The sequence below is a fragment of the Streptomyces sp. CC53 genome (assembly GCF_001865245.1).
GTDB lineage: Bacteria > Actinomycetota > Actinomycetes > Streptomycetales > Streptomycetaceae > Streptomyces.
Genome location: NZ_MKXB01000144.1, coordinates 137,993 through 183,197 on the forward strand (window position 1 = coordinate 137,993; position 45,205 = coordinate 183,197).

Annotated in this window: 41 protein-coding genes, 2 pseudogenes, 1 CRISPR repeat array and 1 riboswitch; of the genes and pseudogenes, 20 read left to right on the plus strand and 23 right to left on the minus strand. The window is 73.5% G+C overall.

Features of this window, described 5'->3' with window-relative positions; all coding sequences use genetic code 11:
- The first annotated feature begins 261 nt into the window (after positions 1–261).
- Complete coding sequence (locus BJP40_RS14870; RefSeq protein WP_071280765.1) at positions 262–1,302, plus strand: helix-turn-helix domain-containing protein; 1,041 nt, start codon at positions 262–264, stop codon at positions 1,300–1,302.
- Here the strand turns inward: BJP40_RS14870 and BJP40_RS14875 are convergent.
- Complete coding sequence (locus BJP40_RS14875; RefSeq protein WP_071280766.1) at positions 1,299–1,541, minus strand: hypothetical protein; 243 nt, start codon at positions 1,539–1,541, stop codon at positions 1,299–1,301. The two genes, BJP40_RS14870 and BJP40_RS14875, sit on opposite strands and share 4 nt — an antisense overlap.
- 238 nt (positions 1,542–1,779) lie before the next feature.
- Positions 1,780–2,423: direct repeats of the CRISPR family, unit length 29 nt; unit sequence GTGGTCCCCGCGCGAGCGGGGGTGTTCCG.
- Positions 2,424–3,009: 586 nt separating this feature from the next.
- Positions 3,010–3,882 carry an endo alpha-1,4 polygalactosaminidase gene (locus BJP40_RS14885; RefSeq protein WP_079171181.1) on the minus strand — a complete coding sequence of 291 codons (873 nt, stop codon included), beginning with the start codon at positions 3,880–3,882 and terminating at the stop codon, positions 3,010–3,012.
- A gap of 464 nt (positions 3,883–4,346) precedes the next feature.
- On the opposite strand from BJP40_RS14885, the gene BJP40_RS14890 reads away from it, so the two are divergent.
- On the plus strand, positions 4,347–5,051 hold the full coding sequence (locus tag BJP40_RS14890) for a nitroreductase family protein (protein ID WP_071280768.1): 705 nt from the start codon (positions 4,347–4,349) through the stop codon (positions 5,049–5,051).
- A gap of 200 nt (positions 5,052–5,251) precedes the next feature.
- On the opposite strand, the gene BJP40_RS14895 is transcribed toward BJP40_RS14890, so the two are convergent.
- Together BJP40_RS14895 and BJP40_RS14900 are read right to left on the minus strand one after the other, a co-directional pair.
- A complete protein-coding gene (locus tag BJP40_RS14895) occupies positions 5,252–5,827 on the minus strand; it encodes a suppressor of fused domain protein (RefSeq protein ID WP_071280769.1) in 576 nt (191 codons plus the stop codon).
- 262 nt (positions 5,828–6,089) lie between these two features.
- Positions 6,090–6,344: a WhiB family transcriptional regulator gene (locus tag BJP40_RS14900; RefSeq protein ID WP_071268845.1), complete on the minus strand. Its 255-nt coding sequence runs from the start codon at positions 6,342–6,344 to the stop codon at positions 6,090–6,092.
- Between the two features lie 320 nt (positions 6,345–6,664).
- Between BJP40_RS14900 and BJP40_RS14905 the strand changes: the two genes are divergently transcribed.
- The 7 genes and pseudogenes from BJP40_RS14905 to BJP40_RS14935 all read left to right on the plus strand — a co-directional run bounded on the left by BJP40_RS14905 (position 6,665) and on the right by BJP40_RS14935 (position 9,234).
- Complete coding sequence (locus tag BJP40_RS14905) at positions 6,665–6,943, plus strand: GlsB/YeaQ/YmgE family stress response membrane protein (protein WP_071280770.1); 279 nt, start codon at positions 6,665–6,667, stop codon at positions 6,941–6,943.
- Positions 6,944–7,069: 126 nt separating this feature from the next.
- Complete coding sequence (gene gvpO / locus BJP40_RS14910) at positions 7,070–7,432, plus strand: gas vesicle protein GvpO (protein ID WP_079171182.1); 363 nt, start codon at positions 7,070–7,072, stop codon at positions 7,430–7,432.
- A gap of 15 nt (positions 7,433–7,447) precedes the next feature.
- A pseudogene (locus BJP40_RS14915) lies at positions 7,448–7,585 on the plus strand (gas vesicle protein GvpG); the annotation flags it as partial.
- Entirely contained in the window at positions 7,582–7,896 is a 315-nt protein-coding gene (locus BJP40_RS14920) for a gas vesicle protein (protein ID WP_071280772.1), read from the plus strand. The pseudogene BJP40_RS14915 and the gene BJP40_RS14920, both read left to right, overlap by 4 nt.
- Positions 7,893–8,750, plus strand: a complete 858-nt coding sequence (locus tag BJP40_RS14925; RefSeq protein WP_071280773.1) for a GvpL/GvpF family gas vesicle protein — start codon at positions 7,893–7,895, stop codon at positions 8,748–8,750. The genes BJP40_RS14920 and BJP40_RS14925 overlap by 4 nt, the downstream gene beginning before the upstream one ends.
- Positions 8,747–8,962 carry a gas vesicle protein gene (locus BJP40_RS14930; protein ID WP_071280774.1) on the plus strand — a complete coding sequence of 72 codons (216 nt, stop codon included), beginning with the start codon at positions 8,747–8,749 and terminating at the stop codon, positions 8,960–8,962. The genes BJP40_RS14925 and BJP40_RS14930 overlap by 4 nt, the downstream gene beginning before the upstream one ends.
- Positions 8,959–9,234: a gas vesicle protein K gene (locus BJP40_RS14935; protein ID WP_071280803.1), complete on the plus strand. Its 276-nt coding sequence runs from the start codon at positions 8,959–8,961 to the stop codon at positions 9,232–9,234. Before BJP40_RS14930 ends, BJP40_RS14935 begins: the two co-directional genes overlap by 4 nt.
- A 584-nt stretch (positions 9,235–9,818) precedes the next feature.
- On the opposite strand, the gene BJP40_RS14940 is transcribed toward BJP40_RS14935, so the two are convergent.
- Entirely contained in the window at positions 9,819–10,046 is a 228-nt protein-coding gene (locus BJP40_RS14940) for a DUF5133 domain-containing protein (RefSeq protein WP_071280775.1), read from the minus strand.
- An 835-nt stretch (positions 10,047–10,881) separates the two neighbouring features.
- On the opposite strand from BJP40_RS14940, the gene BJP40_RS14945 reads away from it, so the two are divergent.
- The 4 genes from BJP40_RS14945 to BJP40_RS14960 all read left to right on the plus strand — a co-directional run bounded on the left by BJP40_RS14945 (position 10,882) and on the right by BJP40_RS14960 (position 16,008).
- Positions 10,882–11,865, plus strand: coding sequence for a hypothetical protein (locus BJP40_RS14945; RefSeq protein ID WP_226962715.1), 984 nt, complete (start codon positions 10,882–10,884; stop codon positions 11,863–11,865).
- A gap of 487 nt (positions 11,866–12,352) precedes the next feature.
- Positions 12,353–12,814, plus strand: a complete 462-nt coding sequence (locus BJP40_RS14950) for an SRPBCC family protein (RefSeq protein WP_071268110.1) — start codon at positions 12,353–12,355, stop codon at positions 12,812–12,814.
- A gap of 530 nt (positions 12,815–13,344) precedes the next feature.
- Positions 13,345–15,414 carry a prolyl oligopeptidase family serine peptidase gene (locus BJP40_RS14955; protein ID WP_071280776.1) on the plus strand — a complete coding sequence of 690 codons (2,070 nt, stop codon included), beginning with the start codon at positions 13,345–13,347 and terminating at the stop codon, positions 15,412–15,414.
- Positions 15,415–15,489: 75 nt separating this feature from the next.
- A complete protein-coding gene (locus tag BJP40_RS14960) occupies positions 15,490–16,008 on the plus strand; it encodes a Rieske (2Fe-2S) protein (protein WP_071268106.1) in 519 nt (172 codons plus the stop codon).
- Between the two features lie 519 nt (positions 16,009–16,527).
- On the opposite strand, the gene BJP40_RS14965 is transcribed toward BJP40_RS14960, so the two are convergent.
- Positions 16,528–17,454: a LysR family transcriptional regulator gene (locus BJP40_RS14965; RefSeq protein ID WP_071268104.1), complete on the minus strand. Its 927-nt coding sequence runs from the start codon at positions 17,452–17,454 to the stop codon at positions 16,528–16,530.
- 73 nt (positions 17,455–17,527) lie between these two features.
- Between BJP40_RS14965 and BJP40_RS14970 the strand changes: the two genes are divergently transcribed.
- Positions 17,528–18,676 (plus strand): DMT family transporter, encoded by a 1,149-nt coding sequence (locus BJP40_RS14970; protein WP_071268102.1) that lies wholly within the window; start codon positions 17,528–17,530, stop codon positions 18,674–18,676.
- A 125-nt stretch (positions 18,677–18,801) separates the two neighbouring features.
- On the opposite strand, the gene BJP40_RS14975 is transcribed toward BJP40_RS14970, so the two are convergent.
- Complete coding sequence (locus BJP40_RS14975) at positions 18,802–20,133, minus strand: aminotransferase class I/II-fold pyridoxal phosphate-dependent enzyme (RefSeq protein WP_071265655.1); 1,332 nt, start codon at positions 20,131–20,133, stop codon at positions 18,802–18,804.
- Between the two features lie 35 nt (positions 20,134–20,168).
- Here BJP40_RS14975 and BJP40_RS14980 point away from each other — a divergent pair, with 35 nt between their 5' ends.
- Positions 20,169–20,873 carry a pyridoxamine 5'-phosphate oxidase family protein gene (locus BJP40_RS14980; RefSeq protein ID WP_071265657.1) on the plus strand — a complete coding sequence of 235 codons (705 nt, stop codon included), beginning with the start codon at positions 20,169–20,171 and terminating at the stop codon, positions 20,871–20,873.
- Between the two features lie 467 nt (positions 20,874–21,340).
- Here BJP40_RS14980 and BJP40_RS14985 read toward each other — a convergent pair whose 3' ends face one another.
- From BJP40_RS14985 to BJP40_RS14995, 3 genes are all read right to left on the minus strand, one after another.
- Entirely contained in the window at positions 21,341–22,291 is a 951-nt protein-coding gene (locus tag BJP40_RS14985) for a DMT family transporter (RefSeq protein WP_071280804.1), read from the minus strand.
- A gap of 273 nt (positions 22,292–22,564) precedes the next feature.
- Complete coding sequence (locus BJP40_RS14990; protein WP_071280777.1) at positions 22,565–23,581, minus strand: DMT family transporter; 1,017 nt, start codon at positions 23,579–23,581, stop codon at positions 22,565–22,567.
- A gap of 23 nt (positions 23,582–23,604) precedes the next feature.
- Positions 23,605–24,264, minus strand: a complete 660-nt coding sequence (locus tag BJP40_RS14995; protein WP_071280778.1) for a Clp protease N-terminal domain-containing protein — start codon at positions 24,262–24,264, stop codon at positions 23,605–23,607.
- 183 nt (positions 24,265–24,447) lie between these two features.
- Between BJP40_RS14995 and BJP40_RS15000 the strand changes: the two genes are divergently transcribed.
- Together BJP40_RS15000 and BJP40_RS15005 are read left to right on the plus strand one after the other, a co-directional pair.
- The gene (locus tag BJP40_RS15000; protein WP_071265663.1) at positions 24,448–24,630 is read left to right on the plus strand and encodes a hypothetical protein; all 183 of its coding nucleotides are present in this window, start codon (positions 24,448–24,450) and stop codon (positions 24,628–24,630) included.
- 231 nt (positions 24,631–24,861) lie between these two features.
- Positions 24,862–25,671, plus strand: a complete 810-nt coding sequence (locus BJP40_RS15005; RefSeq protein ID WP_071280779.1) for a PhzF family phenazine biosynthesis protein — start codon at positions 24,862–24,864, stop codon at positions 25,669–25,671.
- Positions 25,672–25,871: 200 nt separating this feature from the next.
- On the opposite strand, the gene BJP40_RS15010 is transcribed toward BJP40_RS15005, so the two are convergent.
- Positions 25,872–26,612, minus strand: coding sequence for a CPBP family intramembrane glutamic endopeptidase (locus BJP40_RS15010; RefSeq protein WP_107416778.1), 741 nt, complete (start codon positions 26,610–26,612; stop codon positions 25,872–25,874).
- Positions 26,613–27,054: 442 nt separating this feature from the next.
- Entirely contained in the window at positions 27,055–28,578 is a 1,524-nt protein-coding gene (locus BJP40_RS15015) for a glutamate-cysteine ligase family protein (RefSeq protein ID WP_071265669.1), read from the minus strand.
- A 493-nt stretch (positions 28,579–29,071) separates the two neighbouring features.
- On the opposite strand from BJP40_RS15015, the gene BJP40_RS15020 reads away from it, so the two are divergent.
- Together BJP40_RS15020 and BJP40_RS15025 are read left to right on the plus strand one after the other, a co-directional pair.
- Complete coding sequence (locus BJP40_RS15020) at positions 29,072–29,653, plus strand: hypothetical protein (RefSeq protein WP_071280781.1); 582 nt, start codon at positions 29,072–29,074, stop codon at positions 29,651–29,653.
- Positions 29,654–30,180: 527 nt separating this feature from the next.
- Positions 30,181–30,387 (plus strand): DUF5999 family protein, encoded by a 207-nt coding sequence (locus BJP40_RS15025; RefSeq protein ID WP_071265673.1) that lies wholly within the window; start codon positions 30,181–30,183, stop codon positions 30,385–30,387.
- A gap of 163 nt (positions 30,388–30,550) precedes the next feature.
- On the opposite strand, the gene gcvP is transcribed toward BJP40_RS15025, so the two are convergent.
- Positions 30,551–33,436 (minus strand): aminomethyl-transferring glycine dehydrogenase, encoded by a 2,886-nt coding sequence (gene gcvP, locus BJP40_RS15030; protein ID WP_071280782.1) that lies wholly within the window; start codon positions 33,434–33,436, stop codon positions 30,551–30,553.
- 181 nt (positions 33,437–33,617) lie between these two features.
- A riboswitch (glycine riboswitch) is annotated at positions 33,618–33,726 on the minus strand.
- 113 nt (positions 33,727–33,839) lie between these two features.
- Between gcvP and BJP40_RS15035 the strand changes: the two genes are divergently transcribed.
- Entirely contained in the window at positions 33,840–34,211 is a 372-nt protein-coding gene (locus BJP40_RS15035; RefSeq protein WP_071270798.1) for a PRC-barrel domain-containing protein, read from the plus strand.
- A gap of 917 nt (positions 34,212–35,128) precedes the next feature.
- On the opposite strand, the pseudogene BJP40_RS36315 reads toward BJP40_RS15035, so the two are convergent.
- The 10 genes and pseudogenes from BJP40_RS36315 to BJP40_RS15085 form a co-directional block, all read right to left on the minus strand.
- Positions 35,129–36,274 (minus strand): annotated as a pseudogene (locus tag BJP40_RS36315) (DNA polymerase IV); the annotation flags it as partial.
- 82 nt (positions 36,275–36,356) lie between these two features.
- Positions 36,357–36,950, minus strand: a complete 594-nt coding sequence (locus tag BJP40_RS15045; protein ID WP_177204387.1) for a MerR family transcriptional regulator — start codon at positions 36,948–36,950, stop codon at positions 36,357–36,359.
- A 215-nt stretch (positions 36,951–37,165) separates the two neighbouring features.
- Positions 37,166–37,639 carry a bifunctional nuclease family protein gene (locus BJP40_RS15050; protein ID WP_058941224.1) on the minus strand — a complete coding sequence of 158 codons (474 nt, stop codon included), beginning with the start codon at positions 37,637–37,639 and terminating at the stop codon, positions 37,166–37,168.
- 55 nt (positions 37,640–37,694) lie between these two features.
- A complete protein-coding gene (locus BJP40_RS15055; RefSeq protein ID WP_071280784.1) occupies positions 37,695–38,450 on the minus strand; it encodes a MerR family transcriptional regulator in 756 nt (251 codons plus the stop codon).
- Between the two features lie 44 nt (positions 38,451–38,494).
- Positions 38,495–39,439 (minus strand): FHA domain-containing protein, encoded by a 945-nt coding sequence (locus BJP40_RS31830; RefSeq protein ID WP_226962945.1) that lies wholly within the window; start codon positions 39,437–39,439, stop codon positions 38,495–38,497.
- Positions 39,440–39,674: 235 nt separating this feature from the next.
- The gene (locus tag BJP40_RS15065; RefSeq protein ID WP_071266612.1) at positions 39,675–40,448 is read right to left on the minus strand and encodes a DUF881 domain-containing protein; all 774 of its coding nucleotides are present in this window, start codon (positions 40,446–40,448) and stop codon (positions 39,675–39,677) included.
- Positions 40,449–40,453: 5 nt separating this feature from the next.
- Entirely contained in the window at positions 40,454–40,786 is a 333-nt protein-coding gene (locus tag BJP40_RS15070; protein ID WP_071266610.1) for a small basic family protein, read from the minus strand.
- Positions 40,783–41,712, minus strand: coding sequence for a DUF881 domain-containing protein (locus BJP40_RS15075; RefSeq protein WP_071280786.1), 930 nt, complete (start codon positions 41,710–41,712; stop codon positions 40,783–40,785). The genes BJP40_RS15070 and BJP40_RS15075 overlap by 4 nt, the downstream gene beginning before the upstream one ends.
- A gap of 110 nt (positions 41,713–41,822) precedes the next feature.
- Positions 41,823–44,318, minus strand: a complete 2,496-nt coding sequence (locus tag BJP40_RS15080) for a mannose-1-phosphate guanyltransferase (protein WP_071266606.1) — start codon at positions 44,316–44,318, stop codon at positions 41,823–41,825.
- Positions 44,319–44,434: 116 nt separating this feature from the next.
- The gene (locus tag BJP40_RS15085) at positions 44,435–45,043 is read right to left on the minus strand and encodes a CDP-alcohol phosphatidyltransferase family protein (RefSeq protein WP_071266604.1); all 609 of its coding nucleotides are present in this window, start codon (positions 45,041–45,043) and stop codon (positions 44,435–44,437) included.
- Between the last annotated feature and the right edge of the window lie 162 nt (positions 45,044–45,205).

Genomic DNA, 45,205 nt, shown 5'->3' on the forward strand with positions numbered 1-45,205 from the left:
ACGGTCGGTGAGCGGGGGCGGCTGTGGGGGCCCGGCGAGCGCCCGGGCGGCCAACCACGTAGGCGGCGGGCCCACGGGCGGCGCCGTCATCGGACGCCCACCTCCCCCAGCCGCAGGGACATGGCGCGGCACACCGGGTGCGCCGCCAGCATCATCGTCATGGCTCTCTCCGACCCGACTCGGAAACCAACTCCGCCATCGTCGGGGTGAGCCACTCCCGATCCCATACAGTCCCAGACCCTGCGGGCGTATATTCCCGGCATGGCAGGTCAGGCACCCTGGACGGACGTCCGCCTCCGAGCCGCATGGGCCCGCGCGGACTGGGCTGCGATCCTCCGCGAGTACAGACGCGCCACCGGCCTCACCCAGCAGGCCCTGGAGACGCTCGTCGGGATGCCGCAGCCCCACATCTCCGCCATCGAGTCCGGCCGCCGCCAGGTCAGAACGGCGGCGGTCCGGGCCCGCATCACCAAGGGGCTACAGGTGCCGAGAGAACTCGTCGACGCAGGCCAGAGCGACCTGTACGGGCAGTGGGAACCCTCAGGGGAACTCCGGGCCAGGGTCGCCCACGCACACCAGGCCGGCCGGACCGACCTCCGCACGGCCCGCTGGATCAGCGAAGTCCTCGCCACCCAGCGCCGGGCCGAGGACCACGCCGACGGCGCGATCCTGTGGCCCGTCGTCCGCGCCCAGCTCGACGCCGTCACCCGCCTCCTCCCCGGCGCCTCCGGGCCGACCGCCGACCAGCTGCTGCTCCTCGCCGCTGAGCACGCCCACTGGCTGTCCTGGGTCGCCTGGCGGGAGCAGCAGCACGCCGCGGCGCTGGCCTGGATCGACATGGCGCACGGCTGGGCCGTCGACGGCGGGCACGCCGACATGGCGTCCTGGGTGTACCGGATCCGCGCCCACTACAGCCTCCAGCGCGCCGACCCCGTGCGGGCGCTGCGCACGGCGGAGGCCGCGCGGCAGCACCCGGGGCTGTCGCCTGCCGCAGCAGCGGTGGCGACGCACACGACGGCGATGGCCGCGGCCTCGGTCGGAGAGCGGGACCGTGCGCGGGCACTGGCCGATGAAGCGCTGGCCGCCGCAGGCCGGGCACCGGATGCGGAGGATCGGCCGGGCTGGCTGTACTGGCTCACCCCGGACCGGGCCCGGCTCCAGGCCGCGGACGTGGCGTACGCGTGTCGGGACTGGGCGATTGCGGCCGCGGGGATCCGAGAGGTTCTCGACGCGCTGGCGGACTACCCGCGCGACCACGCCTACTACCGGGACAGGTTGGCGGACGCGGAGCAGCGGGCCTAGTCGATGCTGAGGATGATCGGCTTATCGTCCGCGCTGAGGCCGTGCCGGGCGCGGATGGCTGCCTGGATGTCGGGGATGGCGGGCGCGTGCCGGACCGGGCTGCCGTTGAGGCGGAGTCCGGACGGTGCGGGGTCGGCGAGGTCGTATGTCTCGGTGCGGGTGTCCAGGTCGCTGGGCTCGTAGTCGTCGGGCCCGGTCCCGGCGGGGAGCAGCTGGTAGCGGATCTGGTACCGGGTCATGGTGTCCCCCTGGGCAGTGTGGCGCCTCCGGGTGTCGGGACCCGGAGGCGATGCGGACAGCGTAACGCGGGGCACTGTCAGGGGGGTACGGCGCAGCCCGCGGGCATGACGAAACCGCCCCCTGCCCTCCCCGCGAAGGGGAGAGCAGGGGGCGGGGGCGAGTTGGGAGAAGGCGCTAGCGGTCGAGGACCCCACGGAGCACGAAGATGACGACGCAGACGCCAGACGCGAGGATGGCGTGGTCCCCGCGCGAGCGGGGGTGTTCCGATGCTGTTGTCGAGGTGGGTGGTCTGCCACGTGTGGTCCCCGCGCGAGCGGGGGTGTTCCGCCGTTGCGGAGGCCGGTGTCGGTGGCGGCCTTGTGGTCCCCGCGCGAGCGGGGGTGTTCCGTGGATTTTGGTTGAGCGAGCCCGGATGCGCGGGTGGTCCCCGCGCGAGCGGGGGTGTTCCGGACCCTACCCGCATTCAGCCCGGTGACCGTATGTGGTCCCCGCGCGAGCGGGGGTGTTCCGATGACCGACTCCGCGGACGCGCCGATGGCGGGGTGGTCCCCGCGCGAGCGGGGTGTTCCGCGGGGCGACACCGCGGGCGACGACCTGCCGTGGTGGTCCCCGCGCGAGCGGGGGTGTTCCGACCCTCGTGCAGAACGCGCTGCGCGCCCTGCAGTGGTCCCTGCGCGAGCGGGGATGTTCCGGTGAACCCGGGGGGGATCGGGGAGAGCGAGGCGTGGTCCCCGCGCGAGCGGGGGTGTTCCGGGGTCCGGCTTCCCTCGCTGCCACTCGCGGTGTTGGTCCCCGCGCGAGCGGGGGTGTTCCGGAGGGGCGCCCGTGACGAGTCTGTGGCGGGCCGTGGTCCCCGCGCGGGCGGGGGTGTTCCGGAGCCGTCCGCAGCGTACGACGCGCTTACTATACTCCGGGCGCCGAGGCAGGGACGACCGGCCGGCGGCTCCGGGGGACGCTCGGGGAGCTCCGTGCGGTGGGCCGGTCTCCCCCGCTCCCCCGACAGACCCGTCGATCGTGCCGCGCCCCTTGCTGCCGACCTCCTACGTGAAGTGAGCATAGTAACCGAGGGTGATCACCTGTGAGCGATATTCGAGACGCTGGGCCCGGGGCGCGACGAGGGCCGGGAGGTGGAGGTGCGGGTTGCCGACGGCACCAGGCTGACCGTCGCCGTGCTGGTCGGCGCCGATAGACGCCGAACTCCTCGACGCCACACCGGCCCCCAGTCCGTTCTTCGGACGGACCGCGGCACGGCGCGCGTCGACGAACTCGCGGACACCCTGGGGCGCCGCCACTCCCTGGGGCGCCGACCCCCTGCTCGGGCGTCCGGCCCGGTCTGCCGGAAGGCTCTTGACCGCGCCGACGGGAGCCGCCCCCGGCTCCTCGTTCGCTCCCGCCGCCCACGTACTCGGGTACAGGCGCGCCCCCGGGCAACGGCGCTCCTTCACGGGTGGCTTCGTCCACTGCCGGTCAGGACGCGGGGCAGCGCCCGTAGAGGTGGCCGCCTTCCTCCTTGGACACGAGGTGCAGGTCACGGCGGACGATGGTGAGCTTGTCGCCCCAGTCCCGGCAGGCCCGTTGCATGCCCTGGTCGGTGTACTCGATCACGAGCACGTTCTCTCCGAAGGCGGCGACGTAGTCCGCGCACTCCTCGTACTGTCCGCACTCCTCCACGACGGCGAAGTCGGCGCCCACCTCGCGGCGGGACGGGGCCAGTTCGGCCGTGTTCTTCTGGCCGATCGCCAGGCCCTTCTCGTGCGCGTGCGCCGCCAGGAGGGAGAGGAACGCCTTCGCGTCGTCGGCGCTGAGCAGCCCCTCGGGGGCGCGCGTGTAAGTGTCGTAGTTGTCGGGCTCGACGGCCCGGTATCCCTTGGCCGCGCACTCGTCGATCCAGGCGTTCACCCGGTCGGCGATGCGCCGGCGTTTGGCGTCGGTCCGCACGTCCAGCATCGCCTCTCCCCATTCCGTGTCCATGACGACGGCCCCTGAGTCGTCGCGGAGCAGCAGGTCGGGATCCCACTCCTTCTCCGCACCGGGCTGCGCCTGGAAGGCGTTGACGTAGCAGATGTTGTACACCTCTGGGGCGGGCGGTGCCGTGTGGTCGCGGGCGACGACCGAGACGCCCGGCGGCGGGTCGTACGGTGTGCCGAGCTGGTAGTCGAACCCCGCTCGCGCGGGCGGGAGGCGCACCTCGGGGCGGCCGTCGGCGGGTATGCCCGACGCCCCCGGCACGGAGGAGGGTGCCGCCTGTTGCGTGTCATCACTCCGGTCCGTCGTGCAGCCGGCGGCCAGGAGGGCCGTGAGGGTGGCCGCGAGGGCCCGCAGGAGCGGGGTGTTGCCCATGAGAAGAACTCCAGGTCAGGGATTGGTTCGCCAGCGCGCTCCAGCCTAGGGACCCGAACCGGAACACCGTGCTGCCGTGCTGCCGTGCTGCCGTGCTGCCGTGCTGCCGTGCTGCCGTGCTGCCGTGCTGCCCATGACCGACGTCTCCCCTCACGTCGTGGTTCCGTCCTCGGGTGGTGTCGGCCTCCGTGGTTCTCGGCCGCCATCGGGGGGTACGGGGGTGAAGGAGTTGACGAAGCTGCCGTGGGGGTGGGAACAGCGGCGATCGGTTGCCCCACGGCCCTGTCGCAGGCTTGTCCGCGAAGTCGACGACGAACCGGGCAGGGTCCGGTGCACGCGGTCCACGGCGTCGACGAGTGGACCGCGGAACCGCCCCCGGGGCTGGCGGGCCCGAGCCAACGGGTGCCGTTCCCTGGCCGTCCTCCCCCTTGGAACGCAGGGCGGGGGACATCAGACTCTCCCTCATGACTGCCCACATCGAAGAGCGCTGGGAGCCCGTCCACGGCGCCCCCTACCGTCCGGTCCCCTACCGTCCGGAGCGGATGGAGCCTGCGGAGTCCCTCGCGCGGTCGGCGGAGCTGCGCGACCGGATGCGTCAGCGGCGCACGGTCCGCAGGTTCTCGTCGGACCCCGTGCCGGAGCAGGTCGTGCGGGACGCCATCGCCTGTGCGGCCACGGCTCCGTCCGGTGCCCACCAGCAGCCCTGGACCTTCGTCCTGGTCCGCGACCAGGAGATCCGCAGGCGCATCCGCGAGGAAGCCGAGCGGGAGGAGCGGATCTCCTACGACGGCCGGCTCGGCGAGGAGTGGCTGGCCGCCCTGCGCCCGCTGGGCACGGACGCGGTGAAGACGCATCTCACGGACGCCCCCGCGCTGATCGTGGTCTTCCAGCAGCGGTACTGGCTCGGTGAGGGGGGCGAGAAGCGGAAGCACTACTACGTGGACGAGTCCGTGGGCATCGCGGTCGGCATGCTGCTGTCCGCCCTTCACCTGTCGGGGCTGGCCGCGCTCGTCCACACGCCGAGCCCGATGCGCTTCCTGTCCGAAGTGCTGGGGCGCCCCGAGAACGAGAAGGCGTTCGCGGTCATCCCGGTCGGTTACCCGGCGGAGGACTGCCAGGTGCCGGACCTGAAGCGGAAGGCGCTGGACCAGGTGATGGTGGAGATCTGACGGGCGCGTGGGGCCGGCACTCCCCTGAAGGGAGAGGCGGGCCCCACGCGTGTGCCGGACGGAGCCGAACGGTGGTCGGCGATCGGAGGACGTTTCCGTCTCCACCGGTCTGCGGAACGGGCACGGCACGGCCCGACGACGTGAGCCGCCGGCTGCACCCGGCCCCGGCTCTCCGCTGGAAGCAGTAGGCGGTTCGGGGCTCAAGCGGCCGAGGGGCGGAAGGGGTCGGTGGGGATGATGGCCGCCTCTTCGAGCAGTTGCTCCAGAGCTTCGTGTCCGTGGCGTCTGCGGAACGCGATCTCGGCGGCCGTCACCGGCAGCGCCCACAGGATGCGGACGTGCCCTCCGGGCAGCGGGCAGTGCTCAAGGCCGGGGCCGTGTAGGTACGGCCGGCTGAGCAGCACATGGTCGCAGGTCGAGCCGGGCACCCACGGTTCGCCGATCGGCATGCTGTGCTCCACGTCGAGCCGGTGCCCGGAGTGGTGGTAGAGCGCGAGCATCGTCATCAGCTCGACGAACCGCTGGTCTCGCACATGGGCGGTCATGACGAACTCGACTCCGTGGCCGCCCTGTTCCTTCGCGACCGCGCAGCCGACCGTTGCGTAGGCCCAGCTGTCGCCGCGAGGGCCGGGGCCCACGACGAGGACCCGCAGACCGGGCGCTTCGCGCCCTGCCGCTCCCGGGTCGCAGTCGACGGCTTCCACCGGATGCCCCGTGAAGAAGGTCCGGACGTGTGTCTCGACCGCCTCCGCGGTCCGCGGCCTTCCTCTGTGCACTGCGCCATCATCGCGGATCGCACGCGGGCACCTGTGCGCCACCGGCTGTCCTGTGTCCCGCTCGGACGTGTCGTCGGCCGCGTGGCACCGGCGCGTACGCGGTTCTTCGGCGGCCCGGGGCGGCGCCCCGGCCCGTCTCGCGGGCGTGCCCCCGGCGTGCCTCGCAGCTGTCCTCTCCACGCGCCTTCCAGGTGTCCGCGGCGCGGTCACGACCGACGCTCCCGGCACCGCCGCGGCGCGGCGCCGGTGCGGGAGAGGCGGATCAGCCGGCCCTGCGCTGGGCGCGGGCTGCGCGCCGTCGCAGGGTGCGGCGCTCGGCCTCGTCGGTACCGCCCCAGATCCCGTGGTCCTGACCGGTGTCCAGGGCCCAGCGCAGGCATTCGCTCCGCACGGGGCAGCCGTGGCAGATCCGTTTGGCCTCCTCCGCCTGCATCAGGGCGGGAACGCCCGTGCCCACGGGGAAGAACAGGTCCGGGTCCTCCTCGCGGCACACGGCCGCCAGTCGCCAGTCCTCCACGGTGAACCTCCTCACTCGTCGCATCGGTGTACGGCTTAGGTACAGGGCCGCACCGTGTGCGCCTGACCGTCACCACCGCATTGAAACGGTCTCGTTCGCGCTTCGGACGGGATCGGGCGAAATGCACCCACGGCTGCCGCCCGTGCGCTACGGGCGGTACCGCGGGGTGGCCGCGCCTCGGAGTGGACCGCCACGGCAAGGGGGTTCCCGAGGGGCGCGGGACGCCACCGACACGGAAGGGGTTTCGAATCGTCGACAGCGTGCAGGCGTTGAGAAGCACCGATTGTCCAGTTTGCCGCACAAGGTGAAGGAGAAATCTCATGGGCGTCATCGCGTGGATCCTCATCGGCCTCCTTGTCGGGCTGATCGCCAAGGCCCTCATGCCGGGGCGCGACCCGGGCGGCGTCATCCTCACGATGCTCCTCGGTGTCGCAGGTGGTCTGCTCGGTGGCTGGCTCGGCAAGGTGCTCTTCGGCGTCGACTCCATCGACGGGTTCTTCGATCTCTCCACCTGGATCGCCGCCATCGCGGGTTCGGTGATCCTGCTGGTGCTCTACCGGTTCTTCAGCGGCCGCACCTCGGCCGGCCGTCACGGATGAAGCGTCCGCTGACGGCCGCTGATGGCAGCTGATGGCTGTGGAAGGCCGTTGTGAGCCCCCGCACAGCTTCGGCGAGCCGGCTTGCTCCCCGAAGCGTCCGGACCGCGCTCCCCTGACAGTCCGTCCATGCGGCCGCCGTCCGCGAGCCGGCCCCGGGACACCCCGGGGCCCCGGACCGCAGGCGACCGGTTCGCGTACACACGAGAAGGCAACCCGGAGCCGACCATGACGAACACCTCGGACATCCTGCGGCTCGCCTGCGAGGAGCTGACCCGGCTCACCGGGTGCCCCGCCGAGACCGTTTCCTCGTTCGAACGCGCGGACGGCAGATGGCGGTTGACGGTCGAGGTCCTGGAACTCCCCCGGATGCCGGACAGCGTCAGCCTCCTCGCCACCTACGAGGTCGAGACCGACGGCGAAGGACAGCTCACGGCCTACCGGCGCGTCCGGCGCTACGAACGCGGACGGGCGGACGCACACGTCCGCTGACCACTCTCAGGAGGGTACGACCCGGCGGTCGTGCACCGCGAACTCGGCGCGCTCGCCGCCCGCCTGGAGGCGGGCGAGATCGACGAGACGGAGTTCGACCGCCGGGAGGACGAACTGCTCGCACGGCTGGAGAAGGGCGGGCGGCAGCTGTGACGCATCCCGGACGTCTCCCCTCCCCGTACACCGCCGAACGCGGTGGCACCGACCTCGCCGACATCCTCGAACGCGTCCTCGACAAGGGCGTCGTCATCGCGGGCGACATCAAGATCAACCTTCTCGACATCGAACTGCTGACGATCCGGTTGCGCCTCGTCGTGACTTCCGTGGACCGCGCGAAGGACATGGGCATCGACTGGTGGGAGAGCGACCCCTCACTGTCCTCGCACGCCCGCAAGGGCGAACTGGCCAAGGAGAACGAGGAACTGCGACGCCGGCTCGCCGAACTGGAGGAGCGCACCGTATGACCACCGCCCCCGAAGCGTCCCTGCGGTACGTGTACGCCGTGTGCCGCCCCTTCGACGGGCTGCTGCCCGAGGGGGCTCACGGGATCAACGGGGAGCCGCCCCGCCTGGTCCGCCACGACGGTCTGGCCGCCGTCGTGGACGCCGTGCCCGCCGAGGAGTTCGACGAGGGCCCCCTGCGCGAACTGCTGGGCGACCTGGACCGGTTGGCCGCCCTCGCCCGCTCCCACGAGGCCGTGATGGCGGCCCTCACCACCGTCACGTCACCCCTGCCCCTGCGGCTCGCCACAGTGTGCCGGGACGACAGCGGGGTGCGCCGGCTGCTGGAGCAGGGCCATGACCGCTTCGTGCGCACCCTGGGGCGGCTGGAGGGCCGGGTCGAGTGGGGCGTGAAGGCATACGTGCCGCAGGACCCACCGACCGGCTCCGCGCCCGGCGCCCGCCCTTCGCCGAGGACGGCGGCCCCGGTCGGGGGCGAGCACGGACCGGCATCCGCGCAGGGGGAGGCGGAGCGCGCGGAGGGGGGTGGACGCGCCTTCCTGCGGCAGCGGTTGCGGGAGCGGCGCGGACGAGAGGAGGCCCTGGGCCGCGCCGAGGAGGCGAGCCGCCGACTGCACGACGCCTTCTCCGCGTACGCGGAGGAGAGCGCCGTTCACCCGCCCCAGGACCCGCGCCTGTCCGGTGTGACCGGAGAGGCGAACGTCCTGAACGCGGCGTACCTCGTCCCCCGCGAGCAGTGCGAGGGCTTCCTCGCGCTCGTGGACCGCGCGCGGGCCGAGCACGGCGGCGTCCGCCTGGAGACGACCGGCCCCTGGGCTCCGTACTCCTTCGCCGGGACCACGGAGGACACCGCATGACCGGCCGCGTCGGCCATCCCGTCGACAGCGCCCTGGCCCAGCGCAGGATCGCCCTGGTCGACCTGCTGGACCGGCTCCTCGCGGGCGGGGTCGTGCTGAGCGGGGAACTCACCCTCGCCATCGCCGATGTCGACCTCGTGCGCGTGGACTTGAGGGCGCTGATCAGCTCGGTGAACAGCCGGGTCCCCGCTCCTTGGGGGCCGCCGGCATGACCGCACCGCGCTTCCGCGTCGAACTGGACCCGGACACCGTCGAGCAGGATCTCGCCCGGCTCGTGCTCACGGTCGTCGAGCTGCTGCGCCGGCTGATGGAGGGACAGGCACTGCGCCGCGTGGAGAGCGGGGGCCTCACGGAGGAGCAGGAAGAGCGCATCGGGCTGACGCTGATGCTGCTGGAGGACCGCATGGAGGTGCTGCGCTCGCGGTTCGGGCTGGAGCCCGAGGACCTCAACATCGACCTGGGGCCGCTCGGGCCGCTCCTGTGACCCGGCGCAGTGCCCACGCACCCGGTGCCGGCAGTCCCGCAGCGGCATCCCGCAGCCACCAGTCGAACGCCTCGCCGGTCGAAGGCCCCACCGGCTGCGGTCGTCATCCATGACCGGCGCCCGGGCCCCATGCCGGGCATACGGGCCCCATGCCGGGCACCCGGCACCCACCCGGCCCACGCCACCCGGCACCCGGCACTCACGGGACATCCACCGTGACGTTCAGACCCGTGTGCTCGCCACGCCGGGGGCTCGGTGCCCGCCGGGGTCGGCACTGCCGGGGTCGGCAGCCTCTGAGGCCGGTGCGCCGGCGACGGCCGGCTACGAAGGCGTCGCCCACCGGGGCCGGCACCCCGCGACCAGGGCGTCCCATCGGCTTGGGCACCCTGTCGACCCGAGCCCTTCGCCGGGGCGGGCAGTCCGTGGGGGCCGATGCCCCCGAGCGGCCCCTCCTGCCCCGGCCCGCGCCGTACGAGTCCGGCGACCGGCGCTCTCGCGGCCGGGCCCGCTCACACCGGCGCCCCCGCACCGGAGCGACAGGAGCACCGGTGCGGGGGCGCCGTCCGTGTCGGAGCGCCGGGGCGTCAGGAGACCAGGACCGAGTCGCCCTCCGGACGGGCCCCGGGCAGCCGGTGCCGCGCGGCCACGAGCGCCGCGTCCACGTCCCGCGTGCCCGTGGAGACGCACAGCGTGTAGGCGACGTCGGTGAGCCTCTGCTGCACCCTTGGGCCACCGTTCTGCGCGTCGAGCGCGCGGAGCGCCTCGTACTCGTCGATCAGCTGGGACAGCACCGCCGGATGGGCCATCAGCACAGGGTCTCTCCTTCCACCGAACCGAGGGTCGTACGCGGTGCTCCGCTACCCGGCTTCCACCCCGGCACACCATTCCGGCAGGATTCCCCGCGGCGGCGTCCCGCGGGGGTCCGCGACGCCCGCCCGGACTGGCGTACCGGAGGCGGCCCCGCCCCTTCCGGACGCCTCGGTACGCCGACGTGTCGCCCCATCGGTCCATCGGAACCGGTCCCGGATGGCGCAGCAGGGCGAACTGCGCACTAGTTGGATGCAGGTGCCCTTACGGGCACGGCACGAGTCCCCATGGTGGACGCCTACGGGATGTTCCACGATCGGAGCCTGAGACATGACCCCGGACCCTTTCACCCCTCCCGCGACCGACGACATAGAACGGACCGCCGGGGCCTCCCCGACGGTGGATCCCGGGCCCGCAGTCCCCTCGCGTCCGGCTCCCCACACGCCCCGCCCTCACGAGGCACCGTCCATCGCCGCGGCCGCCGTCGGTCCCGCACGTCCCGACGCGCCCCCGCGGACCGCGGCGGACGAGGACGGGACCGCGAGGAAGCAGGAGCCCCCACTCCCCCCGCGTACGGCACCGCGCACGCCCTCGGCGGGGGCGGTCCCCCTCGGCGCCGCCCAGCAGGGCACCGCCGCGCGGACCGCGGCCGACCAGCTGGAACCCGCCAGGAAAGCGGAACCCCCGCTCCCCGCGCGCGCCGCGCCCCCCACCCCGCCCGCCCCGTCCGTCGCCGCGGCGACGGCGCGCCCGGCACCGCACGACCCCGCCCCGCGTGCCGCGGGCGATCAGCTCGCGCCCGTCCGGGAGCACCGGCCCGAAGCCTCTCCGGGACCCGCGGTGCGGCAGCTGTCCGAACCCCAGCCGGCGACCGTCGGCGATGACAGCACCGGCCGAGCCGCCGACGCCGACGCCGACGCCGACGGCGCATCGGACGCCGGCGACGAGGCGATCCACACCCTCCTGTGGACGGCGGCCACGGAACGCCCCGTCAAGGAGGTCGTCGCACTGGTCGCCCGCCTCAACGAGACGGGTGAGGTGTCGAGGCCCGCCGACGAGGCGCTGCGCGCCGCCGCGGTCTCCCGGCCTCTCGACGAGGTGCGGCAGTTGGTCTCCCTGCTCACCGACTCCGGCTACGACGTGCGCCAGGCGGAGACCACGCTCCGCGCCGCGGCCGTGGGCAGGCCCATCGAGGACGTCGTGGCCCTCGTGAACATCATCGGGACCGACGCGAGCCACTGGCGCTGCACCGGCGGGGGCGAACCGGAGCGGACGGACAGCCAGGAACAGGACGAGCCGGCGCAGCCCCGGCAGGACGCCGTGCCGGTCCTCTCCGACCCGGCCAAGCCCCGCCGAGGGGCCGCGCGTTGGATGCGACAGCGGCAGGACGGCACCCCGGACGCGGGCAGCGGCAGGCCGGGCGCCTCGTCGGCGCTGCGGTCGACGGTGCGGTGGCCCGTGGCCGTCGCGCTCGTGGCCTGCGGCCTCGTGCATCTGCCCGCGGACGTCGCCGGGCTGCAATCGGAGGGTTCGTCGGTGGCCTCGGCCTTCCTGCTGACCATGCTGTGCCTGGCGTGCGCCGTGTGGCTCGTGGGGCGCAACACCTTCATGGCGTGGACCGCGGCAGCCGCGCTCGGCACCGGTGTGCTGGTCCTGCACGTGCTGGCGGGGTTCCGCCCGGTCGCCCTCCTCGACGGCAGCCTCAGTGCGGACTCCGTCTGGGCGACGGGAGTGGCGCTGCTGAGCGGGGTGGCCGTGGCCGGCCTCGCCGGTTCGGTCCTGATGCGCGGGGTGAGAGAAGCCGGGGTCACGGGCAGCACCTGAACGGCTCGCGCCGCCGCGGCAGGGCCCGCCCCCGGGCCTTCGGCACCAGCCGCCGGGGCGGCGCCCGCCGCCCGCTCCGAGCCCCGGCCGGCCTGCTGGTTGCCGCCCTTGTCGCCGCTGTGGCTCACGCCATGCGTGAAGCGGCCGCCTCCTCGGGGGCGGCCGCTTCACGTGTACGTCGTCTCTCGCGGCAGGCCGTCCACGCGGGACGCGGAGGCGAACGCGTACGTGAGGCCCGGCGCCGAGGGGCCGCGGGCGCACCCACCGTGGTCACCGACACGGTGTCGGCTCCGGCCCACCGCCGGAGCCGGCACCGTGAGCGGGCGTGGGCGTCGACGTCCCGGGCGCGCCTCTCCCTCACGTCGCGTCCGTCCCGGTGCAACCGGCATGCATGACGCGCCGTAGCCGGGTACTCGGAGTGATGCGGAGGGCGCGGCGGGACGCCGCGCACCGTGGCAAGCCGAGCGAGAAGCCGAGGAGTCACCTGATGAGCACGGCCAAGGAAGCCATCGAGGTCGAGGTCCCCCTGCACACGGCCTACAACCAGTGGACGCAGTTCGAGGAGTTCCCCCACTTCATGGAGGGCGTCGAGGAGGTCGTGCAGCTCGACGACCGCCACAACCACTGGACCACGAAGATCGGCGGGGTACGGCGCGAGTTCGACACGGAGATCGTCGACCAGCTCCCGGACGAGCGGATCACCTGGCGAACGGTCGGCGGGGACACCCACCAGAAGGGCACGGTCAGTTTCCACCGCGTGGACGACACGCACACCCGCGTGGAGCTGGTCATGGACGTGGAGGCGAGCGGCGTCGCGGAGAAGGCGGCGAGCATGACGGGCACCATCGACCGCCGCGTGAAGGGCGACATGCGCCGCTTCAAGGAGTACATCGAGAACCGGGGCGCCGCGTCAGGGTCGTGGCGCGGTCGGATCAAGCCGGGGGGCTGACTCTCCCGCATCCGGCGTGCGGCCCGCCGGACCGTGGGAAGCCGACGCCGCGAAACGCGCACCGGGCCCCCGAAGGGGGCGCCGGCAGTACGCGTCCCGCCCCTGGCCCGCTGACGAGCGGCGGGCCAGGGGCGGGTTCCGTGCGGCATCCTTGCCTCCGGGACGATCACGCGGCCCCGCCGTCAGCGCAGCACGCCCCGTGAGCACCGTGCAGGGCCGGCCCCAGCGCCGCCCACGACGGCGCAGGGCCCCGCCGTGAGCACGTGCAGCCCCTCCCCTATCCCCTTGCGGGCGCCCCGGATCGGCGCCGCCCACGGGCGTTGAGCGCCCCGGCCGCTCAACGCGCCCACCGCATCGCGCCCCGCCCCGCGGCCAGGGCAGTCCGCCGCACACCCGCAAGGATGCTGCTCACCGCATGTCGGGCCCGCAGGCGGGAGGGAGGACCCGGGGGCGCGGAGCATCCGGACACCGGCGCGGTCCCGCAGGGAGCGCCCGTGCGGGCCCGAGGGCGCCACCGACTGTCTGACGCCATGTCATCCTTCACAGGCGAGGAGCGACTGCTGGTCGACCCCGCGGCGCTGTCCGGCGCAGGCGGCGAGGGCGAGGAGGTGCCGGAGGAGGAGCGGGTACGCCGGGAGCGCGCGGGTGACCTGGCGGGCGGCATCGTCAGCTACGCCACCGACGCGGACGCCCGCCTCGCGGTGTTCGCACCCGCCGGTGTCCTCTGGGCGGTGCGGACGGAGGGCGGCGTCCCGTGGCGCATCCCGACCGCCGGTCCCGCGGTCGACCCCCGGCCCTCACCGGACGGCTCGCGGGTGGCGTACGTGTCCGGGGGCGCTCTGCGCGTGGTCGGCACCGACGGTGCGGGCGACGTGGCGCTGGCGGTACCGGAGTCGGACGAGGTCGGTTACGGCCTGGCGGACCACGTCTCGGCCGAGTCGATCGGGCGTACGCGCGCGTACTGGTGGTCTCCCGACGGCGGCGCCCTCTTGGTGTTGCGCGTCGACCAGGCACGGGTGGGCCGCTGGCACCTGGCGGATCCGACCGACCCGGGCAGCCCGCCGAAGGTGCTGCGCTATCCGGCGGCCGGGACGGCGAACCCCGAGGTGACAGCTCACCTCGTGGCACTGGACGGGCGGCGCACCCCCGTGCACCTCCCCGAGGAGGCGGAGGCGGCAGGCCACCCGGACGGCGCGTGGACCGACCGCCGCTTCGAGTACGTCACGGCGGCCGGCTGGGACGCGCACGGGCCGTACGTTGAGGTGCAGAGCCGGGACCAGCGCACCGCCCTGACCGTGGCGGTCGATCCGGGGACCGGTGCCACGCGCCCGCTCCACACCCGGCGCGACGCGGCGTGGGTGCCGCTCCTGCCCGGCACGCCGGCCAGGACCGCCGCCGGGTCGCTGGTGGTGCCCGAGACGCACGGCGACACGTACGGGCTGCGCGTGGGCGCCGCGGCGGTCTCGCCGCCGGGGGTGCAGGTCCGGGAGTACCTGGGCACGGTCGGTGAGCGGGTGTTCTTCGCGGCGAACGAGGACCCCGAGGACACGCACCTGTGGACGTACGAGCCGGCTGAGGGGTTCCGCCGGGTGACTGACGAGCCGGGCCTGCACACGGCCGCGGTCGGCGGAGCCGCCGTGGTGCTGTCGTCCACCACCTGCGCGGGCCGGACCGTGGCGGTGCGGGGCGGCGAACGACCGCAGGCCGACGGACACCCCCGGGGCGGCGGGGAAACGGCGGACGGCGGACACCCGTGGGGCGGCGGTCGGTCGGCGACCGTCGACCGCCCGGAAGGCCGGATCGCCGTCCTCGCGGAGGACCCGCCCTTCTCCCCCCGCCCGCTCCACCTGTCCTTGGGGGACAGGGAGTTGAGGAGCCACCTGTACCTGCCGTCGTGGTACGACGCCGGGTCGGGCGAGCCGCTCCCCGTACTGCTCAGCCCGTACGCCGGGCCGGGGCTGCAACTGGCCGTACGGGCCTACGGCTGGCCCAGCGCGGTGGCGCAGTGGTTCGCCGAGCAGGGCTTCGCGGTGCTCGTCACCGACGGGCGCGGCACCCCGGGGCGGGGAAGGGCCTGGCAGACGGCTGTGCGCGGCGACCGGCTGGGGCCCGCCCTGGAGGACCAGGTCGACGCGCTCCACGCGGTGGCCGGGCGGTGTACGGGGCTGGACCTGGGGCGGGTCGGCATCAGGGGCTGGTCGTACGGCGGCTATCTCGCCGTCGGGGCCGTGCTGCGCCGGCCCGATGTCTTCCACGCCGCGGTCGCGGGAGCGGCACCGACGGACCGGCGGCTGTACGACACGCACTGGGAGGAACGCTTCCTGGGCCACCCCGAGGTGACGCCGGAGACGTACGCCGGCTCGTCACTCGTGGCGGCCGCGCCCCGGCTGAGGCGCCCGCTCATGCTGATGCACGGGCTGGCGGACGACAACGTGGTGGTGGCCCACACCCTGCGGCTGTCGTCGGCGCTGCTCGCTGCGGGGCGACCGCACACGGTGCTGCCGCTGCCGGGAGCGACGCACCGGGTGACGCGGGAGGAGGTGGTGCACGGGCAGCTGACGCTGGAGGCCGAGTTCCTGAAAAGGTCGCTCGGCGTGTGAACGCCCCCGAAGTCCGCTCCGTACCCCAGGGTGACGGTTTGAAGGACACAACACAGGAGCGGAAGGGGTCGGTGCATGGCCGCAAGGAGCGGGGCAGTACAGGGACCGGTCGGACCGGTGGCACGTCGTACCGTCGTCACGGCGGCGGGGACGGCGGGGCTCGTCGCCGTCCTGGCGGCGTGCGGCGGCTCCGACGGCGCCGGGTCCGACGCGGCGGGCGCGGGCAGCGGCCCCGGCGCGGACGCCGGTCCGGGTGGTGCCCCGGCGGATGCGTCCGGCGGAGCGGGAGCCGGGTCGGGAGGCGGCGGCCAGGTGCTCGCGAAGACGGGTGACATCCCCGAGGGCGGCGGCAAGGTGTTCGCCGACCAGGGAGTGGTCGTCACCCAGCCGAAGGCGGGCGAGTTCAAGGCGTTCTCCGCCATGTGCACGCATCAGGGCTGCGCGGTGAAGGACATCAGCGACGGGGTCATCAACTGCCCCTGTCACGGCAGCAAGTTCGACGCCGTGGACGGGAGCGTCAAGGCCGGTCCCGCCACCACTCCCCTGGCGCCGGCGTCGATCACGGTGGAAGGTGGTTCGATCATGCTGGCGTGAGGGGGGCGGGCACCGCGGCGGTGCCCGCTTCTGCTCCGGCTGGTCGGCGGCCGGGACCCGGTGGGCGCTCCGAGTGACGGGGCGCCCACCGTCGTGCCGGTGTGGGTCCCGTGACCGGCCGGCCTCCCACTCCCGTGTCCGGGCGCCGACTCGCTTACCCTTCGGGCACCCCCTGGTGCCGGGTGGGCCCTCTGACCGGTCGGCCGCCCGGACCGCGCACCGGAGTCGCCGCAGGCCCGCGCAGCCAACCGGGACTTGGGCCCCCCGTGCTGCCCGGAGACGCCGCCGCTTCACCCGCCCGGCCCCGGAACCGCACTGTCGAGCGGTCCCCGGAGCGTCACGCCGTCCCTCGCGCGGCTCCGGGGCGCGGATGCTTCCCTGCCGTGGCAGCGGCCGGCCCAGCGCACTGCACCCGGGTCCGCACCCCGTCAGGGGACACGGCGCCGCAGCCTCCCTGTGGCCGGTCGCCCGGCTTCCGGGAAGTGCCGACGGCCGATCGGGGCCCCGGGACGTGCCCGGTCAGTCGCGCGGGCGCGAGTCGGCCTGCCCCAGGGCTCGTGCGGCGTCACGCAGCGCCTCCACCGTGGCCCGGACCGACGGGCGCCGGTCGGCGTCGGCGCGCCACACGGCGTAGATGTGCCGGCGCATCTGCTGGCGCACGGGTACGAGGGCGACGCCGTCCGGCACCGGGCCGCGGCCGAGTCGTGGTGTGACGCACACCCCCAGCCCGGCCTGGATGAGGGCGAGCTGTGTGTGGTGCTCGCCCGCGAAGTGGGCGATGCGCGGTTCGATGCCCTGGGAGCGCAGGGTGAAGACGAGCCACTCGTAGCAGAACTCGCCCTCAGGCCAGGAGACCCAGTCGTCGTCGGCGAAGTCCTCCAGGTCCACGGCGTCCCGCCCGGCATGCCGGTGGGTGGCGGGCATCGCCACGTCGGCGGCGTCGTCCAGGAGGTTGGCGTGGTTGAGGCCCGCGGGCACGGGCAGCCGCTTGTTGCTCCAGTCGAGGACCACGGCCAGGTCCGCGTCACCGCGCAGAACGGCGCGGACGCTTTCCTCCGGTTCCAGCTCGCTGCTGCGGACCCGCAGGTCCGGGTGGGCGCCGCGCAGGGCGGTGACGGCCTGCGGGAACAGTCCGCGAGCAGCCGTCGGGAAGCCCGCCAGGCGGACCTCGCCGACTACTTGCCCGCGCTGGGCCTCGATGTCCGCCTGGGCGAGTTCGACCTGCGACAGGATCCGGGCGGCGTGGAGGGCGAGGAGCTGCCCCGCGTCGGTGAGCCGTACGCCGCGCCCGTTCTTGGCGACGAGCTGCTGGCCGACCTCCCTCTCGAGTTTGGACAGCTGCTGCGAGACGGCCGACGTCGTGACGTGCAGCCCCTCGGCGGCTCCGCTGACCGAGCCGTGGCGGGCGAGGGCGTCGAGTGTACGAAGGCGCTCCAGATTCAACATGTAAGTCATACTAATCAATACCCCTGAGGAAAAGTCGCTTGTCCTAAGAGATCGTTCCGGTCATCGTGGACCCATGCACACCACACCCCCTCCTCGCCCGGCCCTGCCCGCTTCCACTCGGACGCCCGTCCCGCAGAGGGCGTCCACCGGTCGCGGGACAGCCTCGGGCCCCCGGCTGCCCCGCGTGGACTGGCGGGTCCGGTTCGCCGCGCTGGCGCTCGTCTGGGGCTTCAGCTTCCTGCTGATCAAGGTGGGCACGCAGGGGTACGCGCCGTTTCACGTCACCTTCGGGAGACTGCTGTTCGGTACGGCGGTGCTGGCCGCCGTCATGGTGGTGCGGCGCGCCGGACTGCCGCGCGGCGTCCGCACCTGGGGGCACCTGGCGGTGGCGGCGTTCTTCCTCAACGCCCTGCCGTTCTCCTTGTTCGCGTACGCCGAGCTGACGATCCCGTCGACGCTCGCCGGGATATGCAACGCGACCTCGCCGCTGTGGGGCATGGCCCTGTCTCTGGTCGCCCTCTCCGAGGACCGTCCCACGCGGAGGCGGGTGGCGGGACTCGGAATCGGCTTCCTGGGCGTCCTGACCGTGCTCGGGGCCTGGCAGGGCTTCGCGGGGGTCGACGCAGCCGGTACGGCCATGGCACTCGGCGCGTCCCTGAGCTACCCGATCGGCTGGATCTACGTACGCCGGACCCTGGCCGGCCGCAGCGAGTCGCACCTGTCGCTGACCGGGGCCCAGTTGATGCTGGCGACCCTCCAGCTGGCCGTCGTGACCGGGTTGTTCAGCGGAGTGCCCACGGCGTTCCCGGTGGTTCCGCTGCTGGCGGTCGCCGCGCTGGGCGTACTGGGGACGGGGCTCGCGATGCTGGTGCAGTACGGCATCGTCGCGGAAGTCGGTCCCACGACGGGCCAGATGGTCACGTACTTCGTCCCGGTCATCGCCACCGCGGCCGGTGTGACCCTGCTCGACGAGCCACTCGCGTGGAACACCCCGGTCGGCGCCGTGATCGTGCTGGCCGGTGCGGCCCTCACCCAGAGCCGCGGCACCGGGCGCCGACGGACCGCCCCCGCGGGCGCGGCACACGCCACCCCGACCCCGGGCACGGACGCACGCCCACCGGGTTCCGGCATACCCGCGCCCGGCACGACGGGCACCACCCCCGCGGCAGGCGCCACGCCCGCCACCGCAGCCACATCCGCACCTGCCGCCGCCGACATCTGAGCGGTCGGCTCCGCCACCCCCGCGGGGGTTCTGCCCGTCGTCTCGGCCGTCTCGACCACCCCGGCGCCGGCCCCCGACGGCGGCAACGCGGGTGCCGCCGCCTCCCCCACCGGCCCCGGCGCCCGTCACCCGTAGCTGCGGACCGTCACCGGCCCTGCCGCCGCCGCGACCGCCGCCGCCAGCGGCTCGATGTCGGCCGCTGTGAGCGAGGAGACGGTGAGCCGCACCGCGGGGCCGGAAGCCACCCGGAACCGAGCGCCGGGAGCGACCGCCCACCCCGCGTGCAACATCCGGGCGACCACGCCCGTCTCGTCGGAGACCGGCACCCACACGTTCATCCCGCTGCGCCCCTGGGCCGCGACCCCGCGGGCCTCCAGAGCCCCGATGAGGGCGTCGCGCCGCTCTCCGTACGCCCGGGCGAGCACGGCCCGGTCGACGGAGCCGGAACGCCACAGGTGGACCACGGCGCGCTGGAGCAGTCGGCTCACCCAGCCGGGGCCGAGCTGCTGGCGTCCGGTGACGCGGTCGACGGTGACTTCGTCACCGGTGAAGGCCGCCACCCGGAAGTCGGGCCCGTAGGCCTTGGCCACGGACCGGACGAACGCCCAGTGGCGGGTGGAGCCGGCCAGCGGATGGACGGGGAGGTCGACGAAACCGTGCCCGTGGTCGTCCTCCACGAGCAGGACCTCCGGGTACGCCGTCAGGAGGGCGCGCAGCTCGGCGGCGCGCGCGGCGCCGATCGCGGCACCGGTAGGATTCTGCGCCCGGTCGGTCACGACGAGGGCCCGCGCGCCGCCACGCAGGGCCCGCTCCACCTCCCCCGGCAGGGGTCCGTCGTCGTCGAGACGTACGGGGACGACCCGCAGTCCGAGCGCCGGCACGAGGTCGAGCACGCTGCCCCACCCGGGATCCTCGACCGCCACGGCGTCACCGGGCCGCAGGTGCGCGCTCAGGACGCGCTCGATGACGTCCAGCGAGCCGGACGCGACGGCGACGGGACCGGCCGGCACCCCGTCGGCGTCCAGCGCCGCCCGTACGAGATCCGCGAAGTCGTCGTCCACGGGAGGCTGACCGTACAGCCCTGGCGCCGCGTCGTAGTCGCGCGCGGCAGCCGCCAGGGCGTCGGAGAGCCGCGGCAGCAGCGACGGGTCGGGGTTGCCCTCACCGAGATCCCTCACCCCGGCGGGCGCCTCGATCCGCAGGGCGCCCCGGGCGGTGGTGGCGGGCCGCGGCCGGACTCGACTGCCCCTGCGCCCGGCGGTCTCGATCACCCCCCGCTCACGCAGGATGCGGTAGGCCGCGGCGACGGTATTGGGATTGACGCCCAGATGGTTCGCCAACTCCCTCAGGGGCGGCAGGAGTTGACCCGGAGCCAGCGCACCGGAGCCGACACTGCGCTCCACGCTGGCCGCGATCTCCGATGCGCGCGACCCTTCGATCCGATAATCTCCTAGCACAAACATCATTATGCACTAGTGCAATAGGGGATGTCATGTCCGAAGGAACACCCTCCTCCGCCCCCGTCTCCGACACGGAGGCGTACGCGCCGACGGACCGGACCGTCCCGGCGCGCGCCCGTGAGCGTGCGTCGTACGACAGGGACCTGGTCCACGCGATACTCGACGAGGCGTACGTGTGTCACCTGGGGTACGTGCGCGACGGAGCCCCGGTCGTCCTGCCGACCCTGTACGGCCGGGTGGGCGACCGGCTCTACGTCCACGGCTCGACCGGTTCCCGGCCGCTGCGGATGGCGGGCGGGCGCCACGGGGACGGGCCGGGGCTGCCCGTCTGCCTGACCGTGACCCACGTCGACGGGCTGGTGCTGGCCCGCTCCGCCTTCCACCACTCGGTCAACTACCGCTCCGTCATGGTCCACGGCATCGCGCACCAGGTCACGGACCCGGAGGAGAAGCGGACCGCTCTGGACGCGCTCGTCGACCACGTGGTGCCCGGCCGGTCCCGCGACTCGCGCCCGGCGGACGCCAGGGAACTCGCAGCGACCGCGGTCCTGCGCCTGGACCTGGGCGAGGTCTCCGCCAAGGTGCGCACCGGAGGCGCCAACGACGAGCCCGAGGACCTGGCGCTGCCTCACTGGGCGGGCGTCGTGCCCGTCGCGGTCCGCCACGGCGCGCCCGTCGCGAACCACGACCTGCCGCCGTCCGTCCCGCTGCCCGACTACCTCGCCGCGCCACGCTGAGCGGCCCCCGGGTGGCGCCCGACGGCCGCGGACCCACCGGATCCCGACGACCGCCGGCCAAGGGGGCGTCCGCGGCCGCCGGGGCACCGAGGCGGGAAGCGCCCGCTCACCGGGCGCCGTCCGGCACCTGGACGACGCCCGCCCTCGGGGAGGATCACCCGCCCCCTCGGTGCCCGGCCGGCGGACGCCGGCCGTCCCCTCCGTCCCGGCCACGGACAGCCACCCGCCCTTCGGACACCGCCCGGCCCGTGACGCGGTGCGGCACCGTCGACGGGGTCGCGCCGTCGACGGCCAGCACCACCAGCCGGACGACACCGACAACCGGACAGCACCCTGCACCGGCAGGACCGGACGGTTCCGGCGCCGCAACCCGGCAGGGACCGGTCCCCGTCCGTGGCCGTCCGCAGTGCAGGTGGCCCCGGCCCCGCGCCGGGGCCACGGGGCCGGACACGGACGCGGCGGACCGCTCAGGCGACGGCCGCCTGGGCGTCCCTGCGCCGTCCCACAGCGAGCCGGGTCTCCGCGAAGGCGAGGCCGGTGACGGCCGCGAGCAGCAGCAGCGTCCCCGCGACGGTGGCGGCCGTCAGCCGCTCACCGAGCAGGCCGACCGCGATGACCGCCGCGCTCACCGGCTCCAGCAGCATGATCACCGAGACGGTCGCCGCCCGCACCACGGCGGCGCCGGTGAAGTACAGCGCGTAGGCGAGCGCGGTCGGGACGGCCGCCACGTAGGCGAGCAGCCCCACCACCTCAAGCTGCTGCGCCGTGTGCGGCAGCAGCCCCTCCGCCAGGGCGAGCGGCAACAGCCCGAGGGCGCCGATGGCGAACGCCCAGGTGCTGGTCGCCAGGGCGTCACCACCGCCCCCGCCCCGGCCCAGCCACCGGGTGATCAGCGTGATGGCGGCGTACGCGGCGGCCGACAGCAGCGCGAGGGCCACCCCGGCGGGCCGCACGAAACCCGAACCGCCGCCGAGGACCAGCACCGCGAGCCCGGCCAGCGCTCCGGCGACCGCCGTCACCCCGCCGACACCGAGTCGCTCCCGCATGGTCAGGCGGGCCCCCAGCGCGATCAGGACGGGCCCGGCACCCAGGGTGACGACCGTGCCGACAGCCAGCCCGGTCGACTCGACGGCGGCGAAGTACGCGCTCTGGAAGACGGTGAGGCCGACGCCGGTGCCGACGATGCGCAGCACCTTGCGTCGGCGCGGCTCGGGGCGAGCGACGCCACCCGCACCCGCCGCGGCGGCGGCCCCGCGGCCGCGCCGACGCAGCGTGAGAACGCCGCACATCAGCAGCAGTCCGCCGACACAGCGCCAGAAGGACAGCGCGAGCGGCCCGAGGTCGCTGATCCGGTACACCAGGGAGGCGGCGGCCCCGGCGGTGCCCCAGGCGATCCCGGCGACGATCAGATAGAGCAGCGCACGCCCGACGGGGGCCGGCGCGGTCCCGCGGGCGGTCCGGGCCTGAGCGGCTGCGGGCGCAGCGGTGTGGAGGGAGTGGTTCGACACGTGACTTCTCCTGGAGGAGACGAGGGAAAGGCCGCTGGAACGCGCGAGGGCGCGTCTGGTTCCGCGTACGGGCAGCGGCGTTCCGCTCGGGGCGCAGCCCGAGCCGGGTCCTCTTCAGGAGTGCGGCGCCGCCCGCCTCAGGCGGCAGGCGGCGGAAGCACGGTCGCATGCATGACCGGCACTCTACGGCGCGCCCTGGCGCGCGGACAACCGCCCCTCCCCCGGCAGCGGGGCGGGATCGCCCGCGGACGGCGCGGCGTCCGGGCGTGACCCGGCCACGGGTCCCGAGGGCGCCTTCGGCGCGGGCGACTGGGCGATGAATGCGCCTATCAGCACGAGCACACCGCCCGCGATCTGCGGCGTGGACAGGTGCTCCCCGAGCACGACCCACGCGAGCACGGTGGCGACGACCGCCTCCAGACAGGCCACCACTCCGGCCACCTGCGGGGAGAGCTTCCGCACGGAGACGATGCCGGTGACGTAGGCCAGGACGGTCGCGATCAGGACGATCCAGGCGAGCAGCGCCCAGGCGGGCACGCTCGTGCCGGCCACCGCGGCGGCGCCGCGCAGCACTTCGCCGTCCATGCCCCAGGGCCGTGCGACGACGGTCAGGACGGCGGCGCCGACGAGCAGCCCGTAGGCGATGACGCCGAGCGGGTCGGCGGGCTCAGCCTCGTCGCTGCCGTGGGCGGCCAGGATGAAGTAGCCGGCCTGGCAGAAGGCGGCGCACAGGGCGAGGGCGAGCCCGACGGCGTCGAAGCCGAGTCCGGCCCAGATCTCCACCACGCACGCGAGACCGCCGACGGCTAGGACCACGCCGAGTGCGGCGGCCCGCGTCACGGGGCGCCGCTGGACGAACCGGACCCAGCCGAGGACGAGCGCCGGGCCGAGGTACTCGATGAGGAGCGCGACCCCGACGGGTATGCGGGACAGCGCGGCGAAGTAGAACGCCTGCACGCCGGCCACGGCGAGCAACCCGAACCCGGCCAGCAAGGCGGGCCTGTGCCGCAGCAGGGCGCGGTGGCGCCAGGCCACGGGCAGCATCACCAACGCGGCGCCGGCCACCCTGAGCCACACCACGTGCAGCGGGTCGAGTCCCGCCTCGATGAGCGGTTTCGCCGCGACACCTGATCCGCCGAACGCGAACGCTGAGACCAGGGCCAGTCCCAGGCCGACGTTCCTCACCTGAGCCGTCTGCATCGGCACATGATGACAGGCGGCGGTCAGGAGCGTAAAGGCGGTGACACCTGTTGAGACGGTGGTCGCCGCGGCCCGGCCTCCCGGCCTGTCCCAGCAGGCCCCGCGGTGCGCGTCACGCCTTCCGCCGGCCCGCCCCGCGGCGCCGGAACCGGCGTCGCGGCACGCGCCCGGTCGGCCGCCCGCGCAGGGTCGGCGCCCGCCCGGCGCAGCACGTCGACGGCCCGGCACGCCGGGTCGGCCAGGATCGCGGCGAACAGGTCGAGCGCGTCGGCTCGGACGGCTCCCCGCGCCCGGGCCTGCCGGAGGGCGCGCCTGGCCGCGGCCGCCGCCGCGGGCGACCACCCGGACCAGCCGGTCGGGCCGTCCTCGGGGACGCCGAGGCCAGGCTCCTCCACGGTCTCCTGCCAGCGCAGTCCGTAGCCGATGCTGCGCTGCACGAGGTAGCCGAGCACGCGGGCCGTCTGCGCCCCGTCACCGAGGGCGGCCCGTACGGCGGGCACCGACTCCAGCAGGGAGTGGAGGAGGTGCGCCGTGTCGATCTGGCGGTCCCCTGCTCGCGCCGCCCTACGCCGCGCACCGGAGACGACGGAGGCCGATTCGTCGGTGAAGCCGGGTTCGGTTCCGTCGAGCCGGCAGCCCGGCGATCCGGTGGACGTCGGCGCTTTCGGGGTGGAGCTGTGCACGTTTCCACCTCATCAGCCGCGGCGTCGCCACGGGGAACCATGTGCGTGTCCCACGCAGGTCGGGCGCCTGCCCTGTCCCCTCCTCCTCAAGGAGGAGAGGGAGGCCGCGCCACGGGGGCGCACGCCGGCTCCTTTCACGCCCCGGGGGCAACCGCGGTCGCCGGGGCGCTCGTCTGGCCCGTTGTGTTCTGGATGGTCGCCCTGCTCGCCCTGGACGGCCGGCAGTACGTCTACCGGGTGTACGCCCCGGACGACGCACGGCCGGGCGACCTGTTCTGGGCAGCCTTCCACTGCCACGACGAGCAGCGGCGACCGCGGGCGTCCGACGCGTTCGACTCGGCCGAGATCTGGCGGGCGGTGCGCTGATCCGCCGCCCTCGCCCCGCCGCCCGCAGCGTGCCCGCGCCGTCGGGGGCCGGCTGCCGCGCACCCCCGGCCGGAGCAGCGGTACGGCGGCGTCCGCGCGCCGGTCCGGCGGCCCGCTCGCCCCGTGCCGACCGGCGAACCGGTCCGCTGGCGTGCTCGCCCTGCGCCGACCGGTCCAGTCACCGCGGATTGGCCTTGGCCGCCGGCGCTGCGGCACCTCTACGGTCGGCCCATGCGTATCCGAATCGTCGACGCCTTCACCGACCGCCCCTTCTCCGGCAACCCCGCGGGAGTGCTGCTCCTCGACGCGTTCCCCGACGACGGGTGGCTGCAGCGGGTCGCCGCGGAGGTCAACCTCTCCGAGACCGCCTTCGCGCACCCGCTGCCGGAGGGCGGCGACGCCGACTGGGCGCTGCGCTGGTTCACCCCGGTCGCCGAGGTGGACATGTGCGGCCACGCCACCCTCGCCACCGCACACGTCCTGCGGACCACCGGCCGGGCCGCGGGCACCGTCCGGTTCGCGGCGCGCTGCGGGATCCTCACCACCGGGGACGGCGCCGACGGCGCGATCAGCATGGACTTCCCCACTTCGTCGCTGACGCCGGTGGAAGCACCGCACGGGCTCGCCGACGCCCTCGGCGCGGAGGTCCTGTCCGTGCACGACACTTCCGAGCACGTGGGCGACCTGCTCGTGGAGCTCCGTGACGAGGCGGCCGTGAGGTCCCTGGCGCCCGACCTGGCCGCGCTGGCCGCCCTGTCGAAGCGGGGCGTCATCGCCACGGCGCCGGCGGAGGACCCGGCGGGCGGCCACGACTTCGCGTCCCGGTGCTTCTTCCCACGGCTGGGCATCGACGAGGACCCGGTGACGGGCAGCGCACACACGGCACTGGCGCCCTTCTGGTCACGGCGGTTCGGCCGGGCCGAGCTGACCGGTCTCCAGGGCGGGTCCCGCACCGGCGTGGTGCGGACCGCGCTGCGCGGCGAGCGCACGCTGTTGACCGGGCACGCCGTGACGGTCCTGGACGGCGCCCTGCTCGCCTGACACCGCGGGCCGCCCTGCGCCGCGGGCCCTCGCCCAGTGCCCCTGCTGCCGCGGGGTGGGGGCCCGCTGCCCGCTGCCTCACCACGCGGGGAGCGGACCGGTCGGCACGCCACGGGCAGCGGAACAGCCGCCGGGCCGCGGGCGGTTGACTCCGCGGCCCCCGCCGCTGGACGGCATGGCGTCGGGGGCAGCAAGACCGGTCACGCCGTGGGCAGCCAGCCCACCTTCCCCGCGAGCAGCCCATACCCGACGAAGGCCACGATGTCGAGCAGCGCGTGCGCCACCACCAGCGGCCCGACGCGCCCCCAGCGCCGGTACAGCCACACGAAGACCACCCCCATCACCACGTTGCCGACGAAGCCGCCGACGCCCTGGTAGAGGTGGTACGAACCGCGCAGCACCGAGCTCGCCACCAGCGCCGCCGTCGGTGACCATCCCAACTGGTCGAGCCGGCGCAGCAGGTAGCCGACGACGATGACCTCCTCCACCACGGAGTTCTGGAGCGCGGAGAGGACGAGCACGGGGTACTTCCACCACACCTCCGGCAGGCTCTCCGGTACGACGGTGAGGTTGAACCCGCCGGCCCGGACGGCCAGGTAGAAGGCCAGACCCGTGCTGCCGATCCCGGCCGCGACCAGCGCGCCCCGCCGGAGGTCCTGCCACGGGGACAGCCGGTCGAAGCCGATGGCCCGCATCCCCGGGGCCCCCTCGCGGAGCAGCAGGTGCGCCACCAGCACGACGGGGACGAGGGCGGTGGTGATGCCGAAGAGCTGCCAGGCCAGGTCCAGCCAGGGCCGACCGGGCGCGTACGAGCCGTTGAGCCTGGCCGCCTGTTCGCTGAGGCCGCCGGGCTTGGTCAGCGCGCCGACGAAGCTGATGACGGAGGACAAGGCGCTGGCGCCGAGCGAGAGCGCCAGCACGATGAGGGTCTCGGACCTCAGTGTCCGGCGCTCCGGTTCCTCGACCGTGCCCGTGACTCCCGGTGCCCCGCCGGTCCGTTCCCTGCGTCCTGCCCGCACGCCGCGCCGCCTTCCGTCCGTGGTCCTGCGCCGTCCAGCTTGCCCGACGCGCCGCCCGGAGGTCTCCGTGGGCCACGGTCGGAGGCCGGCCCGGGCACAGACCGGGCACACGAGCACGGAGCACAGGCGCGGGTCGCGGACTCTGCGCCCCGGCCCGGTCGCGCCGAGTGGCCGCCTGACCGCACGCGCCGACCGCGTGCGGTGCGTCACCGCCGGCCACACGCGGCCCGCGGCTCCCAGCCCGACGGCCCTGCGCGGCGCCGAGCGGCCACCGCCTCCGCGTTCCACCGCCCGGAACGGCCACGGCGGGCGGCCGGCCGCGGTGCGGGAGCGGTCCGGCACGCCGGCCCCGCCCGGCCGCCGGTCAGCGCGAGCGCTGCGGCCGGGGCCCGGGACAACTGACCGGCCAGGTGTGCACCGGCTCGCCCCGCAGCGACAGCTCCTGGTAGCGCCGCGCGGTCGCCGCGAGCGCGGCGTCCCGCTCCAGACCCGCCTCGACGGCACGGTGGAAGGTCTCCACCTGCCAGGAGGCGCCGTTCACCCGGCGGCGGCACCGCTCCTCGATCACGCCGAGGGTGCGGTCGCGGTCGGCCGGTTCGACGCCCCAGGCGTCCAGGCCGGCGGCGGCCAGCGGCAGGAGCTCGTCGCGTACCAGCTTGACCGCGGGAACCGCGCTGACCCCGCTCCCGCGTCCGGGGCGCGGCCACCGCAGCTCGGCGTCCAGGCCGTGGCGGCAGGCCGCTTCGAAGTTGGCCGCCGCGTCGCCGAACGGCATGCGCTTCCACACCGGCCGGCTGTCCTCGGCGAGGGCCCGGACGAGTCCGTAGTAGAAGGCGGCGTTGGCGATCACGTCGTCGACGGTCGGCCCTGCGGGCAGCACCCTGTTCTCCACGCGCAGGTGCGGCACCCCGTCCACGACTCCGTACACCGGCCGGTTCCAGCGGTAGACGGTCCCGTTGTGCAGGACCAGCTCGTGCAGGGCAGGGGTCCCACCGTCGTCCAGGACCCGCAGCGGGTCCTGCTCGTCGCACAACGGCAGCAGCGCGGGGAAGTACCGCAGGTTCTCCTCGAACAGCTCGTACGGCGACTCCACCCAGCGCTCACCGAACCAGGTGCGGGGCCGCACGCCCTGCGACTTCAGTTCCGGCGGCCGGGTGTCGGTGGCCTGCTCGAAGAGCGGCGGCCGGGACTCGCGCCACACTTCGCGGCCGAAGAGGAAGGGAGCGTTCGCCCCGACGGCTATCTGTACGGCGGCCACGGCCTGCGCAGCGTTCCACACGTCCGCGAAGCGGCCCGGGGTGACCTGCAGGTGCAGTTGCACGGAGGTGCAGGCCGCCTCCGGTGTGATGGAGGCGGCCGTGCAGCTGAGCCGCTCCACGCCGTCGATGTCCAGGGAGAAGTCCTCGCCTCGCGACGTGAGGATCTGGTCGTTGAGCAGCAGGTAGCGGTCGCCGGACGAGATGTTGGCGAGGTCCACGTCCTGTCGCGTGAGGGTCGGCAGTATGCCGATCATCACGATTCCGGCGCCCAGTTCCTCCGCCTTGCGGTGCGCGTAGCCGATCCCCGTTCGGAGTTCCTCGGCGAGCTGCGAGAAAACGTGACCGCCGAGCCGGTGCGGCGCCACGTTCAATTCCACGTTGAACATGCCGAGCTCCGTCTGGAAATCCCGGCTCGCGATGCGCTCCAGCACCGCGCCATTCATCATCCGGGGCAGCCCGTCGGCCCCGACGAGATTGAGCTCGATCTCGATGCCCATGAGATTGCGCGGACGGTCGAATCGCCGCTCGGCGAGCAGCCGCTCCAGCGCCTCCAGGCACTGTCGCAGCTTCCGGCGGTACGTCTGCCGATCCGCCAGGTCAAATGCCGCCGCCACGACCTTCTCCCCCATCGAAGGGTCCCTCCTCGCGTGGGTGGCACGCGGCACCGGCGCTCGCGTCCCGGACGATGATGCCCCGTCGGACCGATCCGTAACGCCCGCGCGGCCCGCCCTTTGCCGCTACGCTGACGCGGGCGCCCTCCGGCACATTCCGGAGGCATGAGTCTGCTAGCACATCACCTGCGGCGGCATGGTGAAAAACGCCGACGAGATCAAGCCGTCCCCGCCGCTAATGACGGCCCTGGTAGCAGCGTCGAAACGTGGGGCGAATAGCCGGAAATACCCCTGAAACCCAGACGTGAACAAGGCGCGCTAGAGTCTTGACCAGATTATCGGCATCGACTAGCGGAAACCTGCCGTGAACAGGTGTCGTATAAACTCCGTGCAGAGGCCGAGAATCGGCGCCGGGCGTGGCGCCCCGGGCGCCTCCTCCGCCCCGCTGCTGACAGCGTCGTCCGCACCCACCCGCGCATTCCCGTCTGTCTCGAGTGAGAGGCGACCCACCATGCCGCTCCATGTCTCCCAGCCCCCCGCTGCTGCCCTGAACGCCGTCCTCACCGCGTTGGGATCGCCGGCGGCCCGTGAGTCCGGCACCCCCGCCCTGCGGTCCGTCCCTGGCCCGCTGAGCGCCGACGCTCCGCTGCCGGTCCACGTCCTGTCCGCCACTCCCGCGGGGGCGGCGCCGAGCACCCGACTCGTCGGGTGGCGCTTCCTGATCCGGGGCGGCGAGCTGTCCCTGGCCGCGGCGGACGTGACGCCCGCGGCGGAGGGCTGGGTCTTCTCCCACTTCTGCGAGGGGCCGTACGTCGCGTCGACCGAGCGGGCCCTGCGTCAGGCGGAGGGGGCGCAGGCGCCCTGGCAGGCCCGGCTGCTGTCCGTGCCGGACCTGTACATGCTCACGCTCTGGCTGCACGGGAACACCGAAGCGGACCCGTCCGCGGGGTCACCGGCCCCAGAGGACCTGCTGATCCCCTTGGCGCCCGCGCCGCCCGGGATCGCCGCCCACCGCCCGCACCGGGTGGCGGACCTGCTGCCGCGGCTGGCCGTACGGCTCGTACCGCCCCCGCTTCTCGGCTCGACGGCCTGAGGCCGCCGGGCTCCCGCCCGGGCACCACGCGTGACCCGCCGGCCCGTGCATGCCGTCGGGCTCCTCCCGCACCGACCGGGCGGCGGGAGGAGCCGGCCCGGCCGGCAGGTGCGTCGCACCGGCACGGGGGCGGCGGGGCCGATGCTTCCCCGGTGGGCCACCGGGTCCGGGCACCGGCCGCCCCCGGGCGAAGCCGCGAGTCACCCGGTCCCGCGCCCTGAGGACGGTCCATCGCAGCGGTGCCCCGTGTCCACCCGGACGCGGGGCACCGGCACGTTCCGGTCCCTGGTCCGAGCGGACTAGTTCACTGCGGCCACGGTGAACCACCCGAAGAGGCCGGGGGGTTGCGTTGAACCATCCATGCGGGTGACACGTCCTTCAGCGGTAGGACGAGCTGTCGCGAAATCCCTGCGGAAGCACGCCCGTGGGGCAACACTGGGTACGGACCAACCGAAAGACGGGGGGCGGCCATGAACACCGCGTCGAGCCGCAGGACACACTCCACACCGCAGCGAAAGAACCCTCCCATGTGCCAGCACCAGCCACTCTGCCCGACCGCTGACTCCGCCGACCGGGAAGCCGCCCGGGTCGTGGCGCACCATCCCGAGCAGGGCTGGAGCCTGCTGTGCAACGGCGTCCTCCTCTTCGAGGACACCGGTGAGCTGTTGCCGGACGGCCAGATCATCGCGCCGCACCGGCCGCTCACGACGGCCCGGGTGACCACGGCCGCGTAGGCGCCCGGCAGGGAGGCGACAACGGCGAGGGGCCGGTCCGGAGGTGTCACCTCCGGACCGGCCCCTGTGCATGCGGCGGTCGCCCGGCCCCCGCTCACGGCCGGTTGGACCGCCTCGGGGCGGTCCGGCCCCTGGCCGCACCGGCGTGCGGCCGGGGCGCGGGTCAGCCGTCGTACTCGTCCAGCGGCGGGCAGGAGCAGACGAGGTTGCGGTCGCCGAAGGCGCCGTCGATGCGCCGGACCGGCGGCCAGTACTTGTCCGCGGCCACGACGCCCGCCGGGAAGACGGCCTCCTCGCGGGTGTACGCGTGGTCCCAGGCCCCGCCGAGCGCGGCCGCGGTGTGCGGGGCGTTGCGCAGCGGGTTGTCCTCGGCGGGCCACTCGCCCGTGGCGACCTTCTCGATCTCGGCGCGGATGGCGATCATCGTGTCGCAGAACCGGTCGAGTTCCGCGAGGTCCTCGCTCTCGGTCGGCTCGATCATCAGGGTTCCGGCCACCGGGAAGGACATCGTGGGCGCGTGGAAGCCGTAGTCGATCAGGCGCTTGGCGATGTCGTCCACGCTGACGCCGGTCGCCTTCGACAGCGGGCGCAGGTCGATGATGCACTCGTGGGCGACGAGACCGCCCGGGCCCGTGTAGAGCACCGGGTAGTGCGGCTCCAGGCGCTTGGCCACGTAGTTCGCGGCCAGGACGGCGACCTGGGTGGCGCGCTTGAGGCCCTCGCCGCCCATGAGCCGCACGTAGGCCCAGGAGATCGGCAGGATGCCCGCCGAGCCCCAGGGCGCCGCCGAGATCGGGCCGACGCCCGTCTCCGGGCCCGCGGCGGGCTGCAGCGGGTGGTTCGGCAGGTACGGGGCGAGGTGCTCGCGGACCGCGACCGGGCCGACGCCGGGGCCGCCGCCGCCGTGCGGGATGCAGAACGTCTTGTGCAGGTTCAGGTGCGAGACGTCGCCGCCGAACTTGCCCGGCTTGGCGAGGCCGACGAGCGCGTTGAGGTTGGCGCCGTCCACGTACACCTGGCCGCCGGCCTCGTGGACCTGGGCGCAGATGTCGGCGACGTGCTCCTCGAAGACGCCGTGCGTGGACGGGTACGTGATCATCAGCACGGCGAGTTCGTCGCGGTGCTTCTCGATCTTGGCGCGGAGGTCCTCGACGTCGACCTCGCCGTCGTCGGCGGTCCTGACGACGACGACCTTCATGCCGGCCATGACGGCCGACGCGGCGTTGGTGCCGTGCGCCGACGACGGGATCAGGCAGACCGTGCGCTGCTCGTCGCCGTTGGCCCGGTGGTAGGCGCGGACCGCGAGGAGACCGGCGAGCTCCCCCTGCGAACCGGCGTTGGGCTGGATCGACACCTTGTCGTAGCCGGTGACCTCGGCGAGGCGCTCCTCCAGCTCGCGGATCAGCGTCAGGTAGCCCTCGGCCTGCTCGGCCGGCGCGAAGGGGTGCATCTGGCCGAACTCGGTCCAGGTCACCGGCTCCATCTCGGTGGTCGCGTTGAGCTTCATGGTGCAGGACCCGAGGGGGATCATGCCGCGGTCCAGCGCGTAGTCGCGGTCGGCGAGCTTGCGCAGGTAGCGCAGCATCGCGGTCTCGGAGCGGTGCGCGTGGAAGACCGGGTGGGTCAGGTAGGCGTCGCCGCGCAGCAGCCCGGCGGGCAGCGCGTCCTCGGTGACGGCGTCCAGCGCGTCGATGTCGCCGGACACGCCGAAGGCGGCCCACACGGCGGTGATCTGGGTGCGGCCGGTGGTCTCGTCGCAGGATGCGGAGACGTGGTCGGCGTCCACGAGGTGCAGGTTGACACCGCCCCGGCGGGCCGCGGCCACCACGTCGGCGGCCTTGCCCGGCACGCGCGCGGTCACGGTGTCGAAGAAGGCGCCGTGCAGCACCTCGACACCGCCGGCGCGCAGTCCGGCGGCGAGGACCGTGGCGTACCGGTGGGTGCGCCGGGCGATCTCCTTCAGCCCCTCGGGGCCGTGGTACACGGCGTACATGCCGGCCATGACGGCCAGCAGCACCTGCGCGGTGCAGATGTTGCTGGTGGCCTTCTCGCGGCGGATGTGCTGCTCGCGGGTCTGCAGGGCCAGGCGGTACGCCTTGTTCCCGTCGGCGTCGACGGAGACGCCGACGAGGCGGCCGGGCAGGCTGCGGGCGAAGGCGTCGCGGACGGCCATGTAGCCGGCGTGCGGGCCGCCGAAGCCCATCGGCACGCCGAAGCGCTGGGTGGTACCGACGGCGATGTCGGCGCCGAGCTCGCCGGGCGGGGTGAGCAGGGTCAGCGCGAGCAGGTCGGCGGCGACCGTGACGACGGCGCCGAGCTCGTGGGCGGCGTCGATGAGCGGCTTGATGTCGCGTACGGCACCGGAGGCGCCCGGGTACTGCAGCAGGACACCGAAGACACCGCGCTCGGCGACCTCGGCGGGAATGCCGTCGCCGAGGTCGGCGACGACGACCTCGACACCGGTCGGCTCGGCGCGGGTCTCGATGACGGCGATGGTCTGCGGCAGGGCGTCGGCGTCGACCAGGAAGACGCCCTTCTTGACCTTGCCGACGCGCCGGGACAGCGCCATGGCCTCGGCGGCGGCGGTGCCCTCGTCGAGCAGCGACGCACCGGAGGTGGGCAGTCCGGTCAGATCGGCGACGACGGTCTGGAAGTTCAGGAGCGCCTCGAGGCGGCCCTGGGAGATCTCCGGCTGGTACGGGGTGTAGGCGGTGTACCAGGCCGGGTTCTCCATGACGTTGCGGAGGATGACCGGCGGGGTGAACGTGCCGTAGTAGCCGAGGCCGATCATCGGCGCGAGGACCTGGTTGCGGTCCGCGAGGGAGCGCAGCTCGGCGAGGACCTCCGCCTCGCTGCGGGCCTCGGGCAGGCCGAGGGCTTCGGCGCTCTTGATGACGTCCGGCACCGCGGCCGCCGTGAGCTCGTCGAGCGAGCCGTAGCCGACCTGCGCGAGCATCTTGGCGCGGGCCTCGGCGTCAGGGCCGATGTGGCGCTGCTCGAAGGGGGTGCCTCGCTCCAGCTGGGAGAGCGGAATGCGGTTGGCGGTCATGTACGGGGGCCTCCTGGTCGTAGCGACCTGCGAGGGGCACCGCGGCGCGGGTGCCCGGACGGCCTCCCCCTCTGTCATCTCAACCTGAGAGCTTCGCCGCGGCCCGCCCGAAGGGCGGTGCGGCTTTCACCGTCGGTGAGAGCGGGTGCCGTCCGACGCCCGCCCTGCTTTCCAGAGTGACCTCGTCCGTGCGGTACAGGGGCCTGAGAGATTCCGGGGAGGATTTGCTCCTTCGGCGCCCCCGAAGGACCGGTTTCGGTCTTTCCGGAGGACTCTCCCGCACAGGGTCAGCAGCCATTGCCAGCCTACCAGCGACGTTCCTGGCCGATCCCTCAAGTGGCCGACGTCACGGTTGTGCATTTTCGTAGTGTTTGAGGACCCGTTGCGAACGGCTGGAGGGCCCGTGCAGACCGACATTGATCCTCGCACGCTGATTGGGCGCAAGGCGTACGACCGGGACGGCCACAAGATCGGCACGGTGGACGAGGTGTACCTGGACGACGCGACCGGCGAACCGGAGTGGGCGGCCGTACGCACCGGGCTGTTCGGCCGTGACGCCTTCGTTCCCCTGGAGCCGAGCCGGGTGGAGGACCAGGCCCTGCACGTGCCGTACGAACGCTCCCTGATCAAGGACGCGCCGGACTTCGGCGTCGGGCGCCACCTCTCGCCGGAGCAGGAGTTCCAGCTCTACCGCCACTACGGGCTCGACCTGCCCGGCTCCTCGGCGCCCCCGGCCGACCAGGACTTCGGCAGCGTCGCCGACGGCGACGGCTGACCGCCCCCGGGCACCAGCGGCAGCGGCTCCGAGGGCTGCAGCTCGGAGTCGTCCGTACGGAACGTCCGTACACGTCCCGGCGCGGACCCCGGTTCCTCGAAACGCACCGTGACCCGCCCCAGCCCGCTGCCCTGCACCCAGCCCGCCCCGTACCGGTCGTGCCGCACGTCCTGCCCCGGCGACCATCTCCGCTCCTCGTCCCCGGTCCGGCCCCCGCCTGCCGGACCGCCGGACCGGGCGCCTTCGGCGCCGGCTCCGCCGCCCGTACCGCCGGCGCCGCTCCCTCCTCCGGTACGGAGAGGACCGTCCGTGCCGGCGGGGCCGCCTCCCGTCCCGTCCCGCTCCCCCGGGTGAGCCGCCACCGCGGATGCGCCTGCGCCGGAGGCACCGGCTCTCGGCGGCGCTGCTCCGGTACCGCCCCTCGCCGGAGACCGGGCGCCCCCGCCTTCCGCGTCCCGCCCGGCGGGCATCCCCGGAGAGCCCGCCGTGTCCGCCCCGGCGAAGACGCCGCGGCCGTCCACCGGTTCGGCGGCGGTACGCGGATCGGCGCCGGGCTCGGCAGCACCGGCCCCCGGCTCCCCGCTCCCTCCGCACGCCGTCTCCGGCGTGCCTGCCCCACCCGCCCGTCCGCTCTCCGCCGCGCCGAGCACCAACCCTTGCGCCGACCCCACCCGTACGGGACCGCCCGGCCGCCCCACGGCCTCCCCCGCCCCGGGGAGAGCTTCGGAGCCGGACCGCGCCCCGTCGGAACGGTGCGGCCCCGCTGCACCGCCGCCCGGGTTCACCTCCGGGCTCCGCCCGCCACCCGTCGAGGCGCCCTCGGACAGGGCCTCCCTGGCGGCCGCCTGGAGGTCCGGCAGGCCTGCCCGACCCACCCGGGCCACCGCCCCGGCCCCTCCGCCGCCCCGGTGACCGGGCGCGCCCCCTGGGTCGTCCGCGGTCCCCGGGGCCCCTCCGCCGCCACCCGCCGCCGCACGGGCGGCCTCCTCCGCTGCGGCCTGGGCGAACAGGTCCTCCTGCGTGTAGTCAGCGAGCCCGGACACGCCGACGCCGAGCAGCCGCACCCCGCCCGTGGTGTCCACCGCGTCCAGCAGTCGCGCGGCCGCCTCGCGGACGACCGCCGGGTCGTCGGTCGGTCCGCGCAGGGTCTCCGACCGCGTCAACGTCGAGAAGTCGTACCGCCGGACCTTCAGCACCACGGTCCGCCCCGACCGGCCCGCCGCCCTCAACCGGCCGACGCACCGCTCGGCGAGCCGCTCGACCTCCCACCGCACCCGCACCCGGTCGTGGAGATCCACGTCGAACGTGTCCTCCACGGACACCGACTTCGCGTCCCGCTCCCCCACCACGGGACGGTCGTCGTGCCCGAGCGCCATGGCGTGCAGGGCCACTCCGTGGGCCCGCCCCAGCAGCCGAACGAGCTCGTCCTCCCCGGCCTCCGCCAGGTGGGCCACCGTCGTCATCCCGGCGCGCCGCAGGTGCTCCTCCGTCGCGGGGCCGATCCCGGGCAGCGTGCGCACTCCCAAGGGGGCCAGCAGTTCCCGTTCCGTGCCCGGCTCGATCAGCACCAGGCCGTCCGGCTTGGCCTGCTCCGAAGCGATCTTCGCCAGCATCTTGGACCCGGCGAGCCCGACCGATCCGGTCAGCCCGGTGGCCGCGACGATGTCCCGGCGCAACCGCTCCCCCACGGCCCGCGCCGCCGCCGCGTCGAACGCGGACCCCCCGGCCTCCAGGTCCACGAACGCCTCGTCCAGGCTGAGCGGTTCCACCAGCGGCGAAAGCCTGCCCAGCAACTCCATGACCTGCCCGCTCACGGCGCGGTACAGCGTGAAGCGGGGGGTCAGGTAGGCGGCGTTCGGCGCCAGCCGCCTGGCCTGTCCCATCGGCATGGCCGACCGCACCCCGAAGCGCCGCGCCTCGTACGACGCCGTGGCCACGACGCCGCGCGGTCCGAGGCCGCCCACGACCACCGGCTTTCCGCGCAGGCTCGGTTTCGCCGCCTGCTCGACGGCGGCGAAGAACGCATCCATGTCCAGGTGCAGGATCGTCGGCGCTGCTCTCACACCCTCGATGCTGCCGCACCCCACTGACAACGGACCCGTACGCCCGTACGACAGCCCGGTCGGAGCGCCGCCGCGGGCTCCCTCAGACCGCCCTGTCGCGTCTGCGGCGCGCCAGTTCGTCGGTCGGGTTGTTGCCGATCAGCGTCTCACCGGTGTCGACGCGTTCGCCGTGCAGTTGCGACAGGGCCGCCTCCACGTCGCGCCACACCACGCCCACCGCGATCCCGAAGATGCCCTGGCCCCCCTGGAGGAGGTCGACGACCTCGTCCGGCGAAGAGCACTCGTACACCGTCGCCCCGTCGCTCATGAGCGTCATGCGCTCCAGGTCACGCAGGCCCCGGCCGCGCAGGTGCTGCACGGCCGCCCGGATGTTCTGCAGCGCGACACCCGTGTCCAGGAACCTCTTGACGATCTTGAGGACGACGACGTCCCGGAAGCTGTAGAGCCGCTGCGTGCCCGACCCGTACGCAGGCCGCACACTCGGCTCGACGAGACCGGTGCGCGCCCAGTAGTCGAGTTGCCGGTACGTGATGCCGGCCGCCGCGCAGGCCGTGGGTCCGCGGTAGCCGACGAGGTCGGTGGCCTGGTCGGGCGTCTCCCCGGATAGCGGAGAGGGCGCCCTCCCTGCCGGGCTCCGCCCGGGGAGCGCTCCCGCCGTACCGTCGCCGCTGCTCATCACGCCGACCCTCCGTCCTTGACCTGCCACATCGACGGTAGGCAGTCCCCAGGGGTGCGTCAACGATCGCCACACTCGCCACGCCGAGTGATAATCACCCTGAGAGTGGTTTGGCGTGTCCTGGTGCCGGGAAACGCTATTCGAATGCGCTGAACGCTCCGACTCGGCGGCCGCACTCCGCTTCCCGCCCCTGCCTCATAAGGCCGGGCCGCACCTCACTGATTGCTGGTGCCGAAGTCCTCGGGGGAGATCTGGTCGAGGAACTCGCGGAACTTCTCCACCTCGTCCTCCTGCTCGTCCGGGATCGCGATTCCCGCGTCGTCCAGCACACCGTCGCTACCGAAGATCGGCGTCCCGGTGCGCAGCGCCAGCGCTATGGCGTCGGAAGGCCGGGCGCTCACCTCCACGCCGCTGGCGAACACCAGCTCCGCGTAGAAGACGCCTTCCCTGAGGTCGGTGATGCGGACCTCGGTGAGCTCCTGCCCCACGGCCTCCAGCACGTCCTTGAACAGGTCATGGGTGAGCGGCCGTGCAGGCGTCATGCCCTGCTGGGCGAAGGCGATCGCCGTGGCCTCACCGGGACCGATCCAAATGGGGAGGTACCGGTCGCCTCCCACTTCGCGCAGGAGCACGATCGGCTGGTTGGACGGCATTTCCACCCGGACACCGACAACATCGAGCTCGTTCACACAGCAACCCTAGGACGACCCGGACCGGTTTGGGTAGTCGGGGCCGTCCGCAAGGTCAAGGAAACCGGACGCCGAGGGCCGTTCTGACCAGCGCGGCGTGCAGCCGCACCGACAACGCGGCCAGTTCCCGGGCGGTCGCCTCGGCGTGCGCGCGGGTCTGGGGGTTGCGGTGCCGGCGCAGCGGTGCCACGACCTGCTCGACGAGCCCGGCCTCCCGGTCGGCCGCGGCCTTCATGGCGCGCAGGTGCCGCGGTTCGAGGCCGTACCGCCCCAGCTCGGCGACGAGCTTCGCGACGGTGACCGACTCGGCGTCGTAGCCTCCGTCGGGGAGCTCGGCGACCAGGCCGTACGACTCCCATGCGGCGAGCTCCTCCTCGTCCGCCTCAGCGGCGGCGAGGAGCTCGGCCCGGCCGATCCTGCCCGCGGTCGGGCGGTCGGGTTCCACCTCCCACGGCGGAGCACCCTCCTGGCGCTCGCCGGGCGTCCCCTGCCCCTGTGCGGGCAGTTGCACCTGCTCACCGCGCGCGAGGGCGTCCAGGTGCTCCCTGATGACCTTCAGCGGCAGGTAGTGGTCCCGCTGCATGCGCAGGATGAGGGCGAGCCGCTCCACGTCCTGCGGGCTGAACTTGCGGTACCCGGACGCCGTCCGCTGCGGTTCGACGAGCCCCTCCGCCTCCAGGAAGCGGATCTTGGAGATGGTGACCTCGGGGAACTCCTCGCGCAGCTGGTTGAGCACCGTACCGATGCTCACCAGCCGATCGCCCGCGTCGGCGGCGCCGTGACCGGCACCGCCCGTCGGTGTTCGCAGCATGGACCTTCCTAGGGGGGTCCCCCCGAACGGGTCCGGGGGGAGGGTCAGACTCCTGGCTGGCCGGCGAAGAAGACCAGGCGGTACTTGCCGATCTGCACCTCGTCGCCGTTGTGCAGCACGACCTGGTCGATCGGCTCCCGGTTGACGTAGGTGCCGTTGAGGCTGCCGACGTCGGCGACGGTGAAGCTGCCGTCCGCGGCCCGGCGGAACTCCACGTGGCGACGGGACACGGTCACGTCGTCCAGGAAGATGTCGCTCTGCGGGTGGCGGCCCGCTGTCGTCAGCTCGCCGTCGAGGAGGAACCGGCTGCCGACGTTCGGACCGCGGCGGACCACCAGCAGCGCCGACCCCGCGGGGAGTGCCTCCACCGCGGCCTGCGCCTCGTTGGACAGCTGCGGCAGCGGCGTCTGACCGGTCGCTTCCGCGTCGTACGCCTCAAGCCCCGAGATGGAGATCGTGGAGGTGGTCTCCGACGCGCGCTCGGCGGGCGCACCGCCTCGGAGCGGGGCCCCGCAGTTGGAGCAGAACCGACTCGCCTCGGCGTTGCGGTGCCCGCACCGCGCACAGACCGGCATGGATGTGCCCTCCTGCCGCGGCTGACCCGCGTGGACGCTGGTCGCGTACGGGTCGGAGGAACCCCCTCCGGCCGTACCCGGGGCTGCTGGTTCCCCGAAACCTATGCGGCCGGGACCAGCAGGGTCAACAGAAGACGCGCCCTGCCCGTCGGCGATGCCACCACCCGGACCAGCGACCTCGTCGCGGAAGAGCGGACGCTCACCGCCCTGCTGCCCCTCCTCGCTCTGGCCGTGCCGCGGCGCGCGGTGCTTGGCGTTGTCGCCCTCACGCGCACTCTTCCCGAACAACTTCCCAAACAACTTCACGGGCGATTCCCCTTGAACGAAACAGACCCGCCCGTGGGGCAGGACGAACCCTCGACGAACACACCTGCCGACCCGGACACCTTCACAACGTCCGTATCCACCGGACAGTTTCCACCACGCACCACGACAGTGGTGCGGCGACCCCCCGCGATCTCTCGACCGGAGCGGCCGCCTACGGATCCGGCCGGGCCCACGGCCCGGCACACCGCGGTCGTCGGTGACCCCGGCTGTACCCGGCGTCTCCATGACACCGCGGTCACGGGAGCATCCCCCACTCTTCGCCTTCCCTGTCCGGCCCGGCCACTCGGGCATTCCCCCGCCGTACGACCCCCGTGCAGCCGCCTCACGGTGATGACGACCGAGCGTAGTCAGGCCGCTCCGCCGGTCGCAAGGCATCCACGACGATCTTCTCCGACCTCGTCACCGTGGCCGTGGCCTGCTCCTTCTCCAGACTCTGCACGATGCCGCCCGGGATGTTCAGGGCCGGCTCCAGGTCCTGCGGCTTGCCGATGACCTGGAAGCGGTACGGCGCGCGCAGAGCGCGCCCGTCCACCTCGACGGCCCCGGCCTCCCCGGTGAAGTAGCTGTCGGCCACCACCCGGACGTCGTTGACCTGGATGGCCTCGGCCCCGGCCGCCCGCAGCTCCTGAATGGTGTCGAGCAGCTTGTCCGGCTCGACGGCCCGAAGCGGGTCCTCGATGTCCAGGGTGATGCCCGGTCCCTCGGCAGCCACCGTACCGGCCAGCACACCGAGCTGACGCTCTCTCTCCTCCGTCTGCCTGCGGGCCTCTTCCGCCTGGTCGGAGCTGTTCTCCAGCTCCCGGCGCTGGGCGTCCAGCCGGGTGCGCTCGTCTTCCAGGCGCTCGGTCCGGTCGTCCAGTTCGTCCAGGATGCGCACCAGGTCCTCCTGCCGGGCACCGCGCAGCGCCCCGTCGTCGCTGGTGGAGCGCACCTGGATGGCGAGGCCGAGGCCCAGTCCGAAGAGCAGCAGGGCGACGACAAGCTGGGCCCGGGTCACCCGGGGCGGCCACAGCCCGGCGACGAGCCGCTGCCTGCCGGTCTTCTCCGGGGCCTCCGGTGGCTGCGGCTGCGTGTCGGGGGTCTCGTGGTTGCTCATCGGTCTCACGCCCGGAACACGTGGCGCCGGATGGCGGCCGCGTTGGAGAAGATGCGGATGCCGAGGACGACGACCACACCGGTGGAGAGCTGGGAGCCCACTCCGAGCTGGTCGCCGAGGAACACGATCAGGGCGGCCACGACGACGTTCGACAGGAACGAGACCACGAAGACCTTGTCGACGAAGATCCCGTCGAGCATCGCCCTGAGCCCGCCGAAGACCGCGTCCAGCGCGGCGACCACGGCGATGGGCAGATAGGGCTCGACCACGGCGGGGACCTCGGGCCGGATCAACAGTCCGACCACGACTCCCGCGACGAGGCCCAGTACGGCGATCACGATATGCCCTTCCCTGTGTCGGCCGTGCCCTGGCCGTCGCCGCTGTCGGCTCCGGTGGTCCTCGGCTGTGCTGTACGTACGATCAGGCTCGCCGCCGCCGGCAGGTTCACCCGGTCCTGGGCCGCGATGCTGCTGCTGATGCCGAAGTTCTCCTCCAGCGCGTGCAGGTACCGGCCGTCGGCGCTGTCCTGGAACCGGGTGCTCAGCCGTTTCCCGTCCCCCACCGCCAGGACCGTGTACGGGGGTACCAGCGGCTTGTTGTCGACCAGTATGGCGTCGCCTGCCGCCCTGATCGCGGAGAGGGCCGTCAACCGCTGCCCGTTGATCGCGACGGCCTCGGCCCCCGACTGCCACAGTCCGTTGACGATCCGCTGCATGTCGCGGTCCTGGACCCGGCCGGTGTCGGTGAAGCTGCTGGTCTCGCGCGGGCCGTCACCGCCCTGGTCGGCGTCCTTCGCGTCGTCGACGACGAGCTTCACACCGGGTCCCTCGACCGCGGTGGCACCGGACAGCAGCCCGACCAGCTCACCCTGGTCCCCGCCGTGTGCGCGCAGCGCCTCCCGCTGACGGCTCGCGACGTCGTCCCGCAGTTCCTCGACGGCCCCTTCGAGGTCCTCCACCGCGGTCGTCTCCGCGTGGATCCTGTCGATCAGCTCCACGCGGTCCTTGGCCACGACGGGCGCCGATATCCACGTCTGCGCCGCACCGAGGGTGACCACTGCGGCGGCCAGCGCGAGCCCGGCCGCCAGCCCCAGCTTGGCCTTCAGGGTGTGCGGGAGCCGTCCGCCGTCGTCGGCGCGGCGGGCGGAAGCCTCGGCGTATCCCTCGTCGAGGGCGTGGTCGATGACGTTCGTCAGCAGCGACATGGACGCGTCGGGGCGCGGGGGCGGGGAGCCGGTGCTCCGAACGGGGGGCTGCTGGGACATGCCGCACATCGTCGCATGTCGGGGCGGCTACCGCCGAATGGCCCCACCGGTGTGCCGGGCAGCGACGGGAGCGGCTGCCCGGCACACCGGTCACGGCATCACGATCCGCGTCAGCGACCTGCGCTGTCGACCACCGCCGTCCACTCGTCGAGCAGGGCCTGAGCGGACGTGTCGTCGGGCCCCTCGGCCCACAGATGGGTGACGGCCTCCGCCGGGTCCGGCAGCACCAGCACCCACCGCCCGTCGGCCTCCACCACCCGCACACCGTCGGTCGTGTCCACGTGGCGGTCGCCGGCCGCCTCCACGACCCTCCGCATGACCAGGCCCTTCACCGCCCACGGCGTGGCCAGGTCCCGCCGCAGGACGTGCGCACGCGGAATGCGGGCGTCGATCTGGCTGAGGGTGAGCTGCGTGCGCGCGACGAGTCCGATGAGCCGCACGAACGCGGCGGTCCCGTCGAAGACGCTGCTGAACTCGGGAACGATGAAGCCGCCGAGACCGTCTCCACCGAAGATGGTGGACTCCTCGCGCCCGACCCTGGTCAGGTCGTCCGGGGACGTCGTCGTCCAGTCGACCTGCGTGCCGTGGTACGCGGCGACCTGTTCGGCGATCCGCGTGGTGGTGACGGGCAGCGCCACCCGCCCGCTGCGCCGCTCCGCCGCGACGAGGTCCAGCATGACCAGGAGCGCCCGGTCGTCCTCGATGATGCGGCCCCGCTCGTCCACGAGGGAAAGCCGCTCACCGACCGTGTCGAACCGCACCCCGAACGCGGCCCGTGCGGACGCCACGATCTCCCCGAGCCGGACGAGTCCGGCGCGGCGCGACTCGGCGGACTCGGTGGGCCGGGACTCGTCCAGTCCGGGGTTGATGGTCAGCGAGTCCACACCGAGCCGCCCGAGGAGGCTGGGCAGGACGAGGCCGGCGCTGCCGTTCGAGGCGTCCACGACGACCTTCAGCCCCGCCTCGGCGATCCCGGTCGTGTCGACCCTCCGCAGCAGGGCGCCCGTGTACTGGTCGAACACGCTGGACGGGAAGCTGAGGTCACCGATCTCGCCGGGGAAGGCCCGCCGGTACTCCTGGCGGGCGTAGACGCGGTCCAGCTTGCGCTGCCCCGCCTGGGACAGGTCGGCGCCCCGCTCGTCGAAGAACATGATGTCCAGCGAGTCCGGCACCCCGGGGGTGGTGCGGATCATGATGCCGCCGGCGCTGCCCCGTGCGGTCTGCTGGCGGGCGACGGGCAGGGGGACGTTCTCAAGGTCCCGTACGTCGATGGCGCTGGCCTGCAGCGCGGAGATCACGGCGCGCTTCAGGGCACGCGCACCGCGGGAGTGGTCACGGGCGGTGGTGACCGTGGCCCCCTTCTTCAACGTCGTCGCGTACGCCCCTGCGAGCCGTACGGCGAGTTCCGGTGTGATCTCGACGTTCAGGATCCCGGAGACGCCGCGGGCGCCGAAGAGGTGCGCCTGGCCGCGTGACTCCCAGATCACGGAGGTGTTGACGAACGCTCCCGCTTCCACGGTCTTGAACGGGTAGACCCGCACGTTGCCCTGCACGATCGATTCCTCGCCGACGAGGCACTCGTCGCCGATGACGGCGCCGTCCTCGATCCGCGCGGCCCGCATGATGTCGGTGTTCTTGCCGATCACGCAGCCGCGGAGGTTGCTGTGCGGCCCGATGTAGACGTTGTCGTGGACGACGGCCTTGTGGAGGAAGGCCCCGCTCTTGACGACGACGTTGGACCCGACGACGGTGTGCTCGCGGATCTCCACGTCGGCTTCGACCTTGGCGTAGTCCCCGATGTACACCGGCCCGCGCAGGACCGCGTCCGGGTGCACCTCGGCTCCTTCGGCGACCCAGACCCCGGGGGAGATCTCGAACCCGTCGAGTTCGACGTCCACCTTCCCTTCGAGGACGTCCGCCTGGGCCTTCACATAGCTCTCGTGGGTGCCCACGTCCTCCCAGTAGCCCTCGGCCACGTAGCCGTAGACGGGCTTGCCTTCCTTCATCAGCTGGGGGAAGACGTCGCCGGACCAGTCGACGGGGGCGTCGGGTTCGACGTAGTCGAAGACCTCGGGTTCCATCACGTAGATGCCGGTGTTCACGGTGTCGGAGAACACCTGGCCCCAGGTCGGTTTCTCCAGGAAGCGCTCCACCTTGCCTTCGTCGTCGACGATGGTGATGCCGAATTCCAGCGGGTTCGGCACCCGGGTCAGGCACACCGTGACGAGCGCGCCTTTCTCCTTGTGGAAGGCGATGAGGTCGCTCAGGTCGAAATCGGTGAGCGCGTCACCCGAGATGACGAGGAACGTGTCGTCCTTGAGTGCGTCCTCGGCGTTCTTGACGCTGCCGGCGGTGCCGAGTGGCTTCTCCTCGTGGGCATAGGTGAGCTCCATTCCGAGCTCTTCGCCGTCACCGAAGTAGTTCTTGACCAGCGAGGCGAGGAACTGCACGGTTACGACGGTCTCGGTGAGTCCATGCCGCTTGAGCAACCGCAGCACGTGCTCCATGATCGGTCGGTTGGCGACCGGCAGGAGCGGCTTGGGCATGCTCGACGTCATGGGGCGAAGTCGGGTGCCTTCGCCTCCGGCCATCACGACGGCCTTCATGTCGGAAGCGTCCTCCTTGCAGAGATGACGATCTAGCCGACCTCACCTGTCCGAATCCTTGCCCTCATACGTCGCACCGGCGCCGGCATTACTGCCCGGCGCCGGAACAGACAGGCTCAATCGGCCGCGGTATCCGCTGTGACTAGTCGGCGGACCTGGATCACGTAGAGGATCCCTGCCCACCAGTAGAGACTTGTACCCCATACGGCGAAGGCCCACCCGAAAATTTCAGCGAGTGACGCGAGCCACGTCTCACCGCTGCTGAGGAGGAGCAGGGGGAACGCATACATCAGGTTGAAGGTCGCTGCCTTGCCCAGGAAGTTCACCTGGGGCGGTGGATATCCGTGGCGCCGGAGGATGCCCACCATCACCAGGAGCACAAGGTCCCGGGCCAGCAGCAGGCCGGTGAGCCACAGGGGCAGGATGCCCCGCCAGGTGAGGCCGATGAGGGTGGAAAGGATGTAGAGCCGGTCGGCCGCCGGGTCGAGGAGGCGTCCGAGGCTGCTGATCTGGTTCCAGCGGCGGGCGAGTTTGCCGTCGAGGTAGTCGCTGACTCCGCTGAGGGCGAGGACCAGCAGCGCCCAGCCGTCGCTGTTGGGCCCGCCGAACTCGGGGCGGAGAATGAGCCACAGGAAGAGCGGGACGCCGGCGAGCCGGGCCATGCTGAGGATGTTGGGGATGGTGAGGACCCGGTCCGTTTGAACGCGGGTCTCCTGGACCTCCACCCGGGGGCCTCCTGTGGGGAAAGTGTCGACACTGCCCCCTGACCTTACCGTCACACCCGGGGCGGACCTGCAAGGGGTCCTCCGGCGCCCTCCTGGAGGGGGGTCTGAAATGCGGAAAGCCCCGCACCATACGGTGCGGGGCTCCCCCAACAATAGTTCGGC

Coding starts and splice junctions, on each gene's coding strand:
- BJP40_RS14950 (WP_071268110.1), top strand. CDS start 12,353: ATGAGCACGGCCAAGGAAGCCATCGAGGTCGAGGTCCCCCTGCACACG.
- BJP40_RS14875 (WP_071280766.1), bottom strand. CDS start 1,541: ATGACCCGGTACCAGATCCGCTACCAGCTGCTCCCCGCCGGGACCGGG.
- BJP40_RS15020 (WP_071280781.1), top strand. CDS start 29,072: ATGCCGCTCCATGTCTCCCAGCCCCCCGCTGCTGCCCTGAACGCCGTC.
- BJP40_RS14930 (WP_071280774.1), top strand. CDS start 8,747: ATGACCGGCCGCGTCGGCCATCCCGTCGACAGCGCCCTGGCCCAGCGC.
- BJP40_RS15075 (WP_071280786.1), bottom strand. CDS start 41,712: ATGTCCCAGCAGCCCCCCGTTCGGAGCACCGGCTCCCCGCCCCCGCGC.
- BJP40_RS14890 (WP_071280768.1), top strand. CDS start 4,347: ATGACTGCCCACATCGAAGAGCGCTGGGAGCCCGTCCACGGCGCCCCC.
- BJP40_RS15025 (WP_071265673.1), top strand. CDS start 30,181: ATGTGCCAGCACCAGCCACTCTGCCCGACCGCTGACTCCGCCGACCGG.
- BJP40_RS15055 (WP_071280784.1), bottom strand. CDS start 38,450: ATGCTGCGAACACCGACGGGCGGTGCCGGTCACGGCGCCGCCGACGCG.
- BJP40_RS14870 (WP_071280765.1), top strand. CDS start 262: ATGGCAGGTCAGGCACCCTGGACGGACGTCCGCCTCCGAGCCGCATGG.
- BJP40_RS15065 (WP_071266612.1), bottom strand. CDS start 40,448: ATGAGCAACCACGAGACCCCCGACACGCAGCCGCAGCCACCGGAGGCC.
- gcvP (WP_071280782.1), bottom strand. CDS start 33,436: ATGACCGCCAACCGCATTCCGCTCTCCCAGCTGGAGCGAGGCACCCCC.
- BJP40_RS14990 (WP_071280777.1), bottom strand. CDS start 23,581: ATGCAGACGGCTCAGGTGAGGAACGTCGGCCTGGGACTGGCCCTGGTC.
- BJP40_RS15005 (WP_071280779.1), top strand. CDS start 24,862: ATGCGTATCCGAATCGTCGACGCCTTCACCGACCGCCCCTTCTCCGGC.
- BJP40_RS14970 (WP_071268102.1), top strand. CDS start 17,528: ATGCACACCACACCCCCTCCTCGCCCGGCCCTGCCCGCTTCCACTCGG.
- BJP40_RS15015 (WP_071265669.1), bottom strand. CDS start 28,578: ATGGGGGAGAAGGTCGTGGCGGCGGCATTTGACCTGGCGGATCGGCAG.
- BJP40_RS14905 (WP_071280770.1), top strand. CDS start 6,665: ATGGGCGTCATCGCGTGGATCCTCATCGGCCTCCTTGTCGGGCTGATC.
- BJP40_RS14925 (WP_071280773.1), top strand. CDS start 7,893: ATGACCACCGCCCCCGAAGCGTCCCTGCGGTACGTGTACGCCGTGTGC.
- gvpO (WP_079171182.1), top strand. CDS start 7,070: ATGCGGCCGCCGTCCGCGAGCCGGCCCCGGGACACCCCGGGGCCCCGG.
- BJP40_RS14965 (WP_071268104.1), bottom strand. CDS start 17,454: ATGTTGAATCTGGAGCGCCTTCGTACACTCGACGCCCTCGCCCGCCAC.
- BJP40_RS14885 (WP_079171181.1), bottom strand. CDS start 3,882: ATGGGCAACACCCCGCTCCTGCGGGCCCTCGCGGCCACCCTCACGGCC.
- BJP40_RS14935 (WP_071280803.1), top strand. CDS start 8,959: ATGACCGCACCGCGCTTCCGCGTCGAACTGGACCCGGACACCGTCGAG.
- BJP40_RS14955 (WP_071280776.1), top strand. CDS start 13,345: ATGTCATCCTTCACAGGCGAGGAGCGACTGCTGGTCGACCCCGCGGCG.
- BJP40_RS15080 (WP_071266606.1), bottom strand. CDS start 44,318: ATGAAGGCCGTCGTGATGGCCGGAGGCGAAGGCACCCGACTTCGCCCC.
- BJP40_RS14960 (WP_071268106.1), top strand. CDS start 15,490: ATGGCCGCAAGGAGCGGGGCAGTACAGGGACCGGTCGGACCGGTGGCA.
- BJP40_RS15045 (WP_177204387.1), bottom strand. CDS start 36,950: ATGAGCAGCGGCGACGGTACGGCGGGAGCGCTCCCCGGGCGGAGCCCG.
- BJP40_RS14980 (WP_071265657.1), top strand. CDS start 20,169: ATGTCCGAAGGAACACCCTCCTCCGCCCCCGTCTCCGACACGGAGGCG.